The following is a 51,362-nucleotide window of genomic DNA, read 5'->3' on the forward strand; positions in this document are numbered from 1 at the left end:
TTCGCTTTGATCTGCCGAAGCTGATCAGTAAGTTTGCCGCGATCACTCGCGGCGGTATTGTTGACGTTTTGCTGTTCAGTTTTCAAAGTTCATATTATTGAATCGAATCGCTTAATGTGACAGCGACTTTTAAATACTACCAAACTTCCTCGTGGGAGTCAATAGTTATTTTCACTTTCTTCTCATCTCGCTTTTTACTAAAAACGCGACAAGAAATATCTTATCACCTTATCGCAATAAGCACAATAGTTTTTTAAAAAAACCGGATAAGCTATCTAGCTTATCCGGTTTTCACTTCCAATTTATTCTTTTGGTCGCATCTGAGGGAATAATAACACGTCTCGAATTGATGCTGAGTTAGTTAATAACATAACCAAGCGGTCAATCCCAATTCCTAACCCACCTGTTGGTGGAAGACCGTATTCTAACGCTTCGATAAAGTCATCATCCATTTCATGAGCTTCATCGTTCCCTTCTTCTTTTTCTATGAGTTGCGCTTCAAAACGTTCGCGCTGATCAATTGGATCGTTTAATTCTGTAAAGGCGTTTGCATGCTCTCTCCGTACGATGAAAAGTTCAAAGCGATCTGTGAAACGCTCATCTTCCGGATTTTTCTTAGCAAGCGGAGAAATTTCAACCGGATGTCCATAAATGAATGTAGGCTGAACCAATTGTTCTTCAACTTTTTGTTCGAAGAATTCATTGAGAATATGCCCAACTTCCATAGTCGGTTTGATTTCGATGCCATGTTTGTTGGCAAGTGCTTGTGCTTCTTCCTTCGACATACGATGCCAAAAATCTACACCCGTATATTCTTTAACTGCATCTGCCATGTGCAGGCGTTTCCAGCCTGGTGCTAGATTGATGTCTTCTTCTCCATAACGGACAGTGGTTGTGCCAAGAACTTCTTGTGCAGTGTGCGCAATTAAGTTCTCTGTCAAAGACATGATGTCATTGTAATCGGCATATGCTTCGTAAAGTTCGAGCATAGTGAATTCTGGATTATGACGTGTAGAGATGCCTTCGTTACGGAAGACGCGCCCGATTTCGTAAACTTTTTCTAATCCACCTACAATGAGGCGTTTCAAATGAAGTTCGATAGCAATTCGAATATATAATTGCATGTCTAACGCATTATGATGAGTAATAAATGGACGTGCAGTGGCTCCACCGGCAATTGAGTGAAGCATCGGTGTTTCGACTTCCAGGAAGCCTTGGTTATCCAGATAGCGACGCATCGCTTGAATGATGCGGCTGCGCAAAATAAACGTCTCTTTACTATTTTCGCTCACAATCAAGTCAAGGTAGCGCTGGCGATAGCGTTGCTCAACATCTTTCAAACCATGGAATTTTTCCGGCAGTGGGCGAAGTGCTTTTGTTAAGTATTCCACTTCTTGTGCCTTAACTGAAAGTTCACCAACATTTGTTTTAAAAATAGTGCCACGAACGCCGATGATGTCACCTAAGTCTGCTGTTTTGAAGAATTCATAGGAATCTTCTCCAATTGCGTCTTTACGAACGTAGATTTGAATCTGCCCCTTCAAATCCTGCAGATGCGCAAATCCTGCTTTACCTTTTCCGCGTTTTGTCATGATACGTCCCGCTATAATAACTTCAGCAGATTTTTCTTCTAATTCTTCTTTCGAGAATTGATCATACTGCTCAACAATTTCTTGGGAAAGGTGCGTGCGCTCAAAACGCTTCCCGAATGGATCGAGTCCATGCTCACGGAAGTTTTGCATCTTTTGGCGGCGCACCACTAATTGGTCATTCAACTCTTCTGACATTTCCTACACTCCTTTTTCTGTTAAAACCACGTGCTTTCGTGTATTTATCCATTGTACACAATTTTTCGTGCCGTTACATAAGAAAAGCTGCCGCTTTCCCGGCAACTTCTAATTGTATTCATTGCAATTCTTCTAATCGTAATTAATTCAGTTAATTAATTTGCATCAAGCAAAAATGTTTTTATGTCACTATACGTTTTCCATAATTCTACTTCCTGCGTTTCTAGACCTTCCGGAAGACTGAGTGAGGGCATCAGTTCTTGTAACGGCACGAGCACAAATGCCCGCTCGTACATGCGGGGATGCGGGAGGGTTAGCCTTTCTGTTGTCATCTTCTCTTGACCGTATAGCAATAGATCAAGATCTACTGTACGCGGGCCCCAGCGAACCAGCCGCTCCCTTTGCAAAATTTGTTCAATTTCTTGGCATGCATCCAATAACTCCAAAGGCGAGAGACTGGTTTCCAGTCGGATAACTAAATTCAGGAATGCACCCTGATCGAGATAGCCGACTGGAGCCGTTTCGTAGATGGAGGACATTCTTATGTTAGAAATGGAGGGATTCGCTTGAAGCAAGCGGACCGCTTCTTGAAGCTGAGCTTTCCGGTCCCCTAAATTTGAACCCAGAGATAGATAGGCTTCGTTCATCAGAAGCTCCCCCGGGTGATGTCGATTGCTACCGATTTGTAATGGCCGGGAATCGGCGGGTCAGGTTTGATTAGCTGAACGCGGACTCCTTGGACCAGGGGGAATTGGTTCAATAATTCAGCAGCTACTGTTTCGGCCACTGTTTCGACCAGCTTTTTCGGTTTCCCTTCAATAACTTGGCGACATGTTTCGTACGCTTCACCGTAATGAACCGTATGTTCCAACTCATCAGTTTCCCCGGCACGTTTTAAATCGATCGCTAGCGTCACTGTCGCCCGGAAGCGCTGTCCGAGTTTTTGTTCTTCTGCAAATACGCCATGATAACCGTAAAACTCCATTTCGTTTAAGTGAATATAATCCATCTCTATCCCTCCACCTTCGTCTTTCCTGTTAAGAAATCCATCATCTTGACTGTCTGCACCGTTTCTTTCACATCATGGACACGTACGATTTGGCAGCCTTTCATGACACCAAAAGCTGCCGTTGCGAGAGAGCCTTCCAAACGCTCGTCGACTTTTGCATCGAGTAGTTTGCCGATAAATGATTTGCGGGAAGTGCCGAGGAGCACAGGGTAGCCCATTGCTACGAGCTGATCGAGCCGCTGCATCATTTCGACATTTTGGGCGAGCGTCTTGGCAAATCCGATGCCGGGATCAAGCCAGATGTGCTCACTCCGAACACCGGCCTTTTGTGCGATTCGAATGCTTTCTTCGAGATCTTCTTTGGCTTCTTGCCAAAAATCATCGTACACCGCTTCTGTGCGGTTGTGCATTAGAATGATCGGTACTTGGTTGTCTGCGGCCACTCGGGCGATTTGGGAATCGTATTTGGCGCCCCAAATATCATTGATGATGTGCGCACCGGCCTTAACGGCTGCACGCGCGACAGCGGATTTGTATGTATCGATGGAGATAATCGACTCTGTTTGTTCTCTGAGCGCCCGGATGACCGGGACTACGCGAGCGATTTCTTCTTCGTCGGAAATCTGCGTGTGGCCGGGACGCGTTGATTCGCCACCTACATCGATTATTGCAGCACCGTCCTGGAGCATTTGCTTGGCGCGGGCCACCGCTTTTTCAATATTGTCGAATTGCCCGCCGTCGGAAAACGAATCCGGGGTCACATTCAAAATGCCCATTACTTGCGTTTTTGTGAATACATTTAAGTTCATCTTTGTCCACCGTCCATGTAGGAATTAAAGGGATCAATCATTTCCCGGGAAATGTGATTATACAAACTGCCCTTATCTTATCGTGAATCTATAGTTTCTGCACAGATAAAAGAGCCCTCTTCTCAGAGGGCTCTTTGGATCATCCGTTATTTTCATCAAATTGATAAAGCGGAGTGCTTAAATAGCGTTCACCGTTCGATGGCAAGATCGCCAATACTTTCTTGCCTTTGCCGAGTCTTTTTGCAAGTTCAAGCGCTGCATAGATTGCCGCTCCTGATGAGACACCGCCAAGGATGCCTTCTTCGCGGGCAGTTCTGCGGGCGAATTCATAGGATTGCTCGTTGCTAACTTGCATGATTTCGTCGTAAATTTCTGTGTTCAGTACGGCTGGAACAAAGCCAGCACCGATGCCTTGGATTTTGTGGGGGCCAGGTTTTCCGCCGGACAAGACAGGAGAGTCGGTCGGTTCGACGGCAACGATGTGGACATTAGGGAAATGCTCTTTTAACACTTGTCCAGCGCCTGTGATGGTGCCGCCTGTGCCGATACCCGAGATAAAGGCGTCCAATTGATCCATCGCTTCGACGATTTCAGGCCCTGTGGTCAGGCGATGCACTTCGGGGTTCGCTTCATTATTGAACTGCTGAGGCATGAACCAAGAATTTTCAGCCGCCAGTTTTTCAGCCGTTTTGATCGCGCCGTTTGGGCCGTTCATGCCATCCGGTCCCGGTGTTAACACTAGTTCTGCACCGTATGCGCGCAACAAGTTGCGGCGTTCCATGCTCATTGTTTCAGGCATGACAAGAACGCTTCGGTAACCTTTCGCGGCAGCGATCATGGCGAGGCCGATCCCTGTATTGCCGCTTGTCGGTTCAATTAACGTATCGCCTTCTTTTAGGTCGCCGGATTTTTCTGCCGCTTCGATCATCGCGAGCGCGATCCGGTCTTTTACGCTGGAGCCTGGGTTGAAGTATTCCAATTTAACGTAAACTTCCGCATCTTCAGGTCCTGTCAGCCGGTTTAATTTAACAATCGGTGTTTGCCCAATCAATTCGGTAATTGAATTTCCTACTCGTGCCATGTTTACCACTCCTAATCCCTACTATTTTTGTCGACATTATTTTATTTCATCCTATCAATTGCGGCGCGAACTGTCAATCCTTGGAGAGCGTCGGCAGATTATTCTCCTTCACCGTAAAACCATTCAGCATTGAATTCTTGCCAAAAAGCTTCGGGCGAGACGGATTGGGGCAATTGTTCGAGGGCCAACTCCCGGCTGATATGTTCTTTCACTTCGTCGTAACCGAACGTGCGGCCTTCGATTTTTTCTTTCACCATAATAACGGCGGTCCGCCCATCTTCAAGTGCCAGCGGGGCCGACCATGAGCCCGGTTCGATCGTTTCGACCGTTTTCGCGATTTGCGGATCGATCGACGCTTGGCCCGGAGATACAAACCCGATATCCCCGCCGAGATTGCCGGTGGCGTTATCGATGGAACGCTCGCGGGCCAGCGCTTCAAAGCTCGAGCCGTTGTCGAGTTCTTTGATCGCCTCTTCCGCCTCCGCTTTGGAATTCAAAACAATCATGCTTGTGCGGTAGGAATCTTTAACGTCATAGATGGCCCGGTTGTCCTCATAGAAGCCTTTGATGGTCTGGTCCTCGATAAGGACATCTTTCGTCAGGACCTTTTCCAAGATCAATTGCGCCTTCACTTTTTCGCGCTGGCGCTCGTTGTCATTTGCATACAGCAGTTCTTCGGTTCCGTCCCGAGCGGTCCGCATCATGGCCAGTTCCAGGTCAATTTCCTTATCCGACACTTCGATACCGTAATCATCTGCTGCAGCGGCCATGACTTTTTCATTGACCAATTCGAGAAGGGCACTTCGGCCGTGTTGCTGCTCCATCGATGCCATCCATTCAGCACGCGTGATTTCTTCGCCATCGACTGCTGCGACTTCCTCGTTGGCGGCACTGCTGCCATTGGGGATGAGCCAGGCGATGAACCACAGTAAATTGGCCAGCAATAAAATGCCGATGACCATTAATACCGGTTTCGTTTTCAAGTGGCGTTTCTGTTTCGAGGGTGTCGGGTTAGTTCGATTCGAGTTCATTGAGCAACGCTTCCAATTCTTCTTTGGTGTAATGATACTTTTCGTGGCAGAAATGGCATTCCGCTTCCGCTTGGCCGTCTGTATCGATCATTTGGCGGATTTCTTCTTTTCCGAGCCCCATGATGCCTTCTGCAAATTTTTCTTTTGAGCAGGTGCAATTGAACTGGACGGGCATTTCCCCGAGGATTTGCACATTATCTGCGCCCAGCACTTCTTCTAGGATCCCTTCAGGGGTGAGCCCGCGCTTGATCATGGACGAAACGGGTTCGATATTCGCCAAACGTTTTTCGATCAATGTAATGGTTTCGTCATCGATATCGGGCATCAATTGAATGATGAAGCCGCCTGCTGCGAGCACCGAATTATCGGTATCAACGAGAACGCCGAGCCCGACAGATGAAGGCACTTGCTCGGAGACGACGAAATAATACGTCAAGTCTTCCGCAATTTCCCCGGAGACGATCGGCGTCTGTCCGGTGAAATAATCGCGCATGCCCAGGTCCTTGACGACCGACAGCATGCCCTCTGTGCCAACCACGCCTTTGACATCGAGCTTCCCGCCTTTGCTGTCGACATGGGTTTGCGGATTGGCAACATAGCCGCGCACATTGCCTTTAGCGTCGCTATCGACCAATAAATGCCCGACCGGCCCGCCTGCCTCGATTTTCAAAGTGACGCGGTCTTCTCCTTTCAGCATCGCACCGAACATGACGCCGCCTGTCATTAAACGCCCGAGGGCCGCTGTTGCGGCGGGCCATGTCTGGTGGCGGCGCTGCGCTTCCCCGACCGTTTCTGTCGTATTGACTGCAAATGCACGCACGTTGCCATTAAAGCCAAGTCCGCGTACTAAATAATCTGCCATAGTGATTCTTCCTTTCCTTACGCTTGATTGCGTTTATAAATGAAATGCAGGCCTTTCAATGTCAAAAACGGGTCTATATGGTCGATCATATCCGACTCTGCGGCAATCAAGGGTGCAAGCCCGCCTGTCGCGATAACGGTCGGATGTTGTTTGCTTTGTTTTTTCATGCGGGTGATGATGCCTTCTGCTTGGCCGACATAGCCATAGACGATGCCCGCTTGCATTGCTGAAATGGTGTTTTTGCCGACGACCGAATCGGGACGCGCGATTTCAATGCGCGGCAATTTCGATGCTCGCGTGTATAGTGCTTCGGTCGAGCTTTGGATCCCCGGGGCGATGGCGCCGCCTTGGTATTGATTGTTTTCATCGATATAGCAAAAAGTGTTGGCGGTGCCGAAGTCGACAATGATCAAGGGTCCGCCATATTCCTGTATGGCCGCAACGGCATTAACGATACGGTCCGCACCGACTTCACGCGGGTTTTCGTATTTGATGTTGAGGCCGGTCTTGACGCCGGGCCCGACGACCAGCGCTTTGGTGTGAAAATATTTTTGTGCCATGCGCTCTAGCGCAAACATGATCGGCGGGACGACGGATGACATGATGACGCCGTCAATTGCTTCAAATCCGAGGCCGACGTGATTCAAAAACGCTTTGATCTGCATGGCGTATTCATCTTCGGTTTTGTGGCGGTCGGTTTCCATCCGCCAATGGTGCAGCAGTGTTTCGTTATCATATACGCCAAGGACGATATTGGTATTGCCGGTATCCATCACTAAAATCATAAATTCTCCCCATTTATCTGCTGAATTTCCAACACATCATACCATAATTCTACAAAAGCAAAAAGCCGGCGCCAAGCCCTTTTGAGGGGTGGCACCGGCTTTTCATTATTTACGGTCTTCTCGAATCGGTCCTTTGGAATCGGTTGATGAACCTTCTTCCGGTAAATCTCCTGATGACGGATCATTCGGTGCGCCCGTGACATCTGGGTTTACCTCGTCTGTTTCCGTTTCGCTTTCTTCTTTTTCGTAATTGCCGTTCAAGGCTTCATACGAACGTTCCGGCAATGTGCCGTGTTCTTTCAAATGCATGATTTGAGCGGCATCGAGTGTTTCCACTTCGAGCAATGTGTTGGCGAGTAGTTCAAGAAGTTCACGTTTTTCCGTGAGGATCTCTTTCGTCCGGACGTATTGCTCTTTGATGATGCGCTGGATTTCCTGATCGATTTCGAACGCAATCGCATCGGAATAATTTTGGTCTGAATTGAAGTCGCGTCCAAGGAAGACATTGCCGCCTTGGGATTGGCCAAATTGGATCGGGCCAATCTTGTCGCTCATCCCGTATTCAGTGACCATGCTGCGGGCGATTGCTGTTGCACGCTGGAAGTCATTGTGAGCGCCAGTGGATACTTCGCCAAAGACGATATCCTCTGCAACACGGCCGCCGAGCAAGCCGGCAATCTTATCGAGAAGTTCCGGTTTCGTCATGAAGTAACGGTCTTCACGCGGCAGCATGACGGCATATCCGCCAGCCTGGCCACGCGGCACAATCGTTACTTTATGAACGATGTCCGCATCATCCAGAATCAAGCCAATAACAGTATGCCCTGATTCATGGTATGCGACGATATTGCGTTCTTTTTTCGAGATGACGCGATTCTTCTTAGCCGGACCCGCGATGACGCGGTCTGTCGCTTCGTCGATATCGGCCATGTCAATTTTCTTCTTATTGCGGCGAGCGGCGACAAGCGCTGCTTCGTTCAATAAGTTCTCAAGGTCTGCACCGGAGAAGCCAGGCGTCCGCTGGGCAATCGCCTTCATGTCGACCGTGTCATCAAGCGGCTTATTGCGCGCATGCACTTTCAACACTTCTTCGCGTCCTTTAACATCCGGGCGGCCGACTGTGATCTGGCGGTCAAAACGGCCAGGACGCAGAAGTGCCGGGTCCAGGATATCCGGACGGTTGGTAGCAGCGATGATGATGATGCCTTCGTTCGCACCGAAGCCATCCATTTCAACGAGCAATTGGTTAAGCGTTTGTTCACGCTCATCATGCCCGCCGCCGAGGCCGGCGCCGCGCTGGCGGCCGACTGCATCGATTTCATCGATAAAGATGATACATGGTGCGTTTTTCTTCGCGTTCTCGAACAAATCACGAACACGCGAAGCCCCGACACCGACGAACATTTCAACGAAGTCCGAACCACTGATGGAGAAGAACGGCACGCCTGCTTCACCGGCTACTGCACGGGCAAGCAAGGTTTTACCGGTACCAGGAGGCCCGACAAGCAAGATCCCCTTTGGAATGCGGGCGCCGATTTCACCGAAGCGTTTCGGATCTTTCAGGAAGTCCACTACTTCGACAAGCTCTTGCTTCTCTTCATCCGCTCCGGCTACATCATCGAAGCGAACTTTTTGTTTCTGGTCATCGTATAATTTCGCCTTGCTTTTCCCGAAGTTCATCACTCGGCCGCCACCGCCGCCTTGTGATTGGTTTAGCAAGAAGAAGAACAGGATGAAGATGATGATGAATGGAATGATGCCCGTAAAGAATGAAACCCATCCGCTAGTCTGCGGCGCTTTCAAAAACTCGACATCTACATCTTGCGCTGTCGCGACTTCATCAATTTGCTGCGTCAATGCCTCGTTCTCGATCGGCACATTGGTCACAAATGATTCGCCTTCTTCGTAATCGGTCATTTCACCGGTCACTTCATACACTTGTGCGTCAGGCTGGATCGTGACATTCTCAATCTCGCCCGCGTTCAGCGCTGCCAAAAATTCGTTATAGCTAATGTTTTGCGTCGGTTGATTGCTATTATTGAAAGTTCCTAGAATACCGATGATGACTAGGAATATCAGTAGATAAAATATGGTGTATCGGAATATTCGATTCATCCCGCGCCTCCTCACAAAGTTTCCCAAAACTATACTAAATACTAACACAGGGACAAAAATGCATACAATGAAAAGCCTTTACGGCATGCTTGAAATCATCGGCTCTTTGAACGTTCTTTGACTATTCCTCTTCGCTGCTGTAAACAGATGGCTTAAGAATCCCAATATAGGGAAGATTGCGGTATTTTTCTGCGTAGTCCAAACCGTAGCCGACTACGAACGCATCCGGCACTTCAAAGCCGATATAATCCGCTTTTAAATCCACTTTGCGCCCAGTTGGCTTGTCGAGAAGCGTGACGATTTTAATGGAATTCGCTTTGCGGTATTTGAACAAGTCCACCAAATAGCTTAGTGTCAGCCCGCTGTCGATGATGTCTTCGATGATCAGCAAGTCACGGCCTTCGACGCTTGCATTCAAATCCTTGACGATTTTGACTTCGCCTGAAGAAACTGTTGCGTTTCCGTAGCTTGAAACGTCCATAAAGTCCATTTCCACGTAACCGTCAAAACGTTTCATGAGATCGCCCATGAATGGCATGGCGCCTTTTAATACGCCGATGGCAAGCGGGTATTTCCCTTCATAATCGCGCGTCAATGTTTCACCGAGTTCAAGTGCTTTTTCTTGAAGCTGTTCTTCGCTGATCAATACTTCTTTAATGTCCTTTTGTAGCATGGTGGGCCTCCTAGTTTCTTCCTCATTTTGCATGGTCTATGCATTGTTTAACTAATACACGGTTGTCTTCCGAACGCTTGGTCCGGCTCAGGCAAGCGGCGGTGCGCAAACCGGGCACCAGTAATACTCGATGTTTTCCGGCCACGATGATCGGCCAGTTGTCCCGTTGTTGCGACGGAACCTTCTCGTCAATCATCAGGCGCGCCAGTTTTTTTTCCTGGTTCATGCCGGCAAGCAAGATCCGGTCGCCCGGCTCCCTTCCACGGAGCGTGAACTCCGCCTCTTCGGATTGGAAATACCAAAAAACAGCATCTTCTGCTTCCGGCTCTTCGCCAACTGGCACCACCCGGTAACGGGAGCCCAGTACAGGCGGCGACCAAGAATGGCCGATGTCCGCCCGCTGGCGCTGCAGGCATTCTTTTGGTTTTTCAAAGAATACCTGGTCGTATTGGCGTGTCATCATATAATTTTGCGGCAAATGTAAAAAAACAGTGCCCGAGGAACTTTGCAGCAGCTCGCGCACTTGTTCCGCCAAATGGCTCGTTATTAACACTCGCTTGTCATCATATAGATAGTTTAATAGTAGTAGAACCATCCTTTTTTGTAAAGCAGAGGGATAGCTTCTGAAACTTTCGGCAGAAATAAGCAATTCCTTATCTGAAGGCAGCAATTCTTTTAGCGTTTGTTCGGCAAGCTGCTGAAGGAACGCAACGTCTTCATTGATTTGTTCAGCAAGCTCCGAAAAGTGTAACGAAGCGCGAGGGTTTTCCTGTGCCATCGCCGGCACAATGGCCTTGCGAATGCGGTTGCGCGTGTAAGTGTCACTGGCATTACTTGGGTCTTCGCGGTATGGCAATTTGTTCAATTGCGCATAATGGGCAATTTCCGCTTTGGTGACGGCAAGTTGTGGCCGTACGAGCATGCCGCTGCCGAACGGACGCTTGATGTGCATGCCAAAAGCCCCGTTCCACAGGCTGCCGCGCATGCCCTCCATCAAAATGGTCTCCAATTGGTCATCTGCGTGATGGGCCGTGATGAGCACCGTAGAGTCGGTTTTTTTCATCACTCGCTCGAATATTAGGTAACGTTCTTGTCGGCAGACATTTTGCATGTTCCCGCCATTTTCAGCTAAAATCGCCGGGATTGGAACTGCAAAACTTTCACACGGCACCTCCCACAGCTTGCATTGCTGTTCGACAAAGCGGCGGTCTTCCGCAGATTGTTCGCCTCTTAGCATATGATCGATATGCACCGCTGTGAGATGTACGCCCAATTGATGCCGTTTTTTTGAGAGAAACTGCAAAAGAACCATCGAATCGATGCCGCCCGAGACGCCGATGACGAGTCGATCGCCTTTTTCAAATAGCCCGTGTTTTTTATGGTATGCAAGCATCGTTTGTTCATAATGATCCACGGCATGCCCTCCTATTCTGGCTGTTTTCCAGTCCAAATAAAATAAATATCGTAAAAACATAAAATGCTAATTGACACATATGTATTAAGGATAGTATGATATAAACTGTTCGTTTGAACAAGGCGGCGTAGCTCAGCTGGCTAGAGCGTACGGTTCATACCCGTAAGGTCGGGGGTTCGATCCCCTCTGCCGCCATCCTGTTATAAGCAGCGCCCTCCGTAATGGAGGGCGCTGCTTTTTTATGTTAAAAAAGTATTGATCTGTTTGAAATGGTGGGCATCGTGCTTGGTGAGATCCCCGAAATAACGGCCCATCGTCATGTCTTGATCGTCGACGTAGAACACTGCATTCCATTGGCTAGGGGTGGCAGATGCCAGCTGCTCTTTCAACAAGCGGCGTTCTTCAATAGCTTGGGTGATGATGGCCGGAAAATCCATTGTCTCGGCTTTGTCGATTGCGCGCCGGTTGAACTCGTCGACTTCCGGCAAGGGCTCCAGATGCGCCCCTTCTGTCATATGCGGCAAGCGCTCACTCCGGATAAAACGGTCCCATTCCGCGAGATGCATGACCATCTGCGCAATCGACCATTTGCCGTCTGCGATCGGCTTATACGCGTCGGCTGGCTCCGATAAAGTCTTTTGGAGCGATTCCATATAGACTTCGTACTCGTCAAATGCCTGAAGCACTTGCTGTTGTTCCATTCTTTCCACACCTTTCCGCTATATCGTGCAGGACTCATGCCTGCTGAGCTGTCTACTTATTTAGACAAACGCACCCTATTCTCCTACCACTTCGCTTTTTTCGGCCGATAAAAAAACGCCCTCCCCGAAAGGAGATGCGTTCCATCTTCATAGTTCAACTAAGTTGAAGCATTTTCTCTATGCTATTAAAACAGCTAGCAAGTTAGCCTCTTTTCGCACCACGACCGCCACGCTTGGATTCTGTGGCACGCTTTAACGTCGACAGGTTGTCTTCGCTGTCTTTCAGGAATTTTGCCATCTTCGTTTCGAAGGTTTCCTTAGGGGCGCGGTCAAAAGAACGATTGTTCGGACGCGGACGGCTTGGACGGCTTGTGCCGCCTTCTGGCTGAGGCTTCGCTTTGCGGATCGACAAACCGATTTTCCCGTCTGCTTCTACATTCATCACTTTCACTTCTACCATTTCGCCAACTTTCAAGTGATCATTGATATCTTTCACATAGTTGTCGGCGACTTCACTAATATGCACGAGGCCTGTTGCACCTGTTGGAAGCTGTACGAACGCTCCAAAGTTTGTAATACCCGTGACTTTTCCTTCTAACTTGCTGCCTACTTCAATCGACATAAAAAAAATGCTCCTCCTTAAAATTTAAGATGACTCCAGATTCGGGCCAAATTGACAGTTTGCGGGACTGATCCCACCTTTAATTATAGCGATGAAAGGAAGAGTGTCAACCGACTACTCTTTTTCTTCGCCATCTTCCTGTCTTTTCTCGGCGTCATCCGGCAAGGTAAAAATAATCTCGCCTTCATTTGACAGGAAATAATCTTTGCGTGCAAGCTTCGACAAATAATCATCATCATTCAATAAACGGATCTGTTCTTCGAGCTTGGCTTGCTGCTTCTGTACTTCTTCAAGCTCGGCCATTTTTTCCTCTTGCAACTGTTCTTTTCCGGCAATGGTCTGGGATTGTGCATAAATGGTTGAACCTAACCAAATGCTCGTCAGTAGCACGACCAAGCCAAATACCGCCAGCCGCCTGTACAATACCACTTTATGCCGCTTTTTCCGTACGTCTTCAATTTCTGCAGCCCGCGTGTATTCATTTTGCAGCGGGGTCACTCCCTGATTTTCATGCATTTTCTCTCTCTTCACCTATGGACGCCCCTTCCCAACTGATTTTGTGATTATTATACATGAAAAACATTCCATTTAAAAAGATTTTCTGTAAGCCCTTTCTCCTTTTTTCCTGCATTTTACCGGAATTTAACCACCCCCCTTAATAATTAATAAAAATGCTGTTGACTTAATTTTTATGCAACTTTATAATACAGGACACATCATTTATTATAAAAATTACTTATATTGCATATATATTCATAGAAGGAGTGTGGAGTATGACAGGAAAATTGATTTTGGCAAATGGCGCATCGTTTACGGGAACGTGGCATGGCACACCAGTGGCAGTGCAAGGAGAAGTGGTTTTTTTCACCGGCATGACCGGCTACGAGGAAGTTATTACCGACCCGTCCTATAAAGGGCAAGTGATCGTTTTTTCGTATCCATTGATTGGCCAATACGGCATCGAGTCGCTTTATGCACAATCCGAAAAAATCCAAGCCTCTGGCATCATCGTTGCAGAGCTGTATGCGGGCCCATTGCCAAAACAAGCAATGTCGCTGGCACAATTCGCCAAAGCGCAAGGCGTTCCGCTCCTGAGCGGCATCGATACACGCTCAGTCATCCAACAGGTTCGTGAAACGGGTACTATGCCGGCACAGCTGCTTCACGGAAATGCGACTGAACAACCGTGGCAAATGATCAAGACCGATTTTTTCCCGGACATCGAAGCGGCAGCAACGAAGCAGGCCGGTGAAGGTTCATTGCATATCGGCCTGGTCGATTTCCATTACAAAGCATCCATTTTAAAAGAATTGCTCGCTCTCGGCTGCACGGTCAGCATCATCCCTTATAACGGGGCAGCCAACCTTCCTGAATCTCTTGGCGTTGACGGGCTATTGTTCTCGAACGGTCCGGGAGACCCGCAAGCATTGAACAGCCGCTTGCCGGTCTACCGCGCTTGGGCGGAACGCTATCCATCATTCGGCATTTGCCTTGGCCATCAAGTGCTGGCTTCCGCTTTCGGCGCGAAAACAACGAAGCTTGCTTACGGGCACCGGGGCGCCAACCATCCCGTCAAAAACAATAAGACCGGACGCGTCAGCATGAGTTCCCAGAACCACAGCTATGTCGTCGAAGCAGAGAGCTTGTCAGACACACCTTTTGAAGTGCTGTATGAAAATGTCAACGATGGCAGCATTGAAGGCTTGATCCATCCGCAATTGCCGATTACGACGGTCCAATTCCATCCGGAAGCAGCGCCAGGACCTGCGGATCATCTCGCCTTGTTCCATCAGTTCCTAGAGACCGCAAATGAAATGAAGAAGGTGAAAATGCATGCCTAAATTAGACTCTATTGAAAAAGTGCTCGTTATCGGATCAGGTGCCATCGTCATCGGGCAAGCCGCAGAGTTCGATTATTCCGGCACCCAAGCATGCCTTGCATTAAAAGAAGAAGGCATCGAAGTGGTACTCATCAATAACAACCCGGCAACGATCATGACCGATGAAAGCGTCTCGGATAAAGTGTATTTCGAACCGATGACACTCGAATCCGCTACTAAAATCATCGAGAAAGAACGCCCGGACGGCTTGCTCGCGACGGTCGGCGGGCAGACCGGCTTGAATTTGGCGATGGCACTGGCAGATGCCGGCATCTTGGAACAATACGGTGTCACATTACTCGGTACCGATATGAAAGCCATCAAAAAAGCGGAAGACCGCGACCAGTTCCGTTCCTTGATGCAGCAACTCGGTGAACCGGTGCCTGATTCCGACATCATCTACTCGCTCGACGGCGCGCTCGCTTTTGCAGAACGTACGGGTTATCCCGTTATCGTCCGTCCCGCCTATACGCTCGGCGGTTTCGGCGGCGGCATCGCAAGCGACGAAGCGGCTTATACCAAACTGGTCACACAAGGCTTGTCGGCAAGCCCGATCAAGCAATGCCTGGTCGAGACGAGCATCGCCGGCTATAAGGAAATCGAATACGAAGTGATGCGCGATGCTTCGGGCACCTGCATCACGGTTTGCAATATGGAGAACTTGGATCCGGTCGGTGTCCACACCGGCGATTCGATCGTCGTCGCCCCGAGCCAGACTTTGAACGATCCGGATTTTCACATGCTGCGCACGTCTTGCATCAACATCATCGAAGCGCTCGGCATCATCGGCGCCTGCAATGTGCAGTTCGCCCTCCATCCGGAAACCTCCGATTATTTTTTGATTGAAGTCAACCCGCGCGTCAGCCGCTCATCTGCGCTTGCTTCCAAGGCGACCGGCTACCCGATCGCGAAGATTGCTGCCAAGCTCGCAATCGGCTATACACTCCACGAGTTAAAGAACCCGGTGACCGGCACGACTTATGCAAGCTTCGAGCCGGCACTCGATTATGTGGCCTTGAAAATCCCGCGCTGGCCGTTCGACCAATTTCCTTTAGCAGACCGCACGCTCGGCACGCAGATGAAGGCGACCGGCGAAGTGATGGCGATCGAACGGCGCATGGAAGCCGCCATGCAAAAAGCGCTGCGCTCGCTTGAACTGCCGATCGACGGGTTCCGCCTTCCTGCCCTATACGCATTGCCGACGGGTGAGTTGCTGGAACTCGCAATGAAGCCGGACGACCGCCGTTTGTTCGTGTTGTTCGAATTGCTCATCCGCGGGAAAACCACCGACGAACTGCATGCCATCACCGGCATCACGCCGTATTTCTTATACGTGTTATCGAATATTGTTGCAGAATGGCAAGACCTCAAATCGATCAGCTGGAACACAGTGACCGCAGAACGCTTATTGCAGGCGAAAAAACTCGGCTTCAGCGACCAGCAAATGGCCGATATTTGGGGAGTGCCGGCAGCGGAAATTTGGGGGCAGCGCAGAAGCTATAAAATTGCGCCAGCTTACCGGATGATCGACACTTGCGCCGCGGAATTCCGCTCGAATACAAAATATTTCTATTCCACATGGGACAATGCCGCAGATGTCGACCGCTCAAATGATGCAAAAAAAGTGGCGGTCGTCGGATCCGGCCCAATCCGCATCGGGCAAGGCATCGAATTTGATTATTGCTGCGTGCACAGCGTCATGGCCGCACAGAAACTGGGCTACGAAGCGGTCATGATCAACAACAACCCGGAAACCGTCAGCACCGATTACGAAGTGGCCGATGCGCTTTATTTCGAACCGATCACAGCGGAAGATGTCTTGAACGTCCTGGAATTTGAAGGCATACACCAAGTCATCCTCCAGTTCGGTGGCCAGACTTCGCTTAATTTGGCGAAAGCGCTGGAACAAGCGGGCATCACCGTGCTCGGCTCATCGGTCGATTTGCTGGACCAAATGGAAGACCGCGACCGCTTTTACGCGTTTCTTGAATCAATCGGCTTGCCGACCATCCCCGGGACGACGGCAAATGCGCCGGAAGAAGTGCTGCCGGCAGCGGAAAAACTCGGCTTCCCTGTCTTGCTCCGCCCTTCTTATGTCATCGGCGGACGCGGCATGATCGTGCTTCACGACCAAGCGGAGCTTGATGCTTGGCTCGCGGGCGCGGACAAGGCGTTTCCGGTATTGGTCGACCATTTCGTTACCGGCAAAGAAGCGGAAGCGGATATTTTAACGGATGGCGACAATGTCTGGGTGTCGGCGATCTTCGAGCACATCGAAGGGACCGGCGTCCATTCCGGCGACAGCATTGCGAGCACGCCGCCCGTAACGCTGTCAGATGCCCAGCAGCAAAAGCTGGTCGATACCGCAAAGCATATTGCAAGACAACTCGATTACACCGGGCTGTTCAATATTCAATTCGTCTACGAAGAAAATCAATTATTCGTCATGGAAATCAACCCTCGGGCGTCGCGCACGGCGCCGATCAGCTCGAAAGTGACGGATGTGCCGCTCGTTCAGCACGCTACCGCCCTACTGCTCGGCGTGCCGTACGAGGAGCTTGGCATTGAAAACACATATAACGGACAACCGGACTTTACTGTTAAAGCCCCGGTGTTCTCCCATATTAAATTGCCTGGCCTGTCCCCGGTGCTGTCGCCTGAGATGATGTCGACCGGTGAAGTGATCGGCACAGCCAAGCTGTTTGAAGAAGCGCTCGAGAAAGCATTGACGGGGGCTTCTGTGCAGCTGGCGAAACTTGCAACAGGTTCAACGCTGTTCGCTGCTAAAGACAGCGCCGATTACGAGCAACTCGACGCCTTCCGGTCACAAGGCTTGACGATCGTCACCGAAGACCAACTTTCGTTTAACGAGTGGTTAGTATCGAAAGACGCTGCCGCCTATCTCGACTTTTCCGAAACGCCTGACGCTGCCCGCATGGCGCAAGCGGCCATCCACCGCCTCCATGCCTGGTCGCGCCCGGAGACTGCGGCCGCTTACGCCGCGAGCCAAAAAATCCAATCTGAACGCTTGAAAGGAGTGCTTGCCCAATGACGATGATCATGCCGCTTGCCCCAACGGTTGCCCAGGAAGATTTTCTCTCATTGAAAGACTATAGCACCGAGGAGATCCTCGATCTGCTTAATTTAGCGATTGAATTAAAGAAACCGGAAAACAAACATTTGCCACTCTTGAAAGGAAAAGTGCTCGGCATGATCTTCGAGAAATCGTCGACCCGTACGCGCGTGTCGTTTGAAGCGGGCATGCTGCAGCTCGGCGGCCACGCGATGTTCTTGAGTTCTCAGGATACCCAGCTCGGCCGCGGTGAAACGATTGCCGATACGGCCCGTGTATTGTCGGGTTATTTGGACGGCTTGATGATCCGCACATTCCACCAATCCGCCGTTGAAGAGCTCGCCGAGTTCAGTTCGATTCCCGTCATCAATGGCTTGACGGACGATTACCACCCGTGCCAAGTGCTCGCTGATTTGATGACGCTGATGGAACATTTCGGCGAGTTGAAAGGCCGCAAGCTGGCGTATATCGGAGATGGCAATAATATGGCCAATTCCTTGATGATCGGTGCCGCCAAAGTCGGGCTCGATATCGCGATCGCCGCCCCGAAAGGCTATGAGCCAAAAGCGGAGATGGTCGAACTCGCACGGGCCATCGCGCAAAATACCGGGTCTCTGGTGACGGTGACCAATGATCCCGTCGAAGCCGTCAAAAATAGCGACGCCATCTATACAGATGTCTGGGCGAGCATGGGCCAGGAAGCGGAAGCTATCAAACGTTTGAATGATTTTGCAGGATTCCAAGTGAATGCAGAACTGGTACAGCACGCAAAAGCTGATTACATCTTTATGCATTGCCTCCCTGCGCACCGTGAGGAAGAAGTGACGACTGCTATTTTGGAAGGGCCGCATTCGGTTATTTTCCAGGAAGCGGAAAACCGCCTGCATGCCCAAAAAGCGGTGCTTGTGACTTTGATGGGCGATTGAACTTATTGATACGAATGAAGAGCCTTGCCTGCAAATGGCGAGGCTCTTTTTGGGGTTGGCGAATTTTTAGCGGAGTGGCGTTTTCATGTGTGGAGGAGGAAGCTGTGTTTTTTCATCACCTTGGTAGCCGCCACCTCGCTTTGGGTTGAGCTCCCGCCATAAGCCAGGAAGAACGCCTGTCTCATGGCTTCGCTTCACCCTTAAGCGCGAGGGGCTTAGATATTTCGTTGAATCGAATGAGTCAGATGGTTTCGGTTCTGTATGGTTCGCCCGCCTTTGAATACCTCGCTTAGTTGGCAATGCATATGCTGAACAAAATCAGTAAACTGGTCTACCGAGAAAATGTGCACTTTATTTCTTCATTTACTAAATTGAGAGGGTGACGCAATTAATCACCATTCGAAACCTAGAGATGGAGTGTAGGGCGGCGACGCCTGAGGGATCAGCGGGTTTGAGAGACCCCACAGGAGCGCATGATTTTGGCGCGACGAGGAGGCTCGATTCCCGCCCCTAGGCAAGCGTCCGCCCGAAGCGCAATCTCTACCCGTAACTCTTACACGCCAAAAGTTCCCACAGCACAAAAAGAACCCAACCGCTAACCGGTTGGGTTCTTTTTCATTCTTTATGCCTCATCGTCCACAAAGCTCGGGTCCACTTTATCAAGCTTTTCTTCGTTCAAGATCGTGTACATTTCCGCAGTTTGTTCTTTTCGGACGTTTTCGCGCAATTGGTCGATGCGTGCTGTGACCACTTTCTGGCCGAAGCGGATCTGCAGTTCGTCGCCTTCTTTGACGACGCTGCTTGCTTTTGCTTTATTGCCATTGACCAAAATGCGCCCCTGGTCGGCTACTTCTTTCGCCAAGGTGCGGCGCTTGATCAAACGGGATACTTTCAGGAATTTATCGAGTCTCATGGTCTTCGCCCTCTCCGTGCCCAGCCTTCGCTTCGTTCCAGAAGCCATCGAGCTGGTCTAATGTGTAATCTGAAAATGTGCGGCCGCCTTCTTGCGCGCGCCGCTCGACGTGCGAAAAGCGCGTGTGGAATTTGCGGTTCGCCTGGACCATCGCCTGCTCCGGCGACAAACCGTAAAAGCGCGCGATGTTGACAAGCGTGAACAACAAGTCGCCGAATTCATCAAGCTGCTGGTCTTTGGAACCTTTCGCCACTTCATCTTTGAACTCCTGCAATTCCTCTTCGAACTTCGACCACGCACCGTCCGCGTCTTTCCACGTAAAACCTGCTTTCGCTGCCTTTTTCTGGAAATTATACGAAGTCATTAGCGAAGAACTATAACGTTCCTGGCCATCAAGCAGCGATTCTCCTGCCGGTTTTTCCTGGCGTTTGATCGCTTGCCAATTATCGACCACTTCATCTGCAGACGCCACTTCCACATCGCTGAAGACATGCGGATGGCGGCGGATCATTTTATCGCTGATCGCTTGCAACACATCTTCGAGTTGGAAATAGCCGTTGTCCTGTCCGATTTGCGCGTGCAGGAACACTTGCAACAACACGTCGCCCAACTCTTCAGCAATCGCTTCGTCGTCTTCCTCTTCAATCGCCTGCAATAGTTCGTGTGCTTCTTCAAGCAAATACGGGCGCAAGGATTCATGCGTCTGCTCGCGGTCCCACGGGCAGCCTTCAGGACTGCGAAGTTTTGCAATGATGTCACGGAACGTCTGCCATTCTTTCAAACGCTGCGTCTGTTCCGTTGCAGGAGGGACGTAGACGGTCGTCAAATTGTCGATCTCTGCCGAACGGTCGAGTTCGTGGAGCGGCACCGTGCGCAGGCGCTCAGAAGCGGCACCGGCGGCTGTGACGATTGTTACCGGATAATCATCCGGGTATTTCTCCATCAGCGATAGCTTCACTTCGGATGCGCTGAACTGGTCATACACTTGCGCGATTAAAATGTGTTCGGTCATATTCAACCGGTCGCTGTTGAGGCCTGTGCCATCCACCAGCTGGAAGCCTTCGATCGGGTCGATGCGCAATGCGCCGAATATGGCGTCGAGAAAGCTTTGTCCCCCGGCAATCGACAGTTCGCAGCGCCCTTGCTGTTCTGCTTCAATCAAAAACTGCACCGTCTGCTCCGCGACGAGCGGGTGTCCCGGGACCGCGTAATAAATCGGACCATTCTCCGCATGTGCGATAAGCGTTTCGGCAATTTCCCGATACACTGGTGCAAAATCATCGTGTTTTTCGTAAATTGCATCAAAACTCTCGTAACGTAAGCCTTCTGTTTCGAGCTCTGCCACGACCGGATGGTCCGCAGTCCGCAAATAAAGCGGGTCCGCCTCTTTCAATGTGCGGTATATGCCGAGCGGCAATTGCAGAAGATCTCCGGCGCCAAGGCCGAGTATGTGAATGGTATGCATCATCTAACTCCTTTTCTTTCGTGGATTGAGCGCCAGCTGCAGCGCAGCCAGGCGGCGGCCGAACGGAACGATGTACCATTCCCTTTCGGTGATGATCCGTGATTTCGCCACCACCAATAAAAACACCGCAGCACCGAGCGGGACCGCCGTCAGCGTAATGAATACCGCTTCAAGGCGGCCTTCCCCTGGCATTAGCGGCACAACGTAAGCTTCGTATCCATACACGACAATAGCCATGGCGGTTGACGCCACGATGAGCCAGCCATAAAACCGAACGCGCGCAAATTGCATGGCCCATGCCGTTTTAAAATACCAGATGAGCGCAACTGCAATGAATGCCAAGCCGATGTTGCCGGCAAGCGCCGCACCGGTGATGCCGTACCCCGGCACCAGCCATAAATTGCCTGCCAGTTTCAAAATCAAGCCGATAAACAATAATAGCGCCGGCACGCGGATTTTCCCGAAGCCGTATAGCATCGCCGTCAACACGAGCACAAGCGACATCGATACGATTTGCCAATTAAAAACGATGAGCGCAAACGAGCCGTCCGGTGTCTTGAACAACGCTTCATTCACATAAGGCATGACCAGCGTCAAACCGGCGGACGCCGCGACCGCAAATAAGACAGAAACACGAAATGCGAGGCTCGCATACAGTTCCGGGCTACGGCCGCTTTTTTGGTACATCGTGCGGGCAATGAGCGGCACGAGCGACAGCGTCAAAGAAGTCGCCAGCAAAATGCCGAATTGCACGAGCGGCTGCGCGCGGTCATAGATGCCTTTTTGTTCCATAGCCGCCTGTTCCCCGATCTGCTGTTGTAACAGGCGGTAGACAGTAAACGAATCGACCAGCTGAAACAGCACCAATAAGAGTGAACTCATGCTGACGCTGAGGCTCGTAAACAGCAGTTTCTTCGCTGTTCCGTGGCCGAAAGAAGCCGCAGGGCGTTTTTTATTGCTATCGTACGAGCGCCACAGTAACAGGACCGCTGCCAATGCACCGGCACCTGCCGCTGCGATCGCCACTTGCCCTGCCGCATAAAGCGACAAACCGGAGCTGATGGCAGCAAATGCGCCGATCAGAATGACCGCGACGCGCACTGCCTGCTCTAAAACTTGCGCCGTGGCGACCGGCGCCATATTGCCCGTTGCCTGAAGCCGGCCTTTTAGGATGGCAAGCGGCGCCATGAAGACGACCGCGAACGCACCCGCCCGGAGCAATCCGGAAAGCGCCGGATCACCCATCCAGCCGGCAAGTACACCAGCACCCAAGTAAAGTACGGCGAACGCAGAAGCCGAAATGATGGCGATCAGCCAGAACGCAACGCGTAAAATGCCTGCGTGCTCTATGTCCTGATGCTCCGCCAATAATTTTGATACGGCAACCGCGAAACCATAGGACGTCCAAATGCCGAAAATCGCAACGAATGGATACACTTGCTGGTAAATATAAAAGCCCTCGTCGCCGACCAAATTCTGAAACGGCACCCGGTAAACGGCACTCAGCAGTTTGACGAAAAACCCTGCGAGCGTAAGCAACACGGCGCCTTTTAAGAAACTGGCCATCGAATTCTGCGCCGTCATCTATTTGCCCCCCGCATCACCCGACAGATGCCTCTTCTCTGACAGAATCAGCTAGAATCTCCATCATGCCTTCCAGCACATCAAACGGATGGTGCTTGCCGGTCTTTTTGCCGTCGATATTCAATACGAGCGCCTGGCCGTTCATTGTGAAACCTACTGCGCGGCCATAGCTACCGGAGGCTTCGACGACTTTTCCGCCGTCGATCGCTTCGGTTCCGGCATCGCTCAATTTGATGGTGACACGGTCGCCTTGCTGCTTGATCGATTCGACGCCGGCCGCGCGCGCCCAGACTTTCATGCGGGCGATGCGCAGCAATTGCTCGGCTTCGATCGGCAAATCACCGAAGCGGTCAATCAATTCATCCTGCAAATCGATCATTTCTTCGGCCGTTTCCATGTTTTTGACGCGCTTGTACATTTGGATCTTCTGGTAGCCGTCGGCAATATAGCTGTCCGGGATATAGGCGTCTTCCGCGAGTGAAATTTCCACTTCCGGCAAGACCTCTTTCTTCATGCCGGTGCGGCGTTCTTCAATCGCTTCTTCGAGCATTTGCGAATACAAGTCGAAGCCGACCGAATCGATAAAGCCGTGCTGCTGGGAACCGAGCAAATTGCCCGCCCCGCGAATCGACAAATCGCGCATCGCAATCTTGAACCCTGAGCCGAGTTCGGTGAATTCCTTGATTGCCATCAAACGTTTTTCTGCGACGTCCGTCAGCACTTTATCGCGCTGGTACATGAAATAGGCGTATGCCACACGGCTCGAGCGCCCGACGCGCCCGCGCAATTGGTACAGCTGCGACAAGCCCATGCGGTCGGCGTCATAGACGATGAGCGTGTTGACGTTCGGAATGTCGATGCCGGTCTCAATGATCGTCGTCGTCACGAGAACATCGTATTCGCCGTCGAGGAAGCCGAGGATGATCGACTCGAGTTCAGTCTCGGACATCTGCCCATGGGCATAGCCGACGCGCGCTTCCGGGACGAGCTGCTGGATCTCGTCCACTTTGCGGGTCATGTCGCTCACCCGGTTGTATAAATAAAACACTTGTCCGCCGCGCGCCATCTCGCGTTCGATCGCTTCGCGCACGAGCCCGCCATTATGTTCCATGACATAGCTCTGCACCGGGAACCGGTTGGCAGGCGGCGTCTCGATGACGGACAGGTCGCGCACGCCGATCATCGACATGTGCAAGGTCCGCGGAATCGGTGTGGCTGTCAGTGTTAACACATCTACCGTCGATTTCAACTGCTTGATTTTCTCTTTATGGGTGACGCCGAAACGCTGTTCTTCATCAATGATCAACAAGCCGAGATCTTTGTACACAACATCTTTCGATAAGATGCGGTGCGTGCCGACAACGACGTCGACCGAACCGTTCTTCAAGCCTTTGACCGTTTCGGTTTGCTGCTTTTTCGAACGGAAGCGGCTCATGAGGCCCACTTCAATCGGGTAATCCTTGAAACGCTCGCTCATCGTTTCGAAATGCTGCTGGGCGAGAATCGTCGTCGGCACAAGGAACGCCACTTGCTTGCCGTCGAGCACCGCTTTGAACGCCGCACGGATGGCGACTTCCGTTTTGCCGTAGCCGACATCGCCGCAAATCAAGCGGTCCATCGGGCGTTTTCTCTCCATGTCTTTTTTCACTTCGTCGATAGAGCGCAATTGGTCAGGCGTTTCCTCGTAAGGGAATTCCGTCTCGAATTGGCGCTGCATGTCCTGGTCTTCGCTGAACGTAAAGCCTTCGAGTGCTTCGCGTTCCGCATACAGCTTAATCAAGTCATCGGCGATATCCTGTACGGCCGCCGATACTTTCGTGCGCGTCTTCTTCCATTCGACGCCGCCCATCTTATGGAGCTTTGGCTCTTTTTCTTCCGAGGCGATGTATTTCTGGACGAGGTCGATTTTGTCGACCGGCACGAACAATTTATCGTCGCCTTTGTAGACGATGTGGAGATAATCTTTGTGGACGCCGCCGCTTTCCAATGTCTCAATGCCGACAAAGCGGCCGATGCCGTGGTGGATATGGACGATGTAATCGCCCGGCTTGATCTCCGAATAGCTTTTGATGCGCTCGGCATTGGTCAATTTCTGTGCGCGGGTCTTTTTCTTCGGTTGCTTTTTGAACAATTCCGCATCCGTAATGACGGCCATGCGCTGCAGCGTCATTTCAAAGCCGCCGGACAATTCGCCGTCGACAAGATACGTCTTTCCATCTTGCACGATGGTTTTTTCGGTAATGATTTCCGCTTCCATTTCGTAATCTTCCAGCACGGCGCGCACTTTTTGCAGCCGTTCTTCGCCGCTTGCCACTACAAATACGCGAAACTTGCCAAGCGTCCAGCGTTCCATTTCCGCTTGCAATAAATTCATCTGCCCGTGGAACGATTGCATCGGCTTGCAGGAATAAGCGAGCGATTTCTTGATCGTCACAAGCGGGAAAGTCCGCGTAAACAATGACAGGAAATTGGCCGGCTGCTTGAGTTTCGACAATACCTCCCGGAACGGGTACGCGAGCGGCACCCCGTGGAGGAACTTCCCTTCCTCAAGGAGCGACACCGTCCATTCCGCTTCTTCGCGCTCCAGCGTTTCGGTCATTTCCTGGATGCGCCCGAGCTCATCGAAAAACACGACCCCTTCTTCAGGGAAATAATCGCCCAGAAAAGCGGATTGCGAGTCGACCAAAGCGGCATATTTCGCGAGCTGCTCCGGTTCATCACCGCTTCGAAGCGTGTCAATGTCGTGTTGAATGTATTGCAGCATCAACTCTTTCGTATCGTCATCCTTGAGCTTCTTCAAGCTTACCGTCAATTGGTCCTCGATGCGGTCTGCCAATACACGCTTCTGTCCTGCCGACAACACCAATTCAACAGCCGGCAAAATGCACAGCGACTCGATTTTCTCGAGCGAGCGCTGGTCTTCCGCCGAAAATAGGCGGATGGAATCGACTTCCGTATCGAATAGTTCAATGCGTACCGGATGCTCAAAATGCAGCGGATAAACATCAAGAATACCGCCACGCAAAGCAAATTCCCCCGGTGAAGTGACCATCGTCGTGCGGGAATAGCCCATTGCAACAAGCTTCAATAGCCAGTCTCCGGTATCGAGTTCATCCCCGTCCGCAACGCGCAAAGTCGCCCCCTCCCATTGTGCAGGAGACGGCAATAATTTGCGCAAGCCGGAAACCGGCGTGACGTAAATGCCTTTGCCGGTCGATTTCATATGATCGAGCGTATCGATGCGGTGGGCACGCAGTTCCGGCCCTGAAAATGCAATATCGGCAGCGATCGTTTCTTCTGCCGGATACAAACGCACGCGCTGCTCTCCTATCAACCTGACCAAATCGTCATAGACACGTTGGGCATGCAGCAAATTCGGCGTCACGACGAGCAGCGGCTTGTCCAGTTCTTCGTGGACCGTCTGGTAAAAAATCGGCCGCGCACTTCCGGATAAGCCGGAAATCAACTGATGGTCCTGGCCTTTCTTCAGTTCGTTGATAAATGATTGAGTGTGGGGATCCCCTAAAAATGTCTGCAAAATGTGCTTCACGAAGATTCCTCCTTCCTGTCCGAAATAAAGCCGTTTGATGGCTATAATACCCTTTTAAAAACGATGGGAAACGGGAAAAAGCCTTGGACGCACCCATGCGCCAAAGCGATTAACCGTTGTATTCATTCATGACTTCAATAAATGGTTTTGATAACCAGTAGTTGCACGCATCCGCACTTTTTACGATTGCTTCTTTCATCAGCGGCTTTTCGTCGTCGCGGAACCGGGCAAGTACGTAATCCGGTACTTTCATGCCTGCAGGCGGACGGCTGATGCCGATGCGCATCCGGTTGAACTGCTGGGTGCCGAGATGCTGGATGAGCGATTTGATGCCGTTATGCCCCCCCGCACTGCCTTTTTGGCGCAAGCGGAGCTGGCCTGCCGGCAAATCCAAATCGTCGTAGATGACTACAATGTCTTCAATCTCGACATTGTAATAATCCATCAAGGGGCCGATGCATTCGCCGGATAAATTCATATAGGTCAAGGGCTTGACGAGCATCACCTTGCCTTCCGGGCGATGGACAACGGAATACATCCCCTTGAACTTCGACTGCGTGAGCGGGGCGTTCCAATCGCTCGCCAATCGGTCGATTACATGAAAGCCGATATTGTGGCGGGTTTCTTCATATGCTTTTCCTGGATTCCCCAGGCCGATAATCATTTTCATAGCAAACTCCTTTTAGTTCTTCACTGCCTTTTATTTTACCATAACCCGCAACTATGCAATAAAAACAGGAACTGCCCAGAGGCAGTTCCTGTTTGAACGTTTCTTGAATTATTCTTTTTCTTCGCCAGCAGCTTCTTCTTCGTTGTCGCCGATGACTTCAGGCTCTTGTTCGCCTTCGTCTGTCGTTTCCAGCTCTTCCAGCTCTTCTTCAGTGCGTGGCGCCGTAACGGAGACCAATAGGAAATCATCGTCGTTCAAGATTTCAAAGCTGAACTTGTCGCGGATATCGCTGACCGATAACGAGTCGCCGATTGCGAGCTCGCTGACGTCGACATCAACCGAATCCGGAATATCGCTCGGTTTGACACGAATGTGTACTTCTCGGTTTGGCTGCGTGACAACGCCGCCTTCTTTTTCGCCTGGTGAGTCGCCGATCAAGTGAACAGTTGCATCGACATCGATTTCTTCAGACATATTGATTGCCAAGAAGTCGACGTGCTTGAAGCTGCCTTTCAATGAATCCATTTGGTAATCGCTCAAGACGACGTTTGTGCTTTTGCCGCCAATTTCCAAGCTGATGACGCCGTTGCGTCCAGATTCACGCAAAGTTTTGATTAAGTCGATCTCAGACACTGTAATCGGTGTCGTCTCCATTTTGTAGCCGTATACGACGCCAGGCACATTGCCTTCGCCGCGCAAATCGGTCAATGCCGAATGCGGCTTTCCTGTTTCACGTTTCGCTGCTGTCATTTTGATAGCCATATAATTTCAACCTCCAGTTATATTAAAAGCATAGTTTATAACTACCCTGTTGATATAAAGCTGAAACCTGGAAGACTCTGGCATGCGCCAGCGCCATCAATCAAATAAAGTGCTGACCGATTTCTGTTCGTGTACGCGGATGATGGTTTCGGCAAGAAGCGGTGCGACCGTCAACTGCTTGATCTTGTCGATTTTCTTTTCATCTGCAAGAGCGATCGAGTTGGTCACGACCAATTCCTTGATGACGGAATCCTGGATGCGCTGGACGGCCGGTCCCGACAAGACAGGGTGCGTACAGCAAGCATAGACTTCTTTCGCACCGCTTTCGATCAATGCGCTCGCCGCAATCGAAATGGTGCCGGCCGTGTCGATGATATCGTCGATGATGATCGCTGTTTTGCCTTCGACGTTTCCGACGATGTTCATGACTTCGGCAACGTTCGGGCGCGGGCGGCGCTTATCGATGATGGCAATCGGCGCTTTCAGGCGGTCAGCCATTTTGCGGGCACGCGTTACGCCGCCGTGGTCAGGCGACACGATGATCGCGTTTTCGAGATCGATGTTCGGATCGTTCAGGAAATGATCGGATAGGAGTGGCACTGCTACCAGATGGTCAATCAAAATATCAAAGAACCCTTGGATTTGCGGAGCATGAAGGTCCAACACGACAACACGCGTTGCGCCGGCTGTCTCGAGCAGGTTGGCGACAAGTTTTGCCGTGATCGGCTCGCGTGAACGCGCTTTGCGGTCCTGGCGTGCATAGCCGTAGTATGGGATGACTACGTTTACGGTACGCGCAGATGCGCGCTTGACGGCGTCGATCATGATCAATAGCTCCATCAAGTTTTCGTTAACGGGCTGTGAAGTCGATTGAACGATGAACACATCGCAGCCACGGATGCTTTCTTCGATGTTAATCTGGATTTCCCCGTCGCTAAAATGTGTTACCGAGCTTTTGCCAAGCGGCAAGCCCACTTGCTCAGCAATTTGCTCAGCCAGCTCTTTGTTCGAGTTCAACGAAAAGATTTTCAACTTCGAGTTAGTATTTTGAATGCCCATTGGGGGGAACCCTCCTATTATTTACGGTTTAGTTTGCTTGCGTAGCCTTCTTTATTTTCCTGGCGCGCCCGGCCGATCGCCAAGGCATCTCCCGGCACGTCTTTCGAGATGGTCGAGCCTGCCGCGACATAAGAACCTTTGCCGATCGTAACCGGTGCGATCAAATTCGAGTTGCAGCCGATGAACGAATCATCTTCAATAGTCGTGAGGTGCTTGTTCTTGCCATCGTAATTGACCGTAATCGTGCCGCAGCCGATATTGACGCCGCTGCCGACAAGCGCATCTCCGATATAGCTCAAATGGGACACTTTGCTGCCCGTGCCGAGCTCGGCTTTTTTCACTTCCACGAAATTGCCGATCTTCACTTCATTTCCGAGCGCGGATTGCGGGCGGATATGGGCGAATGGCCCGACAGCCGTATCGTTTCCGATGGTGCTGTCATACACTTCGGAACTGCGGATTTCGGTGCGGTCGCCGATTTTGCTGTTGACGATGCGCGTATTCGACGTGATGACGCAATCTTCCCCGATAACCGTGTCGCCTTCGATGGTGACGTTCGGATGAATGATCGTATCGGCCCCAATTTTCGCCTGTGCACTGATGTAGGCAGTCGCCGGGTCGATGATCGACACGCCAGCGCGCATATGCTGTTCAGCGATGCGGCGGCGAAGGAAAGTCTCCGCTTGGCTTAACGCCACGCGGTCATTGACGCCGAGTGTCTCTTCGAAGCTGTCGGTTGCGTATGCCGCGACGATTTCGCCTTGTTTCTGCAGAATTTCAATAACGTCAGGCAAATAGTATTCGCCTTGTACATTATCGTTGGAGACGTTTTTCAAGGCTTCGAACAAGGCTTCGTTATCAAAGCAATAAGTTCCCGTATTGATTTCTCTCACGGCTTGTTCTTCAGTCGATGCGTCTTTTTGCTCGACAATTTTTTCGACACTTTCAGAAGCATCCCGAATGATGCGGCCGTAACCGGTCGGGTCTTCTGCGAGGGCCGTTAAGATGGTCGCCTTAGCGCTAGTTTCTTTATGATGATCAATCAATGCTTGCATCGTTTCCGCACGGATCAAAGGCGTGTCGCCGCATACAACGATTGTCGTTCCGGCTTTCCCTTCAATTAACGGCGCTGCTTGCTGCACGGCATGGGCTGTGCCAAGCTGCTCTTCCTGAAGCGCATATTCGCTCATGTCTCCCAGCTGGTCTTTTACTTTCTCCGCTCCATGCCCGACGATCGTGACGATTTTCTCGACGCCAAGCTGATGGATATTCCCTGTTACATGCTCTACCATCGGCATGCCGCACACTGGGTGGAGTACTTTATACAATTTCGATTTCATGCGTGTGCCTTGACCGGCCGCTAAAATTACCGCATATGTATTGTCCATCGGTTGAATCCCTCCGTTTCTTGTATTTAAACTGATTAACTGAAAAATGATTGTCTGGCGAAAGTCGCTACCCGTTCTAGGCAAAAAAATGCCACTTTCACGTTTCCTTATTGACTATAGCTGAAAAACCCTTGATTTTCAAGGTTACAGGACATGACAATCCCATTACAAAGCCTGAAGCGAGCGCAATCCCGCCCATTTTCTGGCTTCTTGGTGACGCGCATGAGAAATGGGCTTCTTGCGTATTAAAAATTGCCGATAAAAAAAGAACCTTCTCTAGTACGTGGAAGGTTCTTTGGCGTATCAGATGCTGGCATTCTCGAGGATTGCCTGCTCTTCGCTTTGTTCATAGGCAACAAGCACGGCTTCCTGCAATTTATTGCGAGTGCCTGAATTGATTGGATGCGCAATATCGCGGAACTCCCCATCCGGCGTCCGCTTACTCGGCATGGCGACAAACAACCCATCATTGCCATCGATGACACGGATATCGTGCACCACGAATTCATTGTCGAGCGTGATTGAAGCGATTGCCCGCATGCGTCCGTCAGTCTGGACGCGGCGCAATCTTACATCAGTTACTTCCATTCTCAAATCTCCCCTTCTCTTGCTGTAATTTTTTGGCGCTTTTATTTGTATTCGGGGGAGAGGACTAAATTCCTTCAAAAATTACATAATTTATTAGAAAATTTACTTAATAAATGAAAAAAAAATAAAAACCACCCAAAAGGTGGTTTTATTGTGCAACTTTCGCAATGACTTCAATTTCCACTTTCACATCTTTTGGCAGGCGTGCCACTTCGACTGTGGAGCGTGCCGGCTTATGATCTCCGAAATAAGAAGCGTAGATAGAGTTAAGTTCCGCAAAATCGTTCATGTCTTTGATAAAGACCGTCGTCTTGATGACATGCTGAAGCGACGATCCCGCTTCGCCTAAAACAGCTTGAAGGTTGGCGAACACTTGATGCGTTTGTTCTGCAATGCCACCTTGTACGAGTTCTCCGTCTGCTTTCAACGGAATCTGCCCCGAGCTATAGAACATGTCTCCCGAGATGACGCCTTGGGAATACGGCCCAATTGCCGCTGCTGCTTTGTCTGTCGCTACGTATTTCATGTTAATCCGCCCCTTCAAAATAATTTCCGGCTCTCAATGTGATCGTCCGGTCTTTTTCACTGACTTCGTCCAATTTGACAAGAGAAAGATATTTTTCCACGAGACGTTCATCCACGTGCTCCGCTTCCACGAGCACCGCAACGCCTGCTAATGTGCAATCGAATTCTTCCAATAAGTTCTTCATGCCATTCATCGTGCCGCCGACTTTCATGAAATCGTCGGTGATGAGTACGCGCTGGCCGCTCTTCATGCTGCGTTTCGACAGCACCATCGTCTGGATGCGCCGCGTGGAACCCGAGACGTAATTGATGCTGACCGTGGAACCTTCTGTCACTTTGCTGTCGCGCCGGACGATGACCACTGGCACATTCAAGTGGCGCGCGATGGCCTGGGCAATCGGGATCCCTTTAGTCGCGACCGTCATGATAGCATCGATTTTCTCGCCTGCAAACGCACTGGCGAACACTTTGCCGACCCGGTTCATCATTTGGGGGTTGCCGAGCACATCGGTCATATATAAGTAACCGCCCGGCAACAGCCGGTCCGATTGGCTCAATTCGGTAATCAGTTCATCCATCACTTGGCGAATCTCAGGGTCCTTCATCTTCGGCACATATTTGACGCCACCCGATGCCCCCGGTACCGTCATCAATAGGCCGATGCCTTTTTCTTCAAAGGTTTCCTTGACGATGCCTAGGTCTTCGCTGATCGAAGACTTCGCTGACTGATACAGCTCCGAGAAATATGTCAACGGAATCAATTGATGCGGATGTTCCAATAGATAATGCGTCATGTCGACCAAGCGTTCACTGCGCTTCCATTTCACTACTACCCTCTCCTAAACACGAATATTCTAATGAAAACTTACCATAAATATACGTATTTAAGCAAGGGGCTCCCGGTCGCCGAGCAAGCGTACCGCATACACTTCGGAACAGAAGCCGCGCAGGCCATTGTAGATGCGCGGGATGCGCGCTTCCTGATTGACCAAGCCAAAGACAGTCGGGCCACTGCCGCTCATGAGTACCGCATCGGCGCCGAATTTAATCATGTGCTCCTTGATCTGCCCGACTTCTGGGTGCAGGTTCATCGTTACACTCTCGAGCGCATTTCCGAGGTTGTCGCACATCGATTCATAATCGCCTTCACGGAGTGCTGCAATCATCGCTTGTGTGTCCGGATGAGCCGCTTTGTCCGGATCGAACGCCCCGTAAACATCCGCTGTCGAGACACCGAGCGATGGTTTGGCAAGAATGACCCAGCAATGCGGAGGCGCCGGCAGCTCTTCGATGACCTCGCCGCGCCCTGTCGCAAGCGCCGTGCCGCCGTACACGCAAAACGACACATCAGAGCCGATTTTCGCACCGAGCTCCGCCAACTCGTCGAGTGACAAATTCAATTGCCATAGCTGGTTGAGGCCTTTCAATGTAGCTGCTGCGTCGCTGCTGCCACCGGCTAATCCCGCAGCTACCGGAATCTGTTTATCGAGCGAAATGATGACGCCTGTTTTGATATTGAATGTATCTTTGATCAATTGCGCAGCCTGGTACGCCAAGTTGCGCGAGTCGTTCGGCACAAAACGGTCCGCCGACTGGATATGTATGCCTTTCGCTGTCCCTTGCAGGCCGATCCGGTCGGCCAAGTCGACGGTGGTCATGATCATTTCGATTTCGTGGTAATTATCCGGACGCTTGTACAAGACATCCAGCGTCAAATTGATTTTGGCAGGCGCTTTTATATAGAGCATCCCACTGCCTCCTTTTTTGTTCTGATGAAAACTATTTTAACACAGACATACAGCTTCCGAAGAACCGGAGCAATAGAAAAAACCCGCTTCCGGCGAAATCACCGGAGCGGGTTGTAAAGTAAGTATGAAATAAAGTTCAATTATTTAACGACAAGTGCGTCTTCTGTTCCTTCAAAGACAGTGATTTCCACCGCTTCAGTTAAGATGTCCGCGTAGCTATAAGATACACGTTCAAATGCATGTTCATCTTGATCCAATTCAATCACGAACACGGAGTGATAGGTTTCACGCAGAATTCCGGCACGTTCTACCGTCTTCTTGCGACCTCCGTTTGCTTTTAACAGCAACCTTTTCCCTAAATGCAGGTCTAATGACTTTTTAATCTCCGCCAAAGTTTTGGGCATTTTGTCTACACCTCACTATAGTCTAAAGTCTAGCATAAAATGACCGCGGAGTCAAATAAATTTTTAATTTTACCAATGCTTTTCAGGAATTGCAACAGTTATTTATCCGAAATATTCTACTTCCGAAAAAAACTGTGCCAAAACTGTTACAGTTTCGCGGTTTAATGAAAATGCGGATATAATTTATCGGACAACAGCCCGAATTCCTTGATGCTGAGCGTTTCACCGCGGCGCGCCGGGTCGATGCCCGCCTCGTCGAGCGCCTGCAAAATGAAGTCTTTTTTCGCTTTCCCGTTCGGCATGGCGCTTTGCAAGTTGTTGAGAATCGTCTTGCGGCGTTGGACAAATGACCCGCGTGTCACCGAGAAGAAAAAGTCTTCGTCGATGACCTTGACGATCGGTTCCGGCCGTTTGATCATGCGGATGACCGCAGAGTCGACATTTGGCTGGGGCATGAATACCGACTTCGGCACGGTCATGGCGTAATCGGCTTCCGTGTAATATTGAATGGCGATCGACAAGGAGCCGTATGCTTTCGTGCCGGGTTTCGCCGTAATGCGCTCCGCTACTTCTTTTTGCAGCATGACGACCATGCCGCGAATCGGCAGCTTCTCGAGCAATAATTTAAGGATGATCGGTGTGGTCACATAATACGGCAAGTTGGCGACGACCATGATGTCGTCAAAACCGGCCAGTTCTTGTTGTATCGCTTGTTCAACGTCCGCTTTCAAAATATCGGAATGGATCACTTTGACATTATCATAAGGCGACAAGGTGTCTGCGAGCACCGGCAATAGCCGCTGGTCGATTTCAAACGCCAGTACTTTTCCTGCGTCTCTTGCCAAATGTTCGGTTAACGCGCCGATGCCTGGGCCGATTTCAATGGCCGCCGAGTCTTTTGTGAGGCCTGCCTGGGAGACGATTTTGCGTAAAATATTCGGGTCGATCAAAAAGTTCTGGCCAAGGCTTTTCTTGAACGTCAGGCCGTGTTTGGCCATGATCTCTTGCGTACGAATCGGTGTTGCTATATCTTTGGTCATGTTCTGTCCTCCTGGGTTAACGCTTGTACTGCGTCGATAAACTGCTGTTTGGTAATGCCGAACACATGCAGGCGCTTATGCAGCTGCTTGCCATTCGTATAGCCGATGTTGAGCGCTTCCCCGAGCTCAGTCCTGCGCGCTTTCGCTGACGGATGGGCGATCAGCCGGGCGTCAATCAAATCCTCTAAGGTGATCTCCACCGGCCGCTCTGCTGCCTGCGGCGTATAGACCGCCTCTAACGCCTGACGGATGTCTTCATCACTGGCATGCTCAATGCCCAGCCCTTTTCCGTTTTTGGCGATGGTCTTTTCTTTCGCCAAAAACGCGTGCTTGGCTTGCGGCACGTGTTCTTCAATAATAGCACGAATCCGCCTGCCCGGATAATCGGGATCCGTGAAGACGATGACGCCCCGCTTCTCCTGGGCATGCATAATCCGTCGCAAGGTCTCGTGCGAAATGGCGGAACCGTTCGTTTCAATCGTATCGGCGCCTACAGCCCGCTTGATCGCCACTGTATCATCTTTACCTTCAACAACGATCACTTCTTGTATATTCATGGTCTATCCCTCGTTTCTGCAGATCTCGTTCATTTTATCGCGCTTTCGGCAAACATGTAAAAAGCTTTCCCGACATTCCGGGAAAGCTTTTCCTTCTATAATAATACCGTATTCGATTAGTTGAGGATTTTCACTTTCACTTGCTTGCGCCCGAATGCGATGGCATCGGAACGGTTCGGCATGAACAAATCGATCTTGTTGCCTTTGATCGCTCCGCCCGTATCGCCTGCGATAGCATTGCCGTAGCCTTCTACCCATACTTTTGAACCGAGTGGAATGACACTTGGGTCAACTGCGATCACTTTAAGGCCCGGGTTCGCTTTCAAGTTGATGCCCGTTGCCGTGATGCCGGAGCAGCCTGTGCAGCTAGCTGTGTACGCTGTTGCAGAGACATAGAATTCCTTGCCGCCCGTAGGCTCAGAAGCGGCTTCTTTTTTCGCTGGCTGTGGTGCAGCCTTCGCTTTTTCAGGAGCTTTTGCTACCGCTTTTGGAGCTGCAGCTTTCTCGGCTTTCGCCGAAGCTTTTTTCACTGGCGCGGCTTCTTTTTTCACTGATGCCTGTTTAGGGGCAGCTGTTTCTTTTTTCGCTGTGCCGCGTGAAACGCTCGCTACGACGGTTTTCGTGCCGACAGCCAAAATCTGCTGTTTCGGTTCTTTGACGACTTTTTCTTTTTTCAGTTCACGTTTTACTTCTTTGCCGTTTTCTTTCACGACTTCGTACGTTTTCTTAACCAATCCATTCTGCCCTTTTTGAACCAGCTTTTCGCTGCCTTTCAACAGGGAAGAATCTTTTCTCGTTTCCACTGCATAGTTCACAGCGTCTTCCACTACATCGGTGACTTTTTCTACACGCACGACCTCGACTTTGGAGTTTGGAAGAACAAGTGCGTCCATATCCTGCTCTACGCGGTCAAGTTTGCTTAATTCAACACTATGCTGTTTTAAAAAGTCAGCGACCGTAGTCGAAGTGGACCAGACTTTTTTGTCTTTTCCGCCATCCACGATGGTTACTTCATATGCTTTTTCTACATCGATCACTGTATCTTCATCAACGGTTTCATCGAGTGCAGGGCTTACTTTGTCATGCTTTGTCACTTCGATTTCCGCTTTTTCCAGAATAGCGGAGACCGTGTTTTCCGTCGTCCATGCTGAACGGGTCTCGCCGTCAACCGTTACTGCGTATTGTTCCGCTTCGTCCCATTCGATGGCAGCGTCGCCTTCGATCTTCGTATCGGCTGAATGGCTGAGGAAATCGTCTTTCCCGACTTCAATCGCTTGCTCGTCCAATACGTCGCCAACTGTTTCAGCGTGCGTACGGATCTCTTCTGTTTCCCCGTTCGCTGTAATCGCCACCGTATTTTTCGTGCCTTCAAAAATTGCAAAAGTTAACACAGCTGCGAACAAGAGAACCGTCGCAATGCTGACAGCCACCGATTTACCGTTAAATGATTTATTGGTATTGGTATTATTTGCTTCTTTTGTCAAAAATAACTCCTCCTTTGTACACCTGAGTGATTATAGGCGCGCCCCACTTCCGTGTCAACGCATATGTTTTTTCAATTAACCAGCATTTATGAAAATTTATAGAAACGTTCCGCGTTTTTTGTCGTTGCTTCCGCTACTGTTTCGACCGGCAGCTCTTTCAAGCGGGCGATCTCTTCGGCCACCAGCGGCACGTACGAAGGTTCATTGCGCTTGCCGCGGTAAGGATGCGGCGCGAGATAAGGGGCATCGGTTTCGATCATCAAATGCTCCAGTGGAATTTCAGCGGCCACTTCTTTCGGCTTTTTGGCGTTTTTGAATGTTACCGGCCCGCCGAGTGAGATCATGAAATTCATCTTGATGCTCTCTTGCGCCGTTTCGACGCTGCCTCCGAAGCAATGCATGACGCCTCCGACTTCCTGTGCATTTTCTTCGCGCAATATCGTCAGCACGTCTTCTGTCGCTTCCCGGTTATGGATGATTATCGGCAAACCGACCCGTTTAGCGAGTTGGATCTGCTTGCGGAATACTTGTTGTTGGATATCTCTCGGTGATTTGTCCCAATGGTAATCGAGGCCCGTTTCGCCGATGCCGACCACTTTTTCATGCGCGGCCAATTGTTCGATCCATTCGAGATCTTCATCCGTGCAATCGATCGCATCGACAGGATGCCAGCCGACGACCGCATAGATAAAGTCGTAGCTTTCAGCCAATTCAATGGCTCGTTTGATCGTTTTCCGGTCAAAACCGATGACGACCATTTTCTCCACCTTGCTGTTTAGCGCGCGATCAATGACTTCTTGTAAATCTTCATCGTATTGATCGGCGTTTAAATGAACATGGGTATCGATATACATCTTCATCAGTCTCCTTCACATAGATTACATTGTACGGGTTGGAGCCATTTCTTTCTTCACAGCCACATTACATTTGGATTACAAAACATGATGTTTTGAAGTCATTTCGTTATTTCTAGCTGTTTTTCTAGTCATTAAGTCACGAAACGCAAAAAAACAGCCTGCTCAACTGAGCAGGCTGTCACATGAATATTTACTTAACTTGTGTACCGTTCGGTAACTTTTGGTCTACGGAAGCGATGGTCAGGTAGCCATTTTGCTGCCCGGCAAGAATCATGCCTTGCGATAATTCACCGCGCAGCTTGACCGGTTTCAAGTTGGCGACAATGATGACTTTTTTGCCGATGAGTTCATCCGGCTTGTAATGCTCAGCAATGCCGGAGACGACTTGGCGTGTTTCATAGCCCATGTCCACTTGAAGCTTCAATAGCTTATCCGTTTTCTTCACCGGCTCGCATGCCGTAACCGTCGCCACCCGCAAGTCCACTTTCATGAAATCATCGATCGTTATTTCAGGAGTATCCGGCTTTTCCGGTACGGTTTCTACTGGTGCTTGTTCTTCTTTTGGCGCTGCCCCTCCGCGCATTTGGTCGCGGATATAGGCCACTTCCGGTTCCACTTCAAGACGCGGAAAAATCGGCGTGCCTTTTTTCACGACGGTCGTACCTGCAGGAATCGCGCCGAATGTCTCTAATGTCTGCCATTCGAGGAATTCCGGCGCAAGGCCGAGCTGTTCGATGATCTGCTTCGGTGCATTCGGCAAGAACGGCTGCAGCATAACGGCCGTCATGCGCAAGCTTTCCGCGAGATGCGCCATGACCGACGCGAGCTGTGTACGGTCGCCGTCCTCTTTAGCCAAGACCCACGGCTGCGTTTCATCGATGTATTTATTCGTGCGGGAAATCAATGTCCACACTTCGCTCAACACGAGGCTGAACTGCATTTTTTCCATATGCTCTTCGTAAACAGCCACTGTATTTTTCGCGATCGTCTGCAAAGTCTCGTCGAAGTCGGTCTTGAAGCCGTCGACTTGCGGCACTTCCCCGTCAAAGTATTTATTGATCATCGAAACGGTCCGGTTCAATAAATTCCCGAGGTCGTTCGCCAAGTCGTAATTGGTGCGCTCGACAAAGGATTCCGGCGAGAACACGCCATCAGATCCGAATGGCAGCTCGCGCAATAGGAAATAACGCGCTGCATCCAACCCGTAGCGCTCCACGAGCATTTCCGGATAGACGACATTGCCTTTTGATTTCGACATTTTGCCGTCTTTCATCATGATAAAGCCGTGTGCGAAGACTTTCTTCGGCAATGGCAGATCAAGCGCCATGAGGAAGATCGGCCAATAGATCGTGTGGAAACGCACGATGTCTTTTCCGACCACGTGCACATCCGCTGGCCAATATTTATTGAAGTTGGAATCGTCATTCGAGCCGTAACCGAGTGAGGTGATGTAATTCGACAAAGCGTCGACCCATACATAAATGACGTGCTTCGGATCTCCAGGAACCGGGATGCCCCAGTCGAATGAAGTCCGGGAAACAGATAGGTCTTCGAGGCCCGGCTTGATGAAATTATTGACCATTTCATTTTTGCGCGATTCCGGCTCGATGAACTCGACATGCTTATCGTAATAATCAAGCAAGCGGTCTGCGTACTTTTTCATATTGAAGAAATACGATTCTTCTTTCACTTTGTGCACCGGGCGTCCGCAATCCGGGCAATTGCCGTCTTCGAGCTGCGATTCCGTGAAGAAGGATTCACAAGGCGTACAATACCAGCCTTCGTATTCCCCTTTGTAGATATCGCCATTGTCGAGGAAGGTTTGGAAAATTTTCTCCACCCCTTCCTTGTGACGGGCTTCTGTCGTACGGATAAAGTCGTCATAACTGATGTCCATGACTTCCCATACTTTTTTCGCCGCCTCGGCCATCTCATCAACAAAGGCTTGCGGTTCTTTGCCGGCTTCGCGGGCTTTTTCTTCAATTTTTTGGCCATGCTCGTCCATGCCCGTCAAAAAACGGACATCGAAGCCGCGCAGGCGTTTATAACGTGCCATCGCATCGGATGCAACAGTCGTGTAAGCCGTTCCGATATGGAATTTTCCGCTCGGATAGTAAATGGGAGTCGTCAGGTAAAATGTCTTGTTCTTGGCAGTCACGAAAAATTCCTCCAGTTTTTTTGTATATCCTTTATTTTAACGAAGTCGCGAATTTTGTACAATGTTTGCTCCCGCAAGAAAAAGTTGAGTCCCAAAATTGGAGCTTCTTCCCAAAATAGGGTGACAGGAAAATAAATGGCAAAAAAATAACGAAAAAATGGGTATTTGCCTCAAAAACCCAAAATTTATTATGAAATACATAGTTTTTTATTGACCAAATTGACATTACTTGGTATGATTTATGACAAGAAGTGGTAAATGTCGAATTTTGACGAATTCTACCGCTAAAATTGAAAGGGGCTAATGATTATGAAATCGACTGGTATTGTTCGTAAAGTAGACGAATTGGGCCGCGTAGTTATTCCGATTGAATTGCGCCGTACGCTTGGAATTGCAGAGAAAGACGCGTTGGAGATTTATGTCGACGACGACAAAATTATCTTGAAAAAGTATATGCCAAATATGACATGTGCGGTAACTGGTGAAGTTTCCGATGAGAACATGCAATTGGTTGGCGGCAAATTGATCCTCAGCCCAGAAGGCGCGGAGCAGCTTGTTAAAGAAATCCAAAGCAATTTGAAGAAATAAAAAACCGGCGTGCCTATGCACACCGGCTTTTTTTATGGGCTCGATTCAGTCTTTATGGAATGCTTCGTATACATCCCGCTTCGGAAGGCCGCGCGCTTTCGCTGCTTCCTTGATCGCTTCTTTCGAAGAAATTTGTTTTTGTTCCATTAACTGAGTGACATGCTGTGCGTATGTCAGTTCTTTCCACCACTCATCCACTTCCAGCACATCAGGCTCCAAATTACCTTCAACCACTAAACAGAATTCGCCGCGGATTTCGTTCGACTCCGCCCAAGCGACCGCTTCTTCCAAGCTTCCGCGCAGAAACTCCTCGAATTTTTTGGTCACTTCCCTGGCCAATACAATCCGCCTGTCGCCACCAAACACCGTCAGCAGGCTTTTCAAACTGTCTTTCAGACGATGTGGTGCTTCATAAAACAGCAGTGTTTCTTCTTTCTGGCTCAGTTTTTCAAGCTCCATCACGCGCGCTTTCTTATTGCGCGATAGAAACCCGTAAAACAGAAACGGCTGCGGCGTGATGCCAGAAGCGATCAATGCGCTGAGTGCCGCATTCGCACCCGGTACCGGGACGACCGGGTAACCCGCATCGACCGCTTTTTTCACAATGTCTTCCCCGGGGTCGGAAATGCACGGCATGCCGGCATCGCTAACCAGTGCCACCGATTTGCCTTCCGCCAAATAGCGGAGGATTTTCTCTCCCCCGCTTTCCTGGTTGTGTTCATGATAGCTGACTAACGGCGTGTCGATGGAAAAATAATTGCAAAGCTTCTTGGTGTTGCGCGTATCTTCCGCCGCGATGACATCCACTTCTTTTAACAGCCGCAGCGCGCGCACCGTCATGTCTTCCAAATTACCGATCGGCGTCGCCACTAAATAAAGCGTCGTTTGGCCGCCGCTGAAACTTTTCTGTGATTTCATGTCCATTCCGCCTTTCCATCCCGAATATAGGCGATTTTTTCCGCCTTGCTCAATTGTTTAAAGGCGTATTCCGCTTTCATCGCTTCCGGCTTCGTTTTGAATGACTCGTGGTAAATGAGCGTGAGGGGCCCACGGGAGCGCGTATATTTCGCGCCTTTTCCGCTTTCATGCTTCGCTAAGCGCTTCTCTAAAGCATTCGTGTATCCCGCATAATACGACCCGTCCCCGCATTCAAGCACGTAGAAATAATGCTCATTGTTCGGTTCCATACAACAAGCCCCGCACTTCTTCCGTGTATTCGCCGTCTTCCCCGTAAACGATCAACGGCGGCAATACTTTCAGATCCGGCTTGCCGTCCTTGATGCCTTCGATCAATAAGGTATTCGCGTCTTTGCCCGCTTTCGGGTAGACGAGCCGGATGCGTTTTGGCTCCAGACGGTTGGCCCGCATCGCTGCCATGATGTCGATCAAGCGGCCCGCACGGTGGACAAACGCCGCCTTGCCGCCTTGCTTCAACAGCTGGCTCGCAGACCGTACCGCTTCATCCAAGGTCAAATGCAATTCGTGGCGCGCAATCGCCATATGCTCGCTTAAGTTTTTATCGCTCATGTCATGCGCAGGGAAATACGGTGGATTGCAAGTCACCGTATCGAATTTCTCGTAGCCGAGTTGCGCCGGGATTTCCTTCACATCGCCTTCGATGATATCGATTTGTTCTTCGAGGCCGTTGAATTCGATGCTGCGGCGCGCCATTCCCGCCAGGCGGGGCTGCAATTCGACACCTGTGATCGTCGATTCGGTGCGGGCGCTCAAAAATAATGGAATTGCCCCGTTGCCCGTGCACAAATCGACAATCCGTCCGCGCTTTTTCGGCACATAGGCAAAACGCGCCAACAGCACTGCGTCCAAAGAAAAAGAAAACACCGAAGGGCTCTGGATGATGCGCAAGTTTTCCGCCAGCAAATAATCCAAGCGTTCGTCATCTGTTAACATATCGTTCACTCCTGCCATAATAAAAGGCTGCCGCCACACGGAGTGTCGGAAGCCTGTTGGTTCTATTTCTATGTTGTGCTTGTCTTGCCAGTATGGGCGCCCTCGCTTTTCTTCATGTCTAACTCGAACGCCTAGCTCCTCGGGTCATAAGCCGTTTACCCTATGCGGCAAAGAGCGCCGCTTCGGGTACCCGTCTTATGCCTGTCGGAGCTGAACAGGCGCCCTCGCTTTTCTTCATGTCTAACTCGAACGCCTAGCTCCTCGGGTCATAAGCCGTTCACCCTATGCGGCAAAAAGCGCCGCTTCGGGAACTTGTCTTATGCCTGTCGGAGCTGAACAGGCGCTCTCGCTTTTCTTCATGTCTAACTCGAACGCCTAGCTCCTCGGGTCATAAGCCGTTTACCCTATTCGGCAAAAAGCGCCGCTTCGGGAACTTGTCTTATGCCTGTCAGAGCTGAACAGGCGCCCTCGCTTTTCGTTATTAATTCTGCTTGTTCAAGAACGATAGGCAGAATAGGCAGTCGTCGCCTTTTCTGGAGCTGCCGAAATGGACATTGCAGACGTGATAGCCTTCGTGGTACAGGCGCGCCAAGTTATCGTAGCCTTCGCCGATGTCCATGACGGCTTTTTTCAGTTTCACCGGGTCGACTTTTTCCGGTTCCGGCACTTTTTCGTTCAGTTCATCGAGACGGGCACGCAAATGGTGATTTTCCAGTTGCAGCGCGTGATGCTCTTCCATCGTCCGCGCTACGACTGTTTTCAAATCACGGAACTGCTCTTGCATCGATTCCAATTGCTGTTCAAAGTCCATGACCGTATCCAAAAAGTTCTTTTCTTTCACTGATACCACCACCTCACGCTCTCGTCCCTTGGTTCATGATTTCATCCAATGTATATTCCAGCGTCTGGTCTTGTTCTGCCAGGCGGATTTTCAATACTCTTTCAAGCAAGTTCAAGCTGACGACACGGCCGTTGCCATCTGGCGTCTCGACACGTGCGCCGATATCCGGCATTTCCTTTTTCGCCTGCTCGTATTCGTCGTTCTCGTACTTCAAGCAGCACATCAAACGGCCGCATAGCCCGGAAATTTTCGACGGGTTCAACGACAGGTTTTGGTCTTTTGCCATCTTGATCGACACCGGCTCGAAATCGCCGAGGAACGTCGAACAGCACAGCATGCGTCCGCATGGCCCGATGCCGCCGAGCATTTTTGCCTCGTCGCGCACGCCAATCTGGCGGAGTTCAATGCGCGTGCGGAAAATCGACGCCAAGTCTTTCACCAAATTACGGAAATCGACGCGGCCTTCTGCGGTGAAATAGAAAATGACTTTGTTGCGGTCGAATGTGTATTCCACATCGACCAGCTTCATGTCCAAACGGTGCGACTCGATTTTTTCCGTCCCGACTTCAAACGCGCGCTCCGCTTCTGAGCGGTTTTCATCCACTTGCAGGCGGTCGCGTTCAGTGGCGACGCGCACTACTTGCTTAAGCGGAAGAACGACATCGTTCTCCCCTACTTCTTTCACGGGAACGACCACCTTGCCGTATTCGATCCCCCGTGCTGTTTCCACAATGACGTAATCGTCTTTTTCGATCAATGCTTCGCCTGGATCGAAATAATATATTTTACCCGCTTTCTTGAAGCGGACTCCTATTACTTTATACAATTGTTTACCCCTCCTGCAGATTCAGCATTAATTGCTCCATCAACAGTGTCCGGTTCATATTGCGCGGCAATTGCTGTTTGGCTTGTAACACTGCCTGCAACTGCCTGGACAATACATCGAACGAACGTTGAAGCGCCATCTGCTTCCAAGTTTCTTCCATGTCCGGATATGTGCGTGCAGTCTCAAGACCCGCTTTCACTGTCGCGATGTCCCGATATGCAAATAATAACATGTCGAGCCCTCTTTCGGCATCTTCTTTCTCCTTGAATAATGGCAGCCAATCAGATTGAATCAAAAGTAATGCCTCGTGGACATTGCTCCCCACCGTCTCGACGAGCTTCAATACCAGTTTCCGCTCATCCGCAAACTGCTCTTCCTCGCTCAATCGCTTCGCTTCCTGCTCGCTTTGCGTCAGCATGCTCACCGTTGCCGCCATCGAGCCCGTCATGCCATCCGCCATCAATCGCTCCATCAACTTCGGCCGTGACAGCGGCTGGAATGATACTAGCTGGCAGCGGGAGCGAATCGTGCTCATGATGGCATTCAAGCGCTCTGTCAGTAATAGCGCCGTCACATTCGCTTCCGGTTCTTCCAAAAACTTCAGCAAGGCATTGGCAGACGAATTATTCATCCGGTCCGCCTGCTCAATCACGTAGATTTTGCGCCCGCTGTTCAGCGCCGTCTTGTTCATCGTATAAATCAAATCGCGGATCTGGTCGATTTTGATGTTCTGGCCATCCGGTTCTATGAATAAAATATTCGGGTGATTGCCGCTTTCATACAATTTGCAGCTTCGGCATGTTTCACATGGAACATTATCGATTGGGGTTTCGCATAATAATAATTTGACAAAAAAATGCGTCAGTTCTTTTTTTCCGGATCCCGAAGGCCCTTCAAGCAGGTATGCATGGGCCAGCCGGTCATTGGCATATGCCCCTTGCAGCCGCTTCAACACAACTGGCTGCATGTCCTGCAATTCTTCTATGGTCTTGTGCATGATTCCACCTTCAAACTTTGTAAAAAATCCCGTGTTCCAGATGGATCACGGGTAGTGCGGGCGAAGAAACAGCCAGGCTGTTTCTTAAAATTGCTGGAACTGTTCGATCGGCAAGACGAAAATCGTCGCGCCGCCCACTTCCACTTCGACCGGATACGGTATATACGAATCCGCATTTCCGCCCATCGGGGAAACCGGCGCCACCATCTGTTCGCGCGCGCGGCAATTGTCACGGATCAAATCCATCAACTTCGGGACACGGCTATCGTCGACCCCGATCAAAAAGGTGGTATTTCCTGAGCGCAAGAACCCTCCCGTACTGGCAAGCTTGGTAGCCCGGAAATCATTTTTCGTCAACGCGTTGGATAAGCGGTTACTGTCTTGATCCTGTACCACTGCTACGACGAGTTTCATCAGCACTCACTCCTTTTTTTGGTTGCTTCTCTATGTATTAGTATAACACGAACGGCGAACGTGCCGTCACATCTTTCCTTTAGGCAATGCGAAAAATTCATGGCTATTTACACAAGGCCGTTGATTCTGCGCATGAAAAAACAGCCCTTGACGAACAGGGCTGCCGGCAATCCATTATTGTTTTTCAGCCAGGAAGCGCTGCACAGCTTCATATGCATCCGCCACCACTTCATCCAGCTCATTTTCTGCATTGATCAGCTGCATGCGTTCCGGGTAACGGCCAAGCAAGAGCAAATAGCCTTCTCTCACTTTGTAATGAAACGCCAGTGACTCCTCGTCCAGGCGATTGAATTCACGGCCTTGATCGAGGTCGATGCGCGCAAGCCCTGTTTTCGGATTGACATCAAAATACAGCGTCAATTCCGGCATATGCCCTTCGATGGCGAATTCATTGATCGCCAGCACATCGTCCAGACCAAGCCCGCGTGCATGGCCCTGGTAAGCGAGGCTGCTGTCGACAAAACGGTCGCAAAGAACGATTTTCCCTGCCTGAAGCGCCGGCAGTACACGTTCCACCAAATGCTGGCGCCGTGCCGCTGCGTACAATAGCGCTTCGGTCCGGGCATCCATCGCCGTATGTGTCCGGTCCAGGATGACTTCGCGTATTTTCTCCGCGATTTCAATGCCCCCCGGTTCACGCGTCGTCACCACTTCAAACCCATCAGCCGTCAGGCGTTCTGCCAGCTTCTTTAGCGCCGTTGTCTTGCCCGATCCTTCGCCGCCTTCTAGCGTAATAAAATAACTCATAGTTTCACCTGTTCCCTTGTCTTTTAACTAAAACACTCCCCACTATAACGCAAAAACGGGCTGTTCTACAACTTTCTTTAGACCTTATTCCTCGTCTTCCGCTACTTGGTAAGCACGCTCGAACAGTTCCATTTGGCTATCGATCACCGCTTGCCCTTCAATTCTCCGCACATAGCCATAATTGCCTTCTTCGTCCTGTTCGCGGGCTTTCACATTGTCCCGCAGGCCGAGCTCAAGAATATCCCACACCTGCCCTTTCACCCGCTTATCGAGAATCGGGAAAAGGATTTCAATGCGGTTGTTCAGGTTCCTCGTCATCATATCTGCAGAGGACAAAAAGGTCTTCTCTTTGCCGTTTTGATGGAAATAATACACGCGGCTATGTTCAAGCAGGCGTCCCACAATGCTGCGCACGCGGATATTTTCGCTCACTCCCGGAATCCCTGGCCGCAAGCAACAAATGCCGCGGACGATCAAGTCAATTTTTACACCGGCACGTGATGCCTCATACAGCTTCATGATGATGATCTTATCGGTCAACGAGTTCATTTTAGCCACAATTCGGCCATTGCCGTACTTTTTCTCGTAACGGATTTCAGAATCGATCAAATGAAGAATGTCTTTCCTGATTGAAAACGGCGCCACCGATAGATAATGGAATTCCGGCTTTTCCGTATACCCACTCAAGTAATTGAAGAAATTCGTCGCATCGATGCCAATTTCTTTTTTCGAGGTGAATAAGCTCATATCGGTATAGATTTTTGCCGTCTGGTCGTTGTAATTGCCAGTCCCAAGATGGACAAAGCGCTCGATGCGCCCTTGTTTTTTGCGTACCACGAGAGTGATTTTGCTATGGGTCTTTAAATGGGTCATGCCGTAAATAACGTGGCAGCCCGCTTTTTCCAGCTCTTTCGCCCAGTGCACGTTGTTTTCCTCATCAAAACGCGCCTTTAATTCGACCAGCACCGTCACTTGCTTGCCGTTTTCCGCTGCCCGCTTCAAAGCATTGATCACCGGGGAATCCCCGCTGACACGATATAAAGTTTGCTTGATTGCGAGTACATCCGGATCGTCCGCCGCTTCCGAAATAAACTCAACGACCGGCTCGAATGAATCATAGGGATGATGCAAAAAAACGTCTTCTTCGGCGATTCTCGCAAAAATCGCTTTGCCGTTCTCCATCCCCACCGGCAATTGGGAAATCTTCCCCTCATAGACCAAATGCTCCCATACCGGGGCCATTTTCTTGTAAAAACTGAAAAATACCGTCAAATCCAGAAAACCGTCAATTTCATAGACATCTTTCGGATGCACTTCCAACTCATCCATCAAATAATCCAAAATGACAGGATCCAAACCGTCTTTTTGCACTTCGAGCCGGACGGCAGCTCCCCATTTGCGCTTCCTTAACTCTTCTTCGATCTCTTTAAGCAAGTCGCGCGCGCCTTCTTCGTGTATCGTCATATCCGCATTGCGGGTGATACGGAACACGGTTGTCGATTTGACTTCATAACCGTGGAACAGTTTGCCGATAAAAAAGCCGATGACGTCATCCAATAACAATAATTTGCGCAAGCCGCCGTTTTCCGGCAATTGGACAAACCGCTCAAGCATCGCAGGCAATTGCACGATGGCTGTGCGCGTCCGTTGTTCAGAATCCGCTTCTTTTGCCGTGTCCTCCAAGACCACCGCTAAATTGATGCTTTTATTCAATAGCATCGGAAACGGGCGGTAGGCATCGATCGCCATCGGGGTCAACACCGGAAAAATATGCTCGTCAAAATAAGTCTCCAAAGCCTCACGCTGCGAATCGTTCAATTCCCTTACTTTGAGGAAATGGACATGCTCTTTCTGAAGCTTGGGATACAATATTTTACGCAAGGTGTCATATTGCAAATTCACCAATTGGTGGTTTTTTAAGGCAATTTCATGCAATTGTTGCTTTGGCGTCATTCCGGCTTTATTTTCAGGCTTATTAAAGCCCACCTTCACTTGGTCTTGCAATCCCGCCACACGGACCATGAAAAACTCATCCAAGTTGGAACTGAAAATCGCCAGGAACTTAAGCTTTTCGAGCAGCGGATTGCGCGGGTCAAGCGCTTCTTGCAATACCCGTTCATTGAACGCCAGCCAACTCAGTTCACGGTTATTGTAATAAGAAGGATTGTTCAACTGGATCATGTCTTCCTTTTTCTTTCCCACGGCAAAACTCCCCCTCAGGTTTCATTCATGAAAGTGGACGGTGATCGTTTTCTTTAATAGCTTCTCCAAATGCTTTTTCTGCTTCTCGACCTGGTATTGCTCCGGTTTCCAGTCTTCTCGGCATTGGATAGAGAAAATGAGCTCTTCTTTTTGGGATTCCAATTGGATGTCTTCAACAATATCGCGTTTTGTCGCATTCAAACTATAAGCAAACTTAATGACTGCACCGATGATATTGAATTTATCCAACTCTGCTTCCGTAAACCAGTCTTCGTAGAGCGCTGCATTGCGTTTAAACAAGTTCTTGTTTTTATAAGAAGCAAGCAAGGCGACAATGATGCGCTCTTTATGCAAGAGCCCGTCGATGGTCCGGTTTGCTAGTAGATAGAAGGTATGCTGATTGCTCGATTCAGAGTCGATATACGAACCGAGATTGTACATGGAACTGCCAAGACGGACCCATTGATGGTCTCTTTCTGTTAGTTCGAGAAGCCCTTGCTCTTCCAATTCCCGCACAATCATCAGCGAGCTATTGGTCACATGGATAGCATGCGTCAAATTGATGTCGTAGTCGATTGCCAAATCGTAGAAGCTTTCCTCAATGACGTTTGGAAACACCGGCATCTCGAAATCCTTTGTCATTTCCTCATAAAACACGCCATCCCGAAGCCCTTTTCGGCTCAAAGCAAAGAGTTCGGCATCAATCAATTCCATTAGGCAATTGAACACTTCCACCGCCGGAATGATGATATCCGCCCGGTCGCGCGATAAGCCTTCCACACGCTGCAAATCGTCAAACGCCATCGATTCCAGCCATTTATTCGTTTCGTCCACTTCTTTCCGTTTCATGATGTACTGATGGATACCGGAAAGTGGATAGTCGATTTTTTCCTGATGAATCTGCGCCAAGTTCCGCGCACTGCCCCCGATTCCAATCAACGGCAATTTCTTCCCTTCAATCCAATCGAGTGTTAAAAACTGCTGTTCGAGAAACTCCCGCAACGCCTTCAGTTCATTGTTTTTCGGTGTATCGCCTTCGATAAACTGTCTTTTCAACGATAAGGCACCAAACGGAAAACTATGGAAATGAATGAGTTCACGGCCTTCAAATAAAGTGAGTTCTGTACTGCCACCACCGATATCAACCGTAATGCCGCTTTTATACGACATTGAATTGACCACGGCCAAATAACCATAATGCGCTTCCTCGTATTCCGATAGGATGCGCATGGTAAAATCTGTCTCTTTTCCAACTCGATCGATAATAACTTCCTGGTTTTTCGCTTGCCGTACAGCAGCCGTCGCCACGCATTTAATCGCTTCGAGCTGATGGTGGCGAGTGACTTCCTGAAAACTTTTCAAGGTATCGATCAGCACTTGTATGCCTTCTTCGGAAAGTGTATTATCAGCCGTTAAATAATTGCGGAGACGGGCCACCGCCTTGACGTTCTCACTTTCCGAGAAACGCCCGCTCTTATCCCGCGTATAAACAACCAACCGGATGGTATTCGAGCCAATATCGATAATCGCGTACTTTTCCTGTTCCATACTATTACCCCCACATTCGCTTTCGCATATGCTATTGTATACCACCCGCGCGTTTGTTCTACTCACTACGGAATAACAGAAACCAGCTTTTCCGACAAGCGGTGCTCCCCTTGTATCTCCGCACCGGCGCCTAGATAATCCGACAGCTCCTCCACTTTTTCAACCGTCCACTTCTCCCCTGCCGTTACCAGCGGGATGCCAGGCGGATAAGGGGTCACCATAGCCGACGAGATCCGGCCAATCGCCCGCGTATAAGGGACCCATTCTTGCACCGATAAATCCACTTCCTCAAACGACAGCTCAGGCACTGTCACGGGTTTGGGATAACCAGGACGGAAGCCTGGCGTAAGCTTCTCCAATAGCCGCACACTGTGCACAGCTTCTTTGATGCGACTGCGTATTTCTGCATACGGATAAGCATGCCAAGGTTTTGACAGCGGCAAAATTAACAATACCTGAAAAAGATCTGCCAATTCTACATAAATACCGGCTCGTTCCAGTGCTTCTTTCAACTGGAATCCCCCTCTATTTTCGACCCGCAGCAATAATTTCAGCGGATCATCCGTCTCCACTACTTCAAGTGCAGGAATCCGCTTGATGCTCGAAATGAAATAAAGGCGTTTCTCGAGAAAATCACGCTTATCATGGACAGAGTAGTTTTGGATATATGCCCTCGCATCGTCAAGCGAAGCCATAATGGGATAAGAAGGGCTGCTCGATTGAAAAATCCGCAAATACTTCCTGATCATTCTTTCCTCCACTAGTTCTCCTGCTATATGAAGATAGGAGCCCATTGTCATAGCCGGTAAAGTTTTATGCGCAGACTGAACCACTACATCGGCTCCATATGCTAATGCACTCACAGGGAACGGCTCGCCTGCTGCTAAATGCGCCCCATGCGCTTCATCGACAAGTACTGGGATATTACGTTCATGACAAAATTCAATAATTGCCTCTAACTCAGAAGAAGCCACGCCGTAATAACTCGGATATGTCAAAACGACCGCTTTTGCTTGCGGATATTCATCTATGGCAGCCACTATTGAAGAAAGGGCAACAGCTGCGGCGCTTTGGGAGGACTCATCCCATTCAGGCGCTACATAAACTGGTTTTACATGGGCAAGTTCAAGCGCATGAAAGATCGATTTATGCGAGTTGCGCTGCACAATCACCAGGTCCCCTTCTCCGCAGACCGCATGGATCATCGTAAGATTTCCTGCAGTTGACCCGTTCACCAGAAAATAACTTTTTTTTGAACCGTATGCACCTGCTAATAAATCTTCAGCTTCCTTAATTGCCGCGTTGGGGGCATGTAAATCATCAAGGCCCTCTAGCTCTGTCATATCATAAGCAAGTGCCGCTTTTAATTCTTTCGGCAAGCCCGACAGCAGGCCGTTTTTATGGCCTGGAACATGAAACGAAATCGGCCGTCTTCTTTGAAATTCCAATAACGCATCCACCACTGGACGTCTTTGAGTCATAATCTTTACATCCTCACGTTTTCATTCATAGTTTATTCCATTATACCGAACGCTGCGCCTTTTCGAAAAGCCGGGCTGTTTTTTTACAAAAACCATACAAAAAAGGCCGCTACCGGAATGAACCGGTAACGGCCTTTCTACTTGCCCAGCGACGTCCTACTCTCACAGGGGGAAACCCCCAACTACCATCGGCGCAAAAGAGCTTAACTTCCGTGTTCGGGATGGGA

General features: G+C 50.0%; 47 protein-coding genes, 1 tRNA gene and 1 rRNA gene. 5 read left to right on the forward strand and 44 right to left on the reverse strand.

Going from position 1 to position 51,362, the window contains the following annotated elements; all coding sequences use genetic code 11:
- Nucleotides 1–302: 302 nt before the first annotated feature.
- The 11 genes from lysS to tilS all read right to left on the reverse strand — a co-directional run bounded on the left by lysS (nt 303) and on the right by tilS (nt 11,566).
- Nucleotides 303–1,787, reverse strand: a complete 1,485-nt coding sequence (gene lysS / locus AB9R92_RS00060) for a lysine--tRNA ligase (protein ID WP_370667559.1) — start codon at nt 1,785–1,787, stop codon at nt 303–305.
- A gap of 155 nt (nt 1,788–1,942) precedes the next feature.
- On the reverse strand, nt 1,943–2,434 hold the full coding sequence (folK, locus tag AB9R92_RS00065) for a 2-amino-4-hydroxy-6-hydroxymethyldihydropteridine diphosphokinase (protein ID WP_370667560.1): 492 nt from the start codon (nt 2,432–2,434) through the stop codon (nt 1,943–1,945).
- Nucleotides 2,434–2,796, reverse strand: coding sequence for a dihydroneopterin aldolase (folB, locus tag AB9R92_RS00070; RefSeq protein ID WP_370667561.1), 363 nt, complete (start codon nt 2,794–2,796; stop codon nt 2,434–2,436). Before folB ends, folK begins: the two co-directional genes overlap by 1 nt.
- A 2-nt stretch (nt 2,797–2,798) precedes the next feature.
- On the reverse strand, nt 2,799–3,605 hold the full coding sequence (gene folP / locus AB9R92_RS00075) for a dihydropteroate synthase (RefSeq protein WP_370667562.1): 807 nt from the start codon (nt 3,603–3,605) through the stop codon (nt 2,799–2,801).
- Between the two features lie 139 nt (nt 3,606–3,744).
- The gene (gene cysK, locus AB9R92_RS00080) at nt 3,745–4,686 is read right to left on the reverse strand and encodes a cysteine synthase A (RefSeq protein ID WP_370667563.1); all 942 of its coding nucleotides are present in this window, start codon (nt 4,684–4,686) and stop codon (nt 3,745–3,747) included.
- Between the two features lie 98 nt (nt 4,687–4,784).
- Nucleotides 4,785–5,717 (reverse strand): peptidyl-prolyl cis-trans isomerase, encoded by a 933-nt coding sequence (locus tag AB9R92_RS00085; protein ID WP_370667564.1) that lies wholly within the window; start codon nt 5,715–5,717, stop codon nt 4,785–4,787.
- Nucleotides 5,698–6,579 (reverse strand): Hsp33 family molecular chaperone HslO, encoded by an 882-nt coding sequence (hslO, locus tag AB9R92_RS00090; RefSeq protein WP_370667565.1) that lies wholly within the window; start codon nt 6,577–6,579, stop codon nt 5,698–5,700. Before hslO ends, AB9R92_RS00085 begins: the two co-directional genes overlap by 20 nt.
- Nucleotides 6,580–6,596: 17 nt before the next feature.
- Nucleotides 6,597–7,364, reverse strand: a complete 768-nt coding sequence (locus AB9R92_RS00095; protein ID WP_370667566.1) for a type III pantothenate kinase — start codon at nt 7,362–7,364, stop codon at nt 6,597–6,599.
- A 105-nt stretch (nt 7,365–7,469) separates the two neighbouring features.
- Entirely contained in the window at nt 7,470–9,479 is a 2,010-nt protein-coding gene (ftsH, locus tag AB9R92_RS00100) for an ATP-dependent zinc metalloprotease FtsH (RefSeq protein WP_370667567.1), read from the reverse strand.
- 121 nt (nt 9,480–9,600) lie between these two features.
- Nucleotides 9,601–10,152 carry a hypoxanthine phosphoribosyltransferase gene (gene hpt / locus AB9R92_RS00105; protein ID WP_370667568.1) on the reverse strand — a complete coding sequence of 184 codons (552 nt, stop codon included), beginning with the start codon at nt 10,150–10,152 and terminating at the stop codon, nt 9,601–9,603.
- Nucleotides 10,153–10,174: 22 nt separating this feature from the next.
- Nucleotides 10,175–11,566, reverse strand: a complete 1,392-nt coding sequence (tilS, locus tag AB9R92_RS00110) for a tRNA lysidine(34) synthetase TilS (protein ID WP_370667569.1) — start codon at nt 11,564–11,566, stop codon at nt 10,175–10,177.
- 121 nt (nt 11,567–11,687) lie between these two features.
- Between tilS and AB9R92_RS00115 the strand changes: the two genes are divergently transcribed.
- Nucleotides 11,688–11,761, forward strand: a tRNA-Met gene (locus AB9R92_RS00115).
- 44 nt (nt 11,762–11,805) lie between these two features.
- Here the strand turns inward: AB9R92_RS00115 and AB9R92_RS00120 are convergent.
- The 3 genes from AB9R92_RS00120 to AB9R92_RS00130 all read right to left on the reverse strand — a co-directional run bounded on the left by AB9R92_RS00120 (nt 11,806) and on the right by AB9R92_RS00130 (nt 13,420).
- Nucleotides 11,806–12,267 (reverse strand): DinB family protein, encoded by a 462-nt coding sequence (locus AB9R92_RS00120; protein ID WP_370667570.1) that lies wholly within the window; start codon nt 12,265–12,267, stop codon nt 11,806–11,808.
- A 202-nt stretch (nt 12,268–12,469) separates the two neighbouring features.
- Nucleotides 12,470–12,889 (reverse strand): S1 domain-containing RNA-binding protein, encoded by a 420-nt coding sequence (locus AB9R92_RS00125; protein WP_058382215.1) that lies wholly within the window; start codon nt 12,887–12,889, stop codon nt 12,470–12,472.
- Nucleotides 12,890–13,003: 114 nt separating this feature from the next.
- Entirely contained in the window at nt 13,004–13,420 is a 417-nt protein-coding gene (locus AB9R92_RS00130; protein ID WP_370667571.1) for an FtsB family cell division protein, read from the reverse strand.
- Nucleotides 13,421–13,662: 242 nt separating this feature from the next.
- On the opposite strand from AB9R92_RS00130, the gene AB9R92_RS00135 reads away from it, so the two are divergent.
- The 3 genes from AB9R92_RS00135 to argF are packed head-to-tail and all read left to right on the forward strand — an operon-like array spanning nt 13,663 to nt 18,768.
- Nucleotides 13,663–14,730, forward strand: a complete 1,068-nt coding sequence (locus AB9R92_RS00135) for a carbamoyl phosphate synthase small subunit (protein ID WP_370667572.1) — start codon at nt 13,663–13,665, stop codon at nt 14,728–14,730.
- Nucleotides 14,723–17,821, forward strand: a complete 3,099-nt coding sequence (locus AB9R92_RS00140; protein ID WP_370667573.1) for a carbamoyl-phosphate synthase (glutamine-hydrolyzing) large subunit — start codon at nt 14,723–14,725, stop codon at nt 17,819–17,821. The genes AB9R92_RS00135 and AB9R92_RS00140 overlap by 8 nt, the downstream gene beginning before the upstream one ends.
- On the forward strand, nt 17,818–18,768 hold the full coding sequence (gene argF, locus AB9R92_RS00145; protein ID WP_370667574.1) for an ornithine carbamoyltransferase: 951 nt from the start codon (nt 17,818–17,820) through the stop codon (nt 18,766–18,768). Before AB9R92_RS00140 ends, argF begins: the two co-directional genes overlap by 4 nt.
- Before the next feature lie 622 nt (nt 18,769–19,390).
- On the opposite strand, the gene AB9R92_RS00150 is transcribed toward argF, so the two are convergent.
- From AB9R92_RS00150 to metG, 18 genes are all read right to left on the reverse strand, one after another.
- The gene (locus tag AB9R92_RS00150; protein WP_058382220.1) at nt 19,391–19,681 is read right to left on the reverse strand and encodes an RNA-binding S4 domain-containing protein; all 291 of its coding nucleotides are present in this window, start codon (nt 19,679–19,681) and stop codon (nt 19,391–19,393) included.
- Nucleotides 19,668–21,146, reverse strand: coding sequence for a bifunctional methyltransferase/pyrophosphohydrolase YabN (yabN, locus tag AB9R92_RS00155; protein WP_370667575.1), 1,479 nt, complete (start codon nt 21,144–21,146; stop codon nt 19,668–19,670). The genes AB9R92_RS00150 and yabN overlap by 14 nt, the downstream gene beginning before the upstream one ends.
- 3 nt (nt 21,147–21,149) lie before the next feature.
- Complete coding sequence (locus tag AB9R92_RS00160; protein WP_370667576.1) at nt 21,150–22,730, reverse strand: putative polysaccharide biosynthesis protein; 1,581 nt, start codon at nt 22,728–22,730, stop codon at nt 21,150–21,152.
- Between the two features lie 16 nt (nt 22,731–22,746).
- A complete protein-coding gene (gene mfd / locus AB9R92_RS00165) occupies nt 22,747–26,280 on the reverse strand; it encodes a transcription-repair coupling factor (protein ID WP_370667577.1) in 3,534 nt (1,177 codons plus the stop codon).
- Nucleotides 26,281–26,389: 109 nt separating this feature from the next.
- The gene (pth, locus tag AB9R92_RS00170) at nt 26,390–26,950 is read right to left on the reverse strand and encodes an aminoacyl-tRNA hydrolase (RefSeq protein WP_370667578.1); all 561 of its coding nucleotides are present in this window, start codon (nt 26,948–26,950) and stop codon (nt 26,390–26,392) included.
- A 108-nt stretch (nt 26,951–27,058) separates the two neighbouring features.
- Nucleotides 27,059–27,712 carry a 50S ribosomal protein L25/general stress protein Ctc gene (locus AB9R92_RS00175; protein WP_370667579.1) on the reverse strand — a complete coding sequence of 218 codons (654 nt, stop codon included), beginning with the start codon at nt 27,710–27,712 and terminating at the stop codon, nt 27,059–27,061.
- A 96-nt stretch (nt 27,713–27,808) separates the two neighbouring features.
- Nucleotides 27,809–28,771: a ribose-phosphate diphosphokinase gene (locus AB9R92_RS00180; RefSeq protein ID WP_058382226.1), complete on the reverse strand. Its 963-nt coding sequence runs from the start codon at nt 28,769–28,771 to the stop codon at nt 27,809–27,811.
- A gap of 17 nt (nt 28,772–28,788) precedes the next feature.
- The gene (gene glmU / locus AB9R92_RS00185; protein ID WP_370667580.1) at nt 28,789–30,159 is read right to left on the reverse strand and encodes a bifunctional UDP-N-acetylglucosamine diphosphorylase/glucosamine-1-phosphate N-acetyltransferase GlmU; all 1,371 of its coding nucleotides are present in this window, start codon (nt 30,157–30,159) and stop codon (nt 28,789–28,791) included.
- Nucleotides 30,160–30,462: 303 nt separating this feature from the next.
- Nucleotides 30,463–30,747: a septation regulator SpoVG gene (gene spoVG, locus AB9R92_RS00190; protein ID WP_370667581.1), complete on the reverse strand. Its 285-nt coding sequence runs from the start codon at nt 30,745–30,747 to the stop codon at nt 30,463–30,465.
- Nucleotides 30,748–30,895: 148 nt separating this feature from the next.
- Nucleotides 30,896–31,273: a RidA family protein gene (locus AB9R92_RS00195; protein WP_370667582.1), complete on the reverse strand. Its 378-nt coding sequence runs from the start codon at nt 31,271–31,273 to the stop codon at nt 30,896–30,898.
- Between the two features lies 1 nt (nt 31,274).
- The gene (gene purR / locus AB9R92_RS00200; protein WP_370667583.1) at nt 31,275–32,099 is read right to left on the reverse strand and encodes a pur operon repressor; all 825 of its coding nucleotides are present in this window, start codon (nt 32,097–32,099) and stop codon (nt 31,275–31,277) included.
- A gap of 57 nt (nt 32,100–32,156) precedes the next feature.
- Complete coding sequence (ispE, locus tag AB9R92_RS00205) at nt 32,157–33,020, reverse strand: 4-(cytidine 5'-diphospho)-2-C-methyl-D-erythritol kinase (protein ID WP_370667584.1); 864 nt, start codon at nt 33,018–33,020, stop codon at nt 32,157–32,159.
- A 140-nt stretch (nt 33,021–33,160) separates the two neighbouring features.
- On the reverse strand, nt 33,161–33,424 hold the full coding sequence (gene veg, locus AB9R92_RS00210; RefSeq protein ID WP_058382232.1) for a biofilm formation stimulator Veg: 264 nt from the start codon (nt 33,422–33,424) through the stop codon (nt 33,161–33,163).
- Nucleotides 33,425–33,585: 161 nt separating this feature from the next.
- On the reverse strand, nt 33,586–34,464 hold the full coding sequence (gene rsmA, locus AB9R92_RS00215) for a 16S rRNA (adenine(1518)-N(6)/adenine(1519)-N(6))-dimethyltransferase RsmA (RefSeq protein ID WP_370667585.1): 879 nt from the start codon (nt 34,462–34,464) through the stop codon (nt 33,586–33,588).
- Nucleotides 34,461–35,021, reverse strand: coding sequence for a ribonuclease M5 (gene rnmV / locus AB9R92_RS00220; RefSeq protein WP_370667586.1), 561 nt, complete (start codon nt 35,019–35,021; stop codon nt 34,461–34,463). Before rnmV ends, rsmA begins: the two co-directional genes overlap by 4 nt.
- Before the next feature lie 116 nt (nt 35,022–35,137).
- On the reverse strand, nt 35,138–36,505 hold the full coding sequence (locus AB9R92_RS00225; protein ID WP_370667587.1) for a ubiquitin-like domain-containing protein: 1,368 nt from the start codon (nt 36,503–36,505) through the stop codon (nt 35,138–35,140).
- A gap of 86 nt (nt 36,506–36,591) precedes the next feature.
- Complete coding sequence (locus tag AB9R92_RS00230) at nt 36,592–37,359, reverse strand: TatD family hydrolase (protein WP_370667588.1); 768 nt, start codon at nt 37,357–37,359, stop codon at nt 36,592–36,594.
- A 193-nt stretch (nt 37,360–37,552) separates the two neighbouring features.
- A complete protein-coding gene (metG, locus tag AB9R92_RS00235; protein ID WP_370667589.1) occupies nt 37,553–39,520 on the reverse strand; it encodes a methionine--tRNA ligase in 1,968 nt (655 codons plus the stop codon).
- Between the two features lie 309 nt (nt 39,521–39,829).
- Here metG and AB9R92_RS00240 point away from each other — a divergent pair, with 309 nt between their 5' ends.
- Nucleotides 39,830–40,108, forward strand: a complete 279-nt coding sequence (locus AB9R92_RS00240) for a transition state genes transcriptional regulator AbrB (RefSeq protein WP_058382238.1) — start codon at nt 39,830–39,832, stop codon at nt 40,106–40,108.
- A 45-nt stretch (nt 40,109–40,153) separates the two neighbouring features.
- Here AB9R92_RS00240 and rsmI read toward each other — a convergent pair whose 3' ends face one another.
- The 12 genes from rsmI to rrf all read right to left on the reverse strand — a co-directional run.
- Complete coding sequence (gene rsmI / locus AB9R92_RS00245) at nt 40,154–41,026, reverse strand: 16S rRNA (cytidine(1402)-2'-O)-methyltransferase (protein ID WP_370667590.1); 873 nt, start codon at nt 41,024–41,026, stop codon at nt 40,154–40,156.
- A complete protein-coding gene (locus tag AB9R92_RS00250; RefSeq protein WP_370667591.1) occupies nt 41,023–41,295 on the reverse strand; it encodes a GIY-YIG nuclease family protein in 273 nt (90 codons plus the stop codon). The genes rsmI and AB9R92_RS00250 overlap by 4 nt, the downstream gene beginning before the upstream one ends.
- Complete coding sequence (locus AB9R92_RS00255) at nt 41,279–42,019, reverse strand: tRNA1(Val) (adenine(37)-N6)-methyltransferase (protein ID WP_370667592.1); 741 nt, start codon at nt 42,017–42,019, stop codon at nt 41,279–41,281. The genes AB9R92_RS00250 and AB9R92_RS00255 overlap by 17 nt, the downstream gene beginning before the upstream one ends.
- A 481-nt stretch (nt 42,020–42,500) precedes the next feature.
- Nucleotides 42,501–42,860 carry a DNA replication initiation control protein YabA gene (gene yabA, locus AB9R92_RS00260; protein WP_058382242.1) on the reverse strand — a complete coding sequence of 120 codons (360 nt, stop codon included), beginning with the start codon at nt 42,858–42,860 and terminating at the stop codon, nt 42,501–42,503.
- Nucleotides 42,861–42,873: 13 nt separating this feature from the next.
- Nucleotides 42,874–43,686: a PSP1 domain-containing protein gene (locus AB9R92_RS00265; RefSeq protein ID WP_058382243.1), complete on the reverse strand. Its 813-nt coding sequence runs from the start codon at nt 43,684–43,686 to the stop codon at nt 42,874–42,876.
- 4 nt (nt 43,687–43,690) lie between these two features.
- Nucleotides 43,691–44,683, reverse strand: a complete 993-nt coding sequence (holB, locus tag AB9R92_RS00270) for a DNA polymerase III subunit delta' (protein ID WP_370667593.1) — start codon at nt 44,681–44,683, stop codon at nt 43,691–43,693.
- An 84-nt stretch (nt 44,684–44,767) separates the two neighbouring features.
- The gene (locus tag AB9R92_RS00275; RefSeq protein WP_058382245.1) at nt 44,768–45,097 is read right to left on the reverse strand and encodes a cyclic-di-AMP receptor; all 330 of its coding nucleotides are present in this window, start codon (nt 45,095–45,097) and stop codon (nt 44,768–44,770) included.
- 174 nt (nt 45,098–45,271) lie between these two features.
- Complete coding sequence (tmk, locus tag AB9R92_RS00280; protein ID WP_370667594.1) at nt 45,272–45,904, reverse strand: dTMP kinase; 633 nt, start codon at nt 45,902–45,904, stop codon at nt 45,272–45,274.
- Nucleotides 45,905–45,988: 84 nt separating this feature from the next.
- On the reverse strand, nt 45,989–48,106 hold the full coding sequence (locus AB9R92_RS00285; protein WP_370667595.1) for an RNA degradosome polyphosphate kinase: 2,118 nt from the start codon (nt 48,104–48,106) through the stop codon (nt 45,989–45,991).
- 21 nt (nt 48,107–48,127) lie between these two features.
- On the reverse strand, nt 48,128–49,654 hold the full coding sequence (gene ppx, locus AB9R92_RS00290) for an exopolyphosphatase (protein ID WP_370667596.1): 1,527 nt from the start codon (nt 49,652–49,654) through the stop codon (nt 48,128–48,130).
- A 65-nt stretch (nt 49,655–49,719) separates the two neighbouring features.
- Nucleotides 49,720–51,135, reverse strand: coding sequence for an aminotransferase class I/II-fold pyridoxal phosphate-dependent enzyme (locus tag AB9R92_RS00295; RefSeq protein WP_370667597.1), 1,416 nt, complete (start codon nt 51,133–51,135; stop codon nt 49,720–49,722).
- 143 nt (nt 51,136–51,278) lie between these two features.
- A 5S ribosomal RNA gene (gene rrf / locus AB9R92_RS00300) occupies nt 51,279–51,362 on the reverse strand; the annotation flags it as partial.

The sequence above is a fragment of the Planococcus sp. SSTMD024 genome (genome assembly GCF_041320495.1).
Lineage (GTDB): Bacteria > Bacillota > Bacilli > Bacillales_A > Planococcaceae > Planococcus.

What these genes read in the sequence shown, in the direction of transcription:
- AB9R92_RS00125 (WP_058382215.1), bottom strand. Translation starts at nt 12,889, where the DNA reads ATGTCGATTGAAGTAGGCAGCAAGTTAGAAGGAAAAGTCACGGGTATT.
- spoVG (WP_370667581.1), bottom strand. Translation starts at nt 30,747, where the DNA reads ATGGAAGTAACTGATGTAAGATTGCGCCGCGTCCAGACTGACGGACGC.
- AB9R92_RS00240 (WP_058382238.1), top strand. Translation starts at nt 39,830, where the DNA reads ATGAAATCGACTGGTATTGTTCGTAAAGTAGACGAATTGGGCCGCGTA.
- AB9R92_RS00160 (WP_370667576.1), bottom strand. Translation starts at nt 22,730, where the DNA reads ATGACGGCGCAGAATTCGATGGCCAGTTTCTTAAAAGGCGCCGTGTTG.
- AB9R92_RS00085 (WP_370667564.1), bottom strand. Translation starts at nt 5,717, where the DNA reads ATGAACTCGAATCGAACTAACCCGACACCCTCGAAACAGAAACGCCAC.
- folP (WP_370667562.1), bottom strand. Translation starts at nt 3,605, where the DNA reads ATGAACTTAAATGTATTCACAAAAACGCAAGTAATGGGCATTTTGAAT.
- AB9R92_RS00295 (WP_370667597.1), bottom strand. Translation starts at nt 51,135, where the DNA reads ATGACTCAAAGACGTCCAGTGGTGGATGCGTTATTGGAATTTCAAAGA.
- yabN (WP_370667575.1), bottom strand. Translation starts at nt 21,146, where the DNA reads ATGCATACCATTCACATACTCGGCCTTGGCGCCGGAGATCTTCTGCAA.
- AB9R92_RS00120 (WP_370667570.1), bottom strand. Translation starts at nt 12,267, where the DNA reads ATGGAACAACAGCAAGTGCTTCAGGCATTTGACGAGTACGAAGTCTAT.
- ftsH (WP_370667567.1), bottom strand. Translation starts at nt 9,479, where the DNA reads ATGAATCGAATATTCCGATACACCATATTTTATCTACTGATATTCCTA.
- rnmV (WP_370667586.1), bottom strand. Translation starts at nt 35,021, where the DNA reads ATGAATATACAAGAAGTGATCGTTGTTGAAGGTAAAGATGATACAGTG.
- ispE (WP_370667584.1), bottom strand. Translation starts at nt 33,020, where the DNA reads ATGCTCTATATAAAAGCGCCTGCCAAAATCAATTTGACGCTGGATGTC.
- AB9R92_RS00135 (WP_370667572.1), top strand. Translation starts at nt 13,663, where the DNA reads ATGACAGGAAAATTGATTTTGGCAAATGGCGCATCGTTTACGGGAACG.
- folK (WP_370667560.1), bottom strand. Translation starts at nt 2,434, where the DNA reads ATGAACGAAGCCTATCTATCTCTGGGTTCAAATTTAGGGGACCGGAAA.
- argF (WP_370667574.1), top strand. Translation starts at nt 17,818, where the DNA reads ATGACGATGATCATGCCGCTTGCCCCAACGGTTGCCCAGGAAGATTTT.
- AB9R92_RS00230 (WP_370667588.1), bottom strand. Translation starts at nt 37,359, where the DNA reads ATGTATATCGATACCCATGTTCATTTAAACGCCGATCAATACGATGAA.
- rsmI (WP_370667590.1), bottom strand. Translation starts at nt 41,026, where the DNA reads ATGAAATCACAGAAAAGTTTCAGCGGCGGCCAAACGACGCTTTATTTA.
- folB (WP_370667561.1), bottom strand. Translation starts at nt 2,796, where the DNA reads ATGGATTATATTCACTTAAACGAAATGGAGTTTTACGGTTATCATGGC.
- hpt (WP_370667568.1), bottom strand. Translation starts at nt 10,152, where the DNA reads ATGCTACAAAAGGACATTAAAGAAGTATTGATCAGCGAAGAACAGCTT.
- tmk (WP_370667594.1), bottom strand. Translation starts at nt 45,904, where the DNA reads ATGAGTTATTTTATTACGCTAGAAGGCGGCGAAGGATCGGGCAAGACA.
- AB9R92_RS00180 (WP_058382226.1), bottom strand. Translation starts at nt 28,771, where the DNA reads ATGGGCATTCAAAATACTAACTCGAAGTTGAAAATCTTTTCGTTGAAC.
- AB9R92_RS00175 (WP_370667579.1), bottom strand. Translation starts at nt 27,712, where the DNA reads ATGGCTATCAAAATGACAGCAGCGAAACGTGAAACAGGAAAGCCGCAT.
- AB9R92_RS00250 (WP_370667591.1), bottom strand. Translation starts at nt 41,295, where the DNA reads ATGGAACCGAACAATGAGCATTATTTCTACGTGCTTGAATGCGGGGAC.
- hslO (WP_370667565.1), bottom strand. Translation starts at nt 6,579, where the DNA reads ATGGCAGATTATTTAGTACGCGGACTTGGCTTTAATGGCAACGTGCGT.
- AB9R92_RS00140 (WP_370667573.1), top strand. Translation starts at nt 14,723, where the DNA reads ATGCCTAAATTAGACTCTATTGAAAAAGTGCTCGTTATCGGATCAGGT.
- AB9R92_RS00150 (WP_058382220.1), bottom strand. Translation starts at nt 19,681, where the DNA reads ATGAGACTCGATAAATTCCTGAAAGTATCCCGTTTGATCAAGCGCCGC.
- AB9R92_RS00255 (WP_370667592.1), bottom strand. Translation starts at nt 42,019, where the DNA reads ATGTTAACAGATGACGAACGCTTGGATTATTTGCTGGCGGAAAACTTG.
- cysK (WP_370667563.1), bottom strand. Translation starts at nt 4,686, where the DNA reads ATGGCACGAGTAGGAAATTCAATTACCGAATTGATTGGGCAAACACCG.
- ppx (WP_370667596.1), bottom strand. Translation starts at nt 49,654, where the DNA reads ATGGAACAGGAAAAGTACGCGATTATCGATATTGGCTCGAATACCATC.
- pth (WP_370667578.1), bottom strand. Translation starts at nt 26,950, where the DNA reads ATGAAAATGATTATCGGCCTGGGGAATCCAGGAAAAGCATATGAAGAA.
- AB9R92_RS00275 (WP_058382245.1), bottom strand. Translation starts at nt 45,097, where the DNA reads ATGAAACTCGTCGTAGCAGTGGTACAGGATCAAGACAGTAACCGCTTA.
- veg (WP_058382232.1), bottom strand. Translation starts at nt 33,424, where the DNA reads ATGCCCAAAACTTTGGCGGAGATTAAAAAGTCATTAGACCTGCATTTA.
- holB (WP_370667593.1), bottom strand. Translation starts at nt 44,683, where the DNA reads ATGCACAAGACCATAGAAGAATTGCAGGACATGCAGCCAGTTGTGTTG.
- glmU (WP_370667580.1), bottom strand. Translation starts at nt 30,159, where the DNA reads ATGGACAATACATATGCGGTAATTTTAGCGGCCGGTCAAGGCACACGC.
- rsmA (WP_370667585.1), bottom strand. Translation starts at nt 34,464, where the DNA reads ATGACCAAAGATATAGCAACACCGATTCGTACGCAAGAGATCATGGCC.
- AB9R92_RS00095 (WP_370667566.1), bottom strand. Translation starts at nt 7,364, where the DNA reads ATGATTTTAGTGATGGATACCGGCAATACCAATATCGTCCTTGGCGTA.
- lysS (WP_370667559.1), bottom strand. Translation starts at nt 1,787, where the DNA reads ATGTCAGAAGAGTTGAATGACCAATTAGTGGTGCGCCGCCAAAAGATG.
- AB9R92_RS00195 (WP_370667582.1), bottom strand. Translation starts at nt 31,273, where the DNA reads ATGAAATACGTAGCGACAGACAAAGCAGCAGCGGCAATTGGGCCGTAT.